Below are 55,566 nucleotides of genomic sequence, written 5' to 3' on the forward strand. Positions count from 1 at the left end.
CGGCAGCCAAGGAGCGATCGCCAGCACGGAGTTGACGGCCTCGTGCCCGCCCGCGTGCAGCGCGGCCCGCCCGCCCATGTCGAGCCCGGCGAGACAGACGGGCACGTCCCCGTACAGCCGTACGGCCTCGTCGGCGGCCCAGGACGCATCGCGCGCGAGGTGCGCCTCGGCGCCGTTCCAGCCCCGGTAGCGGTAGTGGACGACGTGTGTGGCCAGCCCCTCGTCACGGCCGGCGCGGGCCAGGCGGCGGCCCAACGCCCGTACGGATGCGGTCGCCAGCATGGGGGACGGTCTGCGGGCCGACTCCTCGTCACCGCCGGGGAGCAGCAGCACCACTCCGCTCACCGCCGTCGGCTCCGGGCCGAGTGCCCTCCCCAGCCGGGCCCGTCGAACCGGCGTCGCTTGGTGTGCCATGACAGAACAGTGTCAGAAGCGTCGGTGTACGCCACCCCTACTTGCGGTCACCGTTACGTATCGACGGAGTTGTACAACGCGCGATCTACGCGCGTAGGAGTTAGAGTGCGGAAATGACGAGCCAGACTGCCCCGCTGGGGAACACCCCGAGCTCGGATCAGATCCGCCGGGCGCCCAAGGTTCTGCTGCACGACCACCTCGACGGCGGCCTCCGCCCGGGGACGATCGTCGAACTAGCCCGTGACACGGGCTACCCCCGCCTCCCCGAGACCGACCCCGACAAGCTCGGCATCTGGTTCCGGGAGGCCGCCGACTCCGGTTCGCTGGAGCGGTACTTGGAGACCTTCTCCCACACCGTCGGAGTCATGCAGACCCGGGACGCGCTCGTCCGGGTCGCCCGCGAGTGCGCCGAGGACCTCGCCGCGGACGGTGTCGTCTACGCCGAGGTCCGGTACGCCCCCGAGCAGCACCTCGAGAAGGGCCTGACCCTCGAGGAGGTCGTCGAGGCCGTCAACGAGGGCTTCCGGGAAGGGGAGCGGCTCGCCAGGGAGAACGGCCACCGCATCCGCGTGGGCGCCCTGCTCACCGCCATGCGGCACGCGGCCCGCGCCCTGGAGATCGCCGAACTCGCCAACCGGTACCGGGACTTGGGGGTGGTCGGCTTCGACATCGCGGGCGCGGAGGCCGGTTACCCGCCCACCCGGCACCTCGACGCCTTCGAGTATCTGAAGCGCGAGAACAACCACTTCACCATCCACGCCGGCGAGGCCTTCGGGCTGCCCTCCATCTGGCAGGCCCTGCAGTGGTGCGGCGCCGACCGGCTCGGACACGGCGTGCGCATCATCGACGACATCCAGGTGCACGCCGACGGCACGGTGAAGCTCGGGCGGCTCGCCTCGTACGTACGGGACAAGCGCATTCCGCTGGAGCTGTGCCCGAGCTCCAACCTGCAGACCGGCGCGGCGTCCTCGTACGCCGAACACCCGATCGGGCTGCTGCGTCGACTGCACTTCCGTGCGACGGTGAATACGGACAACCGTCTCATGTCCGGCACGAGTATGAGCCGGGAATTCGAGCACCTTGTCGGCGCATTCGGTTACACGCTCGACGACATGCAGTGGTTCTCCGTCAATGCGATGAAATCAGCGTTCATTCCTTTCGATGAACGACTGGCGATGATCAATGACGTGGTCAAGCCCGGATATGCCGAGCTGAAGTCCGAATGGCTGTTCCAGCAGACCGCCTCCACCAGCGGTTCTGTGGCCTCGGAGGACTGATTCGGAGAATTGGGGTGCATGGAATGCGGACGGGTATTCACAACCCGTCCGCATTTCGATGTTTGCCGCGGGTGGGTTCGCATGTTTACGGTCGTGTACCGCTCACATCCCCGTAACCCATTTTCGAGGACGCATTTCATGAAGCAGTCTGCTGCCAAGACCCTCGGTGTCGCCGCGCTCGGTGCCGCCTTCGCCGCCACGGGCGCGGGCGCCGCGAACGCGGCCCCGGCGGTCCCGGACGCAACCGGCACGCTGGACACGGTCACCCGGACGCTCCCGGCGGAGGGCCTCACTCAGGCGATGCCGGCTGCCGGTCAGGCGGTGAACCAGGGCAAGCCCGCGATCGAGCGTGGGCTCGCCTCCGTGCAGCCGTCCGCCCGCAAGGCGCTCGCCGACGGTCCGACCATGCCGGTCTCCGGGCTGCTCGGCGGCCTGCCCATGCAGCCCGGCCTGCCCCAGGTGAACGGTTCGCCGGTCGGCTGACCCGCCCCTGAACGCGCCGATGGGGCGCACCCCTTGGACACGGGGTGCGCCCCTTCGGCGTATCTGTGCAGGCGATCACCAGGCGGTGCGCGCGGCCTTGTCCTCGGAGGGCAGCAGGATCCACAGCGCTATGTAGAGCAGGAACTGCGGGCCCGGCAGCAGGCAGGAGAGCAGGAAGATCACCCGCATCGTGGTCGCGGAGGTGCCGAAGCGCCGCGCCAGCGCTGCGCACACTCCGCCGATCATGCGGCCGTTGGTGGGGCGGGCAAGGGCGGACATGTGCGGCTCCTTCGTGAGCGTCGGGTGAGGCGGCCCGTGTGGCTTCCTCATCTGCCTTCAACGCTACGGAGACGAAGGGGGCAAAGCGTCGCTCTACGGTGCGATCCCGACCCTGGGAAACGTCGGGGTTCGACCCTGAGTCGCTTCCTCCTGGCGGACGGCCGTGCCTTCCCGACGCTCCGACCTGCGGCGCAGCCACGCGCGGGCGGCCGGGACGACGGCGAGATGGGCGAGGGCCACGCCCACGGTGTTCATCAGCAGCGAGTCGATGTCCGGGACCCGGCCCGGCACACCGGTCTGCAGCAGCAGGATGCCGAGGGAGACCAGCGCACCGGCGGCGACCGTACGCACCAGCGAAGCGAGCGGGAAGGCCCACAGCCGGCCGTGGACCGCCGGGAGCAGCACGCCCAGCGGCGCGAGCAGGCCGACGCCCTCGGCGATGCGGCGGGCCGCCTCCGGCCACCCCAGGGCCAGGTCGGCCCGGATGCCGGCGAACGGATGCAGGTTGGGAGGCATCACCCAGGGCACGTCCAGCGGCCGCAGCGTGAGCCAGGCGACGAACGCGAGATGTGCGACAAGGAGGACACCCCCTGTCGCACGGATGCGGATCGCGGCGCTGCCGCCGATGGAGCCTTGACGCTGCACGCCCCCCTAGACGCGGCCTGCGGCAGGATCGGTTCCGGCTCGCCCGTACGTACCTGTATGAGGCTTCCGCCACACCGGTACGTCAGCCGCCCGTAACCTGGCTCGACGGCGGCTGCTCCGTCCCCGGCCGGGAGCGGACCTCGTCCGTGCACTCGTAGCGGCGCAGCGGTTCCTTGCCGGGCCCGCCGAGGATGACCGAGCCGTCGCCATCGGCCGCCGCCGAGTCGGAGAACGTGCAGACGACCTGGGCGAGCGCGTAGGACGTGAGGTCCTCGGGCGGGTTGCTCAGGCGCAGCGTGTCCTCCGGGTCGCCCTCGCGCGGGCCGCTGACGTTCATGCCGCCGCGTACGTCCGTGGTGTACCTGGCCTCCTTCTCGGCGGCCGACGGCGTCGCCGCGAGCTGGTCCAGCAGCCCCTGGGCCACCAGTACCCGCCGCTGGGAGTCCGCGGTGCCGTCCGGGACCCGTACCGTCCGGTCGACGGCGACCAGCGACGAGCCGCACAGCAGGAACACCTGCACCGGCAGCCCGCGCGAGGCCTGGGTGGAGACGTCCGGCTCGGCCGGCGAGCAAAGGATCTTCGAGGGCGCGGCCCCGGCGTCCGTGGGTACCTCCGTGGCCCGGATGCCGCAGCCGGCCAGGAGCACGGCGAGCAGGGGCAGCGCGGCCAGTCGGCGTACGTTCATCAGGCGTCCCCCTTCTTTCCCTCGCCGTCGGCCTCCTCGGTCAGCGAGGAGGCGTCCCGCGGCAGCCGCAGCGTGAACACCGCGCCGCCGTCGGGGGAGTTGGCGGCGGTGATCTCGCCGCCGTGGATGTGGGCGTTCTCCAGGGCGATGGACAGGCCCAGGCCGCTGCCCTCGGAGCGCGGCCGGGAGGCGCTCGCCTTGTAGAAGCGGTCGAAGACGTGCGGCAGGACGTCCTCGGGGATGCCGGGTCCGTGGTCCCGCACCTCGATGACGATCTCCTCGTCCGGCACCCGCAACGAGACCCGCACCGGCGACCCGCCGTGCTTGAGGGCGTTGCCGATGAGGTTGGCGAGGATGACGTCCAGGCGGCGCGGATCGAGACGGGCGTGGATGCCGCGCTCGGCGTCCAGGTCCACCGCGTCCAGCCAGGCCCGGGCGTCGATGCAGGCGGTGATCTGGTCGGCGATGTCGACGTCGTCCAGGACCAGCCGGGCGGTGCCCGCGTCGAAGCGGGTGACCTCCATGAGGTTCTCGACGAGGTCGTTCAGCCGCCGGGTCTCGCTGACGACGAGCCGTACGGCCGGCTCGATCATCGGGTCCATCGACCCGGACTCCGCCTCCAGCTCCTCCTCCAGGATCTCGGTCACCGCGGTGATCGCCGTGAGCGGCGTACGGAGTTCATGGCTCATGTCGGCGACGAAGCGCCGCGACGCCTCGTCCCGCGTGGCCATGTCGTCCACCCGCTTCTCCAGCGCCTCGGCCGCGTCGTTGAACGTCCGCGAAAGATCGGCGAGTTCGTCGGTGCCGGACACCCTGAGCCGGGTGTCGAGCTTGCCCTCGCCGAGCCGGCGGGCGGCCACGCCGAGCCGGTGCACCGGCTTCAGCACGGTCGTCGCGGCGGCCTGCGCGAGCAGCGCCGAGCCGACCAGCGCGAGACCGGTGGCGATCCCCAGCGACCAGGCAAGGGAGTTGAGGTCCTTGGCCTCCGGCTCCAGCGACTTCACCATGTAGCCGGTCGCCCCGCCCTCGATCACCTTCGCACCGGCCACCAGATACGGCGTGCCGTGGTCGACGACGCGCTGCCAGTACAGGTGGTACGGGTACTTGTTGCCGGAGTCGACCGTCTGCTGCTTGTTCACGGCAGCGCGCAGCGACTTGGGCACGTCCTGCAGCGAGAAGCCGTCCAGCCCGCCCGAACTGCCGTACACCGTCTTGCCGTCGGGGTTCCGGGCGACGAGCAGCACGCTGAAGCGCTGGCTGCTGTTCGCCATCTGGCCCGCGGTGTGCTGCAGTTCGTCCTGGGTGGGGTGCGTGGGCAGGGTGCCCGCGCGGGTCTGCATCGCCTGCCGGAAGTCGGCGAGCACCGCGTCCTGGGTACGGGAGAGCACCGCCTCGCGGTTGAGCCAGTACGCGATCCCGGACGCGGACACGGCCGCGGTGAGCGCCACCAGGCCGAACACGACGACCAGGCGGAGCCGGAGACTGGTGAAGCGCAGCCGTGAAAGATGTCCCTTGCGAGTCGCGGCCCAGCCGCGAACCCCCCCTTGCGCTTCGGTCACTGAGGCGTGTCCAGCCGGTAACCCACGCCACGCACGGTACGGATCAGCGTCGGGGACGACGGCACGTCCTCGACCTTGGCGCGCAGCCGCTGGACGCACGCGTCCACCAGCCGGGAGTCGCCGAGGTAGTCGTGCTCCCACACAAGGCGCAGCAGCTGCTGCCGCGACAGGGCCTGCCCGGGCCGCCGGCTCAGCTCCAGCAGCAGCCTGAGCTCGGTGGGCGTGAGCTGCAGGTCCTCGCCGTTCTTCGTCACGGTCATCGCCGCGCGGTCGATGACCAGGCTGCCGAAGCTCGCCGCGTCGGTCGACTCCCGCTCGCCGCGCCGCAGCACGGCCCGGATCCGGGCGTCCAGCACCCGCCCCTGGATCGGCTTGACCACATAGTCGTCCGCGCCGGACTCCAGCCCGACGACGATGTCGATGTCGTCGCTGCGCGCGGTCAGCAGAATGATCGGCAGCTGGTCCGTGCGCCGGATGCGCCGGCACACCTCGAACCCGTCGATGCCGGGCAGCATCACGTCCAGCACGATCAGGTCCGGCCTTTGCTCGCGCAGGAGCTTCAGACCGTCCTCACCGGTGGCAGCGGTGGCAACCCGGTGTCCCTGGCGTGTAAGAGACAGCTCCAGGGCCGTACGGATGGCGTCGTCGTCTTCGATCAGCAACAGGGAAGGCACGGGGCTCATTCTGGCCCATCGGGGGTGGGGTTTCGACACCTGTACGTCTACGTGCACATACGGCTCTTCTCTGTGACCGCACTGTGCTTCGGCCACGACCGACCCCTGTGACAGGTCTGTGACAGTCGGCGGACACGGCCATGAAGGTGCGAGGGCAAGCTTTTCGGCACAGGCAAGGAAGCACAGCCTGAGCAAGCCGAACACCGGAAGTCCACGACGGGGGGCGCGAGATGAACACGCTGCACAGCACCAGCACTAGCGCAGTGATCACGCGGCTCCACGACGTGAACGGGGGCCGGGGTTCCGAGAAGTCCGGTGCCGTGAGCGGGCGGGGGTGCGCTCGCGGCACCGGGCGTCAGCACACCGCGTACATGACGGTGGTTGACGGTTTCACGGGGGAACAGCACGGGGGAAGCGCGTACAGGGAGGACACGGGGGAGCGTCGCTCGCTGTCGGAGGCGGAGTTCACCGCCTACGTCCAGGAGCGCCGCGCCTCCCTGTACGCAACCGCCTACCACCTGACCGGTGACCGCTTCGAGGCCGAGGACCTGCTGCAGAGCGCGCTGTTCTCGACGTACAAGGCCTGGGACCGGATCAGCGACAAGGCCGCGGTCGGGGGCTACCTCCGCCGCACCATGACGAACCTGCACATCAGCGCGTGGCGCCGCCGCAAGCTGAACGAATACCCGACCGAGGAACTGCCGGAGACGCCCGGCGACACGGACGCGATGCGCGGCACCGAACTGCGCGCGGTCCTGTGGCAGGCGCTGGCCCGGCTGCCCGAACTCCAGCGCACCATGCTGGTCCTTCGCTACTACGAGGGCCGCACGGACCCGGAGATCGCGGAGATCCTCGACATCAGTGTCGGCACGGTGAAGTCCAGCATCTGGCGCTCCCTGCGCCGGCTGCGCGAGGACGAGGTCCTCAGCTTCGGCCGTGACGAGGAGGACGCCTTCGGGGAGCTCGTCGCCTGAGGGTTGGGGGGAAGCAAGTAACACGGGGGAAGCAAGTAACGGGGGAAAGCGGGGGTACTGCGGGGGAGCAGTAACCGGGGGGGATCAACGGGGTCACGGGGGACCACGGGGGAAGCACCACCACGGGGGAAGCACAAAAGAAGCGGGACTGGAGGGCCGGGGGGTCCGTCCAGTCCCGCTTTTCGTTGTGCGCTGCTCAGCTCGTAGGCGTGGCCGCCGGACGCCGGCCCACCGCTGCCGCCGCGAGGCGGCTCAGGGCCTCGTCGCGGTCGCAGGCGTGGGCGCCGAGTGCGGTCTGGCGGGCGACGATTCCGCGCTCCAGGCGCATCAGGCGCCAGCCGCGGCGGAGCAGGAAGGGCACCGACTTGCGCCCCTCCTTGAGGTCCCGCACGAAGCGGCGCCGGAACGTCTTGACCGGGCCCCGGCTCAGGCACAGCGCATCCGCCAGCAGCCCCAACTCCCGGCAGCGCTCGACTATCTCGGCCGCGAACACGCCCTCCGCGACGAACAGCGGCGTGCGGCCGATGTCGACGGTCGCCTCGCCGGTGCGGGCGCTGAGCGAGATGTCGTAGACGGGGATCTTCGTACGGCCCGTGCGGCACAGTTCGGCTATCGCGGCGACCGCGACGTCCGTGTCCCAGGAGTCCGGGTGATCCCAGTCGATGTCGGAGCTCCCCGCCACCAGCGGCAGCGTCGGGTCGTCACCCTCCTTGTAGAAGTCGTCGAGGCGCAGCACGGGGAGGCCGGAGCGGGCGGCGACGAGGGATTTGCCCGAGCCCGAGGGGCCACAGAGCAGCACGACGCGGGCGGGGGAGGGGAGATGGATGCTCACGGGACACCAGTTTGACGTATTCCGTACGCCCTGCCGACCCTGCGGGTCGGCTTTGGAGTGCGCATCACACCTCAACTACCCTTCGTGTCGACCTGATTACCCAGCGCAGCAGAAGGTGGCATCAGCCATGGTTCGACACGCGTCCCCCCTCAACCCCACCGCCCAGCGCGCCCTGATCGCCCTCGCGACCGCATCGGCGGCGCTCGGCGCGGGCGCGGCGACGGCTTCCGCAGGCACGGAGCCGTCGGTGGACGTGATGGGCATCAGCCCGACCTCGCTCAGCAAGATCGACCAGAACAGCATTGCGCAGCCGACCCGTTACGTCACCGGATCCCGTCAGGGCCTCAAGAGCACCCGGGCCACCCGCGGCGCCGCCGACCCGAAGAACCCCGGCTTCGACGTCCCGCTCTCCGGGCTGACCGGCCCGGTCACCCAGACGGGTCCGGTCGGCGCCGTTCCGACCCTGGAGCAGTTCGCGAACCTGCTGGGCGGGGGCGGCGGCGAGTCCGCGGTCGGTTCGTTCAGCTGACGGCGCACGAGAGAGAGCCGCGTCTTCCCCGGACGGAGGGAGGACGCGGCTCTCGGTCTGCGGGCCGCTCGTCAGTACGCCGAGCCGGACGCGCCCAGGGAACCCGTGGGGTGCCAGACCGTCTTCGTCTCCAGGAACGCCGTCATGCGGTCGATGCCCGGAGTCGCCGCCCAGTCGACTTCGTCCACAGGCTGTGGACGAAGAACTCGCTTGAGGTTGTCGGCCGCCGCGATCTCCAGTTCCTTCGCCAGTACGTCATCGGCGCCCGCGAGGTCGATCGCGTTGACGTCCTGGTGGGCCGCGAGAGGCGTCGCGATCTCCGAGGTACGGCCGGAGAGGACGTTGACGACACCGCCGGGGAGGTCGGAGGTGGCCAGGACCTCGCCCAGGGACAGGGCCGGCAGCGGGGACTTCTCGGAAGCCACCACTACGGCCGTGTTGCCCGTCGCGATCACCGGGGCGATCACGGAGACCAGGCCCAGGAAGGACGACTCCTGCGGGGCCAGGACCGCGACCACGCCCGTCGGTTCGGGCGAGGAGAGGTTGAAGTACGGGCCCGCGACCGGGTTTCCGCCGCCGACCACCTGGGCGATCTTGTCGGTCCAGCCCGCGTACCAGACCCAGCGGTCGATCGCGGCCTCGACCTGTTCTGCGGCCCTGGACTTCGACAACCCCTCGGCGTCGGCGACCTCGTGGACGAACTGGGCCTTGCGCCCCTCCAGCATCTCGGCGATGCGGTAGAGGATCTGGCCGCGGTTGTACGCCGTCGCGCCCGACCACGGGCCGACAGCCTTGCGCGCGGCGACCACCGCGTCGCGAGCGTCCTTGCGGGATGAAAGGGGCGCGTTCGCCAGCCAGTTGCCCTTCTTGTCGCTCACCTCGTACACCCGGCCGCTCTCGGAACGCGGGAACTTCCCGCCGACGTACAGCTTGTAGGTCTTGAAGACCGACAGCCGTTCGGTCTTTTCGGTCTTCTCAGACATCGAGGTACGCCTCCAGGCCGTGGCGGCCGCCCTCGCGGCCGAAGCCCGACTCCTTGTAGCCGCCGAACGGCGAGGTGGGGTCGAACTTGTTGAACGTGTTGGACCAGATCACGCCTGCGCGCAGCTTGTTCGCGACCGCGAGGATCCGCGAACCCTTCTCCGTCCAGATGCCCGCCGACAGGCCGTACGGCGTGTTGTTGGCCTTGGCGACGGCCTCGTCGGGCGTGCGGAAGGTCAGCACCGACAGCACCGGGCCGAAGATCTCGTCGCGGGCGATCCGGTGCGCCTGGGTGACGTTCGTGAAGAGCGTCGGCGCGAACCAGTAGCCGGAGGTGGGGATTTCACAGGCCGGCGACCAGCGCTCGGCGCCCTCCGCCTCGCCCTGCTCGACGAGGGTGGTGATGCGCGAGAGCTGCTCCTCGGAGTTGATCGCTCCGATGTCCGTGTTCTTGTCGAGCGGATCGCCGAGGCGGAGCGTCGACAGACGGCGCTTGAGCGAGTCCAGCAGCTCGTCCTGGATCGACTCCTGGACGAGGAGACGGGAGCCCGCGCAGCACACCTGGCCCTGGTTGAAGAAGATGCCGTTGACGATCCCCTCCACGGCCTGGTCGATGGGGGCGTCGTCGAAGACGATGTTGGCGCCCTTGCCGCCCAGTTCGAGCGTGAGCTTCTTTCGGGTGCCCGCGACCGTCTTCGCGATCTCCTTGCCGACGGCCGTGGAACCGGTGAAGGCGACCTTGTTGACGTCCGGGTGCGCGACGAGCGCGGCGCCCGTGTCGCCGTAACCGGGAAGGATGTTGACGACACCCTTGGGGAGGCCGGCCTGGCGGCAGATGTCCGCGAAGAACAACGCCGACAGCGGGGTGGTCTCGGCCGGCTTCAGGACGACCGTGTTGCCCGTCGCCAGCGCCGGGGCGATCTTCCACGCCAGCATCAGGAGCGGGAAGTTCCAGGGGATGACCTGGCCCGCGACGCCCAGCGGGCGCGGACGGGCGCCGAAGCCCGCGTGGTCGAGCTTGTCCGCCCAGCCCGCGTAGTAGAAGAAGTGCGCGGCGACCAGCGGGAGGTCGGCGTCGCGCGTCTCCTTGATCGGCTTGCCGTTGTCCAGCGTCTCCAGGACCGCCAGCTCACGGCTGCGCTCCTGGATGATCCGGGCGATGCGGAACAGGTACTTGGCGCGCTCGGCGCCCGGCAGCGCCGACCACTTCTCGAACGCCTTGCGGGCTGCCTTCACCGCACGGTCGACGTCCCCGGAACCGGCCTGGGCGACCTCGGACAGCACTTCTTCCGTGCTGGGGCTGACGGTCTTGAAGACCTTGCCGTCGGCGGCCTCCACGAACTCGCCGTCGATGAACAGGCCGTAGGACGGCGCGATGTCGACGATCGAGCGGGACTCGGGTGCCGGCGCGTATTCGAATGCGGATGCCATGGTGATCAGTCCACCGTCACGTAGTCGGGGCCGGAGTAGCGGCCGGTGGCCAGCTTCTGACGCTGCATCAGCAGGTCGTTCAGGAGCGAGGAGGCGCCGAAGCGGAACCAGTGGTTGTCCAGCCAGTCATCGCCGACGGTCTCGTTGACCAGGACCAGGAATTTGATCGCGTCCTTGGACGTCCTGATGCCGCCGGCCGGCTTCACGCCGACCTGTACCCCGGTCTGGGCGCGGAAGTCGCGGACGGCCTCCAGCATCAACAGGGTGTTGGCGGGCGTGGCGTTGACCGCGACCTTGCCCGTGGACGTCTTGATGAAGTCGGCGCCCGCCAGCATGCCGAGCCAGCTCGCGCGCCGGATGTTGTCGTACGTGGAGAGCTCGCCGGTCTCGAAGATGACCTTGAGGCGGGCCGAGGGCCCGCAGGTCTCCTTCACGGCGACGATCTCGTCGTAGACCTTCAGGTAGTTCCCCGCGAGGAACGCCCCGCGGTCGATGACCATGTCGACCTCGTCGGCGCCCGCGGCGACCGCGTCGCGCACGTCCGCCAGCTTCACCGGCAGCGCGGCGCGGCCGGCCGGGAAGGCGGTGGCGACCGAGGCGACCTTCACGGTCGAACCGGCGACGGCCTCCTTGGCGGCGGGCACCATGTCGGGGTAGACGCAGACGGCCGCGGTCGCGGGGGTCGTGCGGTCGGTCGGGTCGGGGTGGACCGCCTTGGCGCCGAGCGCCCGGACCTTGCCCGGGGTGTCCGCGCCTTCCAGCGTCGTCAGGTCGACCATCGAGATGGCGAGGTCGATGGCGTACGCCTTCGCGGTCGTCTTGATGGAACGGGTGCCGAGGGAGGCGGCGCGCGCCTCCAGGCCGACCGCGTCGACGCCGGGCAGCCCGTGGAGGAAGCGGCGCAGCGTGCTGTCGGACGAGGTGACGTCCGAGAGTGTGTGAGCTGCGTTGGGTGCAATGGTGGGCATGGTCACCAGACGAGCATATCTACGCGCGTAGCGGCTGTACACCCCCGGAGAACCCCTGGATGCTCATCCGTTACTGGGCCACCGCGTACGAGCGCTGCCGGTGGCGTCGGGCAGAATCGGGACCATGACGACGCCCGAGCCCCAGTCACCCTCGCCGCAGTCCCCGGCAGCCGAGTCCAAGGACCGGGTCTACCGGTCGCCCGCGGGCATCGTCGGCGGTGTCCTGCTGCTCGCCATCGCGGGCTGGCTCGGCATCGACGCGATCGTCAAGGGGCACGGCCGTACGCCGTGGCTGGCGCTCGCCGCGCTGATCCTGGTCGTGCCGCTGGTCGCCGCCCTCACCCTGCGCCCGGCCGTCTACGCCAACGAGGAGCGGCTGCGCATCCGCAACCCGTTCCGCGTGATCGTGGTGCCGTGGGGGCAGATCGCCTCGCTGCGGTCCGGTTACTCCAACGAGGTCGTGGCGAAGTCCGGCAGCAAGTACCAGCTGTGGGCCGTCCCGGTCTCGCTGCGGGCCCGCAAGAAGGCGGCCCGGCGGACGTCCCGGGCGGCGGCGGACGCGCGGCGGGGCGACCGCGGCGGACGTGGCGGGCTGGGCGGCGGCTTCGGCTTCGGCGGGCTTGGCGGCGGCTTCTCGCGCGGCGACGCCGATGCGGACGGCCCGATGCGCGCCGAGTCCGACAAGGTCATGGACGACCTGCGCGAGCTGCTGGAGAACCGCGAGCAGGCGGAGACGGCGCAGGGCGAGGTGACGGTGCGCTGGGCGTACGAGATCGCGGGCGCCGCGGCGGCCGGGGCGGTACTGCTGGCGATTCTGCTGGCGACCGGCTGACGCAGGGCGGGCTGTTCGGCGGGCTACCGCTTCACAGTTTCGTTGGGCATGATCGGCGTTCACACCTCGGGCACGACGGCATCCCCATCCCCCACCCGGACGGAACCGAGGGCCGCTGCCACCTCGGTGGTCCTGAGTGTCTGGGAAACGATGAGTACGAGCCCTCGGCCGCTGCCCGCTGCCGCGACACCCGATGGATGCGTTCCCTGGGACGGCGAGCAGACGCGCCGCTGGACGCAGGCGCTGGCGCCGCGCTGGGTGCCGGTGCGGGTGCCCAGGCGGGTGGTTCTGCTGGTGGAGTTCTGCGCTCTGTTGGCCGCCTGCGGGCTGGCCGACTTCGGGGTGCAGCCCTTCGTCGCGGCCTTCCTCGCGCTGCAGGTGGTGTGGCTGCTGGTGCGGCCCGAGGTCGTACGGATCACAGCGGCGATGCAGGTCCTCATGGTCGCGGCACCGTCGGCGGCGCCGTCCGTGTGGGTGCTGCCCGGTGGCGTCCTGCTCGCGGGGGTCTGCGCGCGGGCCACGCACCTGCGCCTGGCTGCCCGGAAGCGGCAGTCGGACGCGGCGCTGGCGGCGTCCGGCGGTGTGACGGCCTCTCTGCCGGAAGGGCCGCTGTGGCGCGGGAGGTTCTTCACCCTGGTCGGGTTCGTACTGCTGGCGGCGGGGACCGCGCTGGCCGTCGTCGCCACCGGCGCCGATGCCGCCGACGACCGGCAGGTGGGGCCGGCTGCGGGGTTCTACCTCGCCGGACTCGGCCTCACCGCGCTGCTCTCCGGGGTGCTGGGCCGCCGCAGGTCTGTGGCGCTTCGCCGGGAGCCGGCGCCCGTCCTGCGCGTGCTGGTGCGCGACAGCGGGATGGTGGACACGGAGGTGTTCGCCGCGGACGACCTCGGGGCGCTGCGGCCGCTGTTCACGGTCTCGTTGACCGAGGTGGACGACGAGGACGACGAGGACCTCGACGACGAGGAGCTCGACGAGCTCGTCGACCAGCTCGACAGCGACGAACCCGGCCCGCTGCGCGAGGCCGTCCTGTACGGGGCGCCGTACGAGGGCGCCGAGGTGCTGCTGGTCTGCGCGGCCGAGAAGCCGGGCGAGGAACCGACGGTGGAGCGGTCGATCGGGCCCGTACGGCCTCTGTCCGACCCCCACGTCCGGCGCGGGCTGCGCGCGGAGAAGAGCAGGGCCGCCCTCGACGCGAAGTACGCGGAGCGCAGCCGCGCCGCCGCCGAGGCCGTCGCCCGGGCGCCCTACGCCGTGGCCGGCAAGGGCGTACGGCGGTGGCGCTCGGGCTGGCCGGACTGGCTGACCGCCGCGATGGCGGTGGTGTGGGCCGTGCACTTCGCCTGGGACGAGGACGACGTGTGGTGGTACGGCGTCGGCGGCATTCTGGGGATCGTCGCCGTGCTGATGCTGCCGAAGTGGCTCGCCTGGCGCATCACCGCCGACCGGGACGGCCTGTGGTTCAACGGGCTGCGCCGCGCCCGGCACATCGCCTGGGACGACATACGGGTCGTCGAGTGCAAGGGCCAGGAGCTGAAGATCGACAGCCGTCGGCCCCACGGCGAGTGGTCGGTGTTCGGCTTCCGCTGGCCCTGGCTGGAGCGGAAGGCGGGCTTCATCCACCCCTACGAGCGGGCGGCCGCCGAGATCACGGCGATGTGGCGGGAGCCCGCCTACCGGCCGTTCGCCGCCGCCGGTGAGCGGGAGCGCAGGCGACTGCTGTGGCCCGTGGCCGTGCTCGTGGCGTTCGTCTGGACCGCGGGCCTGATCCTGTTGTAGGCCCGTCTCACGGCGCGCTCGGCCACAGCAGGATCATGTTCGCGCTGCAGTAGGCCGAGCCGAGCACCGCCGCCGTCAGCACCAGCGCGCGGTGGCGGCGGGATGCGCGGTTCAGGTGCAGGGCCACCGGCAGCAGGAGCGGGAAGCCGGGCAGCAGGAAGCGGGCGCGGGGGAAGTAGACGCCGCCGCTGCACAGGACGATCACCAGCAGGATGCCGGTGAAGACGAGCAGGGGGAGCGGCTGGCGGTCCCACACCGACAGGACGAACAGCACCGCCGACACGATCAGCGTGCACGTCACGATCACCATGAAAAGGTGCGGTCGCGGGTCGACCCCGAGGGTCTCCTTGATCCGGCGCAGGGTCTCCTCGCCGCCGTCCAGCTCGTTGTGCCACAGCCGCTGTACGGCGAAGTAGCCGTCCCAGCGGCCGAGGCGCAGGCCCACCCAGCCGACGTACAGGCACCAGCCGAGCGGGGCCAGGGCGGCGGCCGCGAGGAGGCGGGTGTCGCGCGGGCGGCGGTGGAGCGACAGCAGCGCCCAGACGGTGACCGCCGCGGCCACCGCGATGCCGGTCGGGCGGGTCAGGCCGGCGAGCGAGGCGAGGGACGCGGCGAGGAGCGGTCGGTCGGTCAGTACGGCGTACAGCGCCCAGGCCGCGAACGCCGTGAACAGGGACTCGGTGTAGCCCATCCACTGCACCAGGCTCACCGGCAGCGCGGCCCACAGGACGGTCAGCAGGACGCCGACCCGGCGGCCGTGCAGCCGGTCGCCGACCGCGAAGACGCCCCAGGCCGCGAAGAACGAGGCGAGGACGGCGATGCCGAGGCCGGTGGAGGCGCGGCTGCCCGGGGTGAGTACCGCGACCGCCTTCATCAGGTACGGGTACAGCGGGAAGAAGGCCAGGTTGTTCGAGTCGTAGGCGGTGCCGAGCGTGCGGGTGTAGCCGTGGTCGGCGATGCCGAGGTACCAGTCGGCGTCCCACTGGATCGCCAGGAGCGGCCAGAGGCCGTGGTGCCGGCGGTGGGCCCAGAGAGTGAGGACGAGCAGGCCCGTCAGGCGTACGGCGAGGTAGGCGAGGAGAGCGGGGACCGCGCGGCGCAGGAGGGATGCAGCGGCCCGGGGCTGTAGTGAGCCCGGGGGTGCGGCGGTCGCTCGGGGTTTCGGCCGGAATGCGGTCGAGGACACGGCGGCGGCTCCAGGGCTGACTCGGCGGTGCGGTTGCCGTTCCACCGTTGCCCGGGCGCCCCGGCGGGGCGTGGAACCCAGGTCAACAGCCCTGGGTAAATCACCCGATGGGGTGCCCCGCGTCTGGCGGAACGGGGGCACCCCGCGAGTGCGGCTCGGCTCCTCAGATGCCGGCCGCTGCCGAGAGGTCCCGCTTGATCGCCGCGAGCAGGTCGTTGGCGGTCGCGTGGGCCGCCGGGAGGCCGGCGTGCGTGGCGACGGGGACCACGACCTCCAGGTAGCACTTCAGCTTCGGCTCCGTGCCGCTCGGGCGGACGATGACGCGGGCGCCGTCGAGCGTGTAGCGCAGGCCGTCGGTGGGCGGGAGCTTGTCGGTGCCCTGGGTGAGGTCCTCGGCCTTGGTGATCGCGAGCCCTGCGAGCTGGGTCGGGGGCTGCTCGCGGAGCCGCTCCATGGCGCGGGCGATGACCGAGAGGTCCTGCACGCGGACCGAGAGCTGGTCGGTGGCGTGCAGGCCGTGCTCGACGGCGAGGTCGTCGAGGAGGTCGAGGAGCGTGCGGCGCTGTTCCTTGAGCTCGGATGCCAGCTCGGTGATCAGCAGGGCGGCCGTGATGCCGTCCTTGTCGCGTACGCCGCCGGGGTCGACGCAGTAGCCGAGGGCCTCCTCGTAGCCGTAGCGCAGGCCCTCTACGCGGGCGATCCACTTGAAGCCGGTGAGGGTCTCCTCGTACGGCAGTCCCGCCTTCTCGGCGATACGGCCGAGGAGGGAGGAGGAGACGATCGACTCGGCGAAGGTGCCGCGCGCTCCGCGGCTCACCAGGTGGGCGGCGAGCAGCGCGCCGACCTCGTCGCCGCGCAGCATGCGCCAGTCGGTGCCGTCCTTGACGGCCACGGCGCAGCGGTCGGCGTCGGGGTCGTTGGCGATGATCAGGTCGGGGTCGGTCGCGTTGGCCTGGGCGAAGGCCAGGTCCATGGCGCCGGGCTCTTCCGGGTTGGGGAAGGCGACGGTGGGGAAGTCCGGGTCGGGCTCGGCCTGTTCGGCGACGACGACGGGCTCGGGGAAGCCGGCGCGGGCGAAGGCGGCGAGGAGGGTGTCCTTGCCTACGCCGTGCATCGCCGTGTAGACGGTGCGGGCCGTGCGCGCGGAGCCCCTGGCGAGTACGGCGTCGGTGCGGGCCAGGTAGGCGTCGAGTACGTCGTTGTCGAGGGTCTCCCAGCCGGAGTCCGGGCGCGGGACGTCGTTCAGCGAGACGATCGCGTCGATCTCGGCGGCGATCTCCGCGTCGGCGGGCGGCACGATCTGGGAGCCGTCGCCGAGGTAGACCTTGTAGCCGTTGTCGCGGGGCGGGTTGTGGCTGGCGGTGACCTCCACGCCGGCTACCGCGCCCAGGTGCCTTATGGCGTACGCCAGGACGGGGGTGGGGAGGGGGTGGGGGAGTACGGCGGCGCGGAGGCCGGCGCCGGTCATCACGGCGGCCGTGTCGCGGGCGAAGTCGGCGGACTTGTGGCGGGCGTCGTAGCCGATGACCACGAGGCCGCCGCGCCCGCCCTTGGCGTTCAGGTACGCGGCGAGACCGGCTGCGGCGCGGATGACGACCGAGCGGTTCATGCGCATGGGACCGGCGCCCAGTTCGCCGCGCAGGCCTGCCGTGCCGAACTGGAGCGTGCCGCTGAAGCGGTCGGCCAGCTCGGTGACGTCTCCGGCCTCGATGAGCTTGGAGAGCTCGTCGCGGGTCTCCGGGTCGGGGTCCTCCGCCAGCCAGGTCTTGGCCCGGGCGATGAGATCGTCGTGCACGGTCGGTCCAGCCTCTCGTGTGTCTGAGGGGGATGCCTGCGGCGCATCTGCGGGTCGGTGGGGGTGCGTGCAGCGCCTGCGGTTCGATTGTCGTCGGGGCCGTGCCGGGGGGTGTCCGTCCTCGGTCGGGCGGTTGCTGTGTGGTGGGGCTGTGCTCGGTGGTGGACGCCCGCCGCTGCGGGCGGACACCCCCCGGCACGTCCCCTTCCCGCCGTGGGCGACTGCAGCCACCCGAGGGCTCGGGCAACTGCGTGCCCAGCCACTACGGCGGTCAGAGCCTGCCGAGTACCTGGGCGAGCAGCGAGCCCATCCGGGTTGCCGAGTCGCGGCCTGCCTGGAGGACCTCCTCGTGGTTGAGGGGTTCGCCGGTCATGCCCGCCGCGAGGTTGGTGACCAGGGAGATGCCGAGTACCTCGGCGCCCGCCTCACGCGCGGCGATGGCCTCGAGGACCGTCGACATGCCCACCAGGTCCGCGCCGATGACTCGGGCCATGCGGATCTCGGCCGGCGTCTCGTAGTGCGGGCCGGGGAACTGGGCGTAGACGCCCTCCTCCAGGCTGGGGTCGATCTCCTTGCACAGGGCGCGCAGGCGCGGGGAGTAGAGGTCCGTCAGGTCGACGAAGTTGGCGCCGACGATCGGGGACGTCGCCGTCAGGTTGATGTGGTCGCTGATCAGGACCGGCTGGCCGGGGCGCATGCCCTCCCGGAGGCCGCCGCAGCCGTTGGTGAGGATGATCGTCTTGCAGCCGGCCGCGACCGCGGTGCGGACGCCGTGGGCCACGGCAGCCACGCCACGGCCCTCGTAGTAGTGGGTGCGGCCCAGGAAGACCAGGGCCCGCTTGTTTCCGATCTTGTACGAGCGGATCTTGCCGCCGTGCCCTTCCACCGCCGGCGGCGGGAAACCGGGCAGCTCGGTGACCTGGAGCTCGGCGTCGGGTGCGCCGAGGGCGTCCACGGCCGGGGCCCAGCCGGAGCCCATCACGAGGGCGACGTCGTGGGTCTCGGCGCCGGTCAGTTCGCGCAGGCGCGCGGCGGCGGCGTCAGCGGCGGCATGGGGGTCGCCCTGGATGTCGTCCGGAAGAAGAGATGCGTTCACGCGACTGAGGGTAGCCGGTTTGTGCCTACGCGCGTAGATGACAGAGCTCACGGGATGGCGATCGTTGTCTTGTCGTTTCCAACGAAGGGTGAGACACAACGGGACCTATGTGGTGCCTGTGGCCAACCTGGGTGTCCGCTGTGCTCAGCAGGGGCGCTTTCGCAGCTCCATCACGTAGTCGTGCGGGGCCCCGGCGGACTCGGCGGCGTCCGCGATCTCGCCGAGGTACCGGGCCGACGGGAGGCCGCCCTCGTAACCGTCGAGGACGTACAGCCAGGCCGACTCCTCGCCCTCCAGCGTGTGCACCCGGGCCCGCATCCGGCGGTAGACGCCGAGGCCGACGCCCTCCCAGCGGTCCATCGACTCCTCGTCCAGCGGCGCGATGTCGTACAACGCGACGAAGACCTGCGAGAACGGGTCCTCGACGATCGTCGCCAGCGCGCCCTCCCAGCCCATGTGCTCGCCCCCGAACGTCAGCCGCCACCCGTTCAGCCAGCCCGTGGCGCGCATCGGCGAGTGCGGGGCGCGGCGGGTCATCAGCCGCGCGTCGAGGTTGCCGGCGTACGCGGCGTAGAGCGACATGCGTCGAGGGTACGGCAGTCCGTACACGAGCCCCTGCGGTATCAAGGGCCCCTTGCCAACCCATTGCCCCGCCCCCGGGCAGTGGCACCTTGAACCGTGCGGGACAATGGGGTACGTGACTCGGATCGTGATCATCGGTGGCGGACCCGGCGGATACGAAGCGGCGCTGGTGGCCGCTCAGCTCGGCGCGGAGGTGACCGTCGTCGACTGCGACGGTCTGGGCGGAGCGTCGGTGCTGACCGACTGCGTGCCGTCGAAGACCCTTATCGCTACGGCCGAGGTGATGACCACCTTCGACTCGTCGTACGAGGAGCTGGGGATCATCGTCGCGGACGACACCCCACCGCTGGAGCAGGCGGCGCGGGTGGTCGGCGTGGACCTCGGCAAGGTCAACCGCCGTGTGAAGCGGCTTGCCCTCGCCCAGTCCCACGACATCACCGCCTCCGTCACCCGCGCCGGCGCCCGCGTCATGCGCGGCAGGGCTCGCCTCGAGGGCATGCAGGCCCTCGACGGGTCGCGGAAGGTGATCGTGGCGGCTGCCGACGGTTCCGAGGAGACCCTCACCGCCGATGCCGTGCTGATCGCGACCGGCGGCCACCCGCGCGAGCTGCCCGACGCCCAGCCCGACGGCGAGCGCATCCTCAACTGGACGCAGGTGTACGACCTCACCGAGCTGCCCGAGGAGCTCATCGTGGTCGGGTCGGGTGTGACCGGTGCCGAGTTCGCCGGTGCCTACCAGGCCCTGGGGTCCAAGGTCACGCTCGTGTCGTCCCGGGACCGTGTGCTGCCGGGTGAGGACCCTGACGCCGCCGCCGTCCTCGAGGACGTCTTCCGGCGTCGTGGCATGAACGTCATGGCCCGGTCGCGGGCCTCCGCCGCCAAGCGGGTCGGGGACCGGGTGGAGGTCACCCTGGCCGACGGGCGCGTCATCGCCGGGTCCCACTGCCTCATGGCCGTCGGTGCCATCCCCAACAGCGCGGGCCTCGGCCTGGAGGAGGCCGGCGTCAAGCTCCGCGAGTCCGGGCACATCTGGACCGACAAGGTGTCCAGGACCACGGCCCCCGGTGTGTACGCCGCCGGTGACGTGACGGGCGTCTTCGCCCTCGCGTCGGTGGCCGCCATGCAGGGACGTATCGCCATGTACCACTTCCTGGGTGATGCGGTGGCCCCGCTGAATCTGAAGACCGTGTCGTCCAACGTGTTCACCGATCCCGAGATCGCGACCGTGGGGTACACGCAGGCCGACGTCGACGGGGGCAAGATCGACGCGCGGGTCGTGAAGCTTCCGCTGCTGCGGAACCCGCGCGCCAAGATGCAGGGCATCCGCGACGGCTTCGTGAAGCTGTTCTGCCGACCGGGTACGGGCATTGTCGTGGGCGGTGTGGTCGTCTCCCCGCGCGCATCGGAACTGATCCATCCGATCTCGATCGCCGTCGACAACAATCTGACGGTCGAACAGATCGCGAACGCGTTCACCGTCTACCCGAGTCTTTCGGGGTCGATCGCCGAGGTCGCGCGCCAGCTCCACACGCGCAAGTCCGGCGGCGAGGTCTGACGGCCGAAACCGACTCCCCGCTGGTCACGGGGAGTTGTCGAGCATGCGTACGGCATAGGCGGGGCGGGTAGGCCCTATACCACTTCCCGCCCTCCTGTGCGAACAACTTCTGCTATTCGGCGCAAACAGCTGAAAGCAGACGGTCGTTGGGGTTACTGTCAGTTTCGTGTTCGCTGCAGAACGTCGCCAATTGATCCTCGAAATGGTGCGAGCGAATGGGGCCGTGTCGCTCCGTGAGCTCGCCCGCGTCGTCCAGACCTCCGAAGTGACCGTACGGCGGGACGTGCGCGCACTGGAGGCAGAAGGACTCCTCGACCGCCGGCACGGCGGTGCGGTACTGCCGGGCGGGTTCACGCGGGAGTCCGGCTTTCCGCAGAAGTCACATCTCGCGACCGCCGAGAAGACGGCCATCGCCGACCTCGCCGCCAACTTCGTGGAAGAGGGCGAGGCCATCGTGGTCGGGGCGGGTACCACCACACAGGAGCTGGCACGCCGGCTCGCCCGGGTGCCCGGGCTGACCGTCGTCACCAACTCCCTGTTGGTGGCCCAGGCGTTGGCCCATGCCAACCGCGTGGAGGTCGTGATGACCGGCGGCACCCTGCGTGGCTCCAACTATGCGCTGGTGGGCAGCGGGGCCGAGCAGTCCCTGCAGGGGCTCCGGGTCTCGCGGGCCTTCCTGTCCGGGAGCGGGCTCACCGCCGAGCGGGGGCTGTCCACGTCCAACATGCTGTCGGCGTCCGTCGACCGGGCGTTGGTGCAGGCCGCGGCCGAGGTCGTCGTGCTCGCCGATCACACCAAGCTCGGTACGGACACGATGTTCCAGACCGTGCCGACGGATGTGATCACGCGGCTGGTGACCGATGAGCCGCCGCCGCATGACGATCGGGCGGCGACGGAGTTGCAGGCGCTGGCCGACCAGGGCGTGCAGATCGCTGTCGCCGGGGCGTCGGGGAACTCGGGCGGTGATTCCGTCCCCCCGCGCCAGGCGCGCCGGGACGTCGCCCTTCCGGGGCCTCGCCGCGGCCAGGTTCCGGCGGGGCCGGGGGCCTCCGGCCTGAGGGCGGCGACGGTGCTCGGTGAGGCTTCGGCCGGGGCCGAGCGGGCGCGGGTTGCTGATCTGCGGCGGCGGTAGGGTCGCCTGTTCGCCGTAGGGGCTTGCGTTGTTGGGCGAGTGCGGGTTGGTCGTGGTTGCTCGCGCAGTTCCCCGCGCCCCCGGGGGTAGCTGCCCTTACGCCGGTTTCAAGCCCCGCAAGGTGAGTGTCAGCAGGCGGTCCGGCAACCCCGGGTCGGCCGGCGATTCCTCCGCCGCCAATGCGATCGCGTGGGTCAGCTGCAGGAGGTCGCCTATCGCCACCTCGGCGCGCACCGTTCCCGCCTCCTGGGCACGTGCCAGCAGCGCGGCGCCCGCCTCCCGAATGGGCCCGCTGCAGCGTGCCAGGGCGGAAGTGTCGTCGGACGTGGCGGCCATAAGTGCGTGAGCCAGGCCTCGGTACTCGCCCGCGTGTGTGACGATCTCGCGCAGCCATGTCACCAGTGCCTTGCACGGTTCGGGAGAGCCGAGCAGTTCGCGCGAGCGGGTCAGCAGGTCTCCCACCGCCTCCTCGAAGACCGCGCTCAACAGGGCGTGGCGGTTGGGGAAGTGACGGTACAGGGTGCCGATGCCTACGCCTGCTCGGCGGGCCACGTCCTCCAGGGACGCGTCCGTGCCGTGGGTGGCGAAGGCGGAGCGGGCCTCGGTGAGCAGTCGCTCGTGGTTGCGGCGGGCGTCGGCGCGCATGGCGCGCGGGGTCGCCGTCGTGTCGCCGGTCGCCGCCGGGATCGTGCCCACCATGCCTCCAGCATGCCATCGGAGAAACGAGGCGCCCGGCGGACTGACTGTGCCAGTCCGCCGGGCGCCTCGGGATGCCGTACGAAATGCGGCCCTTGGGTCAGTCCTTGATCTCGCAGATCGCGGCGCCGGACGTGATGGACGCGCCGACCTCGGCGCCCAGGCCCTTGATGGTGCCGGACTTGTGGGCGTTGAGGGGCTGTTCCATCTTCATCGCCTCGAGGACGACGATCAGGTCGCCCTCCTTGACCTCCTGGCCCTCCTCGACGGCGACCTTGACGATGGTGCCCTGCATCGGGGAGGCGAGGGTGTCGCCGGAGGCGGCCGGGCCGGACTTCTTGGCGGCGCGGCGCTTGGGGCGGGCGCCGGCGGCGAGGCCGGTGCGGGCCAGGGACATGCCCAGGCTGGAGGGCAGGGAGACCTCGAGGCGCTTGCCGCCGACCTCGACGACGACCGTCTCGCGGCCCGGCTCCTCGTCCGTCTCCGCGTCGGCGGGGGCGGTGAAGGGCTTGATCTCGTTGACGAACTCGGTCTCGATCCAGCGGGTGTGGACCGTGAACGGCTCGGCGCTGCCGGTGAGTTCGGGCGCGAAGGCCGGGTCGGTGACGACCGCGCGGTGGAACGGGATGGCGGTGGCCATGCCCTCGACCTGGAACTCGGCCAGGGCGCGGGCGGCGCGCTGCAGGGCCTGCTCGCGGGTGGCGCCGGTGACGATCAGCTTGGCCAGCAGGGAGTCCCAGGCCGGGCCGATCACGCTGCCGGACTCGACGCCGGCGTCCAGGCGGACACCGGGGCCGGTGGGCGGGGCGAACTCGGTGACCGTGCCGGGCGCGGGCAGGAAGTTGCGGCCCGGGTCCTCGCCGTTGATGCGGAACTCGAAGGAATGGCCGCGCAGTTCGGGGTCGCCGTAGCCGAGCTCCTCGCCGTCGGCGATGCGGAACATCTCGCGCACCAGGTCGATGCCGGCGACCTCCTCGGTGACCGGGTGCTCGACCTGGAGGCGGGTGTTGACCTCCAGGAAGGAGATCGTGCCGTCCGCGCCGACGAGGAACTCCACGGTGCCTGCACCGACGTAGCCGGCCTCCTTGAGGATCGCCTTCGAGGACGAGTACAGCTCGGCGACCTGCGCCTCGGACAGGAACGGCGCCGGGGCCTCCTCGACCAGCTTCTGGTGGCGGCGCTGCAGCGAGCAGTCACGGGTGGAGACGACGACCACGTTGCCGTGGGTGTCGGCCAGGCACTGGGTCTCCACGTGCCGGGGCTTGTCGAGGTAGCGCTCGACGAAGCACTCGCCGCGGCCGAAGGCGGCCACCGCCTCACGGACGGCCGACTCGTAGAGCTCGGGGACCTCTTCGAGGGTGCGGGCGACCTTCAGGCCGCGCCCGCCGCCGCCGAAGGCGGCCTTGATGGCGATCGGCAGGCCGTGTTCCTCGGCGAAGGCGACGACCTCCTCGGCGCCGCTGACCGGGTCGGGCGTGCCCGCGACGAGCGGGGCGCCGGCGCGCTGCGCGATGTGCCTTGCTGCGACCTTGTCGCCGAGGTCGCGGATGGCCTGCGGCGGCGGGCCGATCCAGATCAGCCCGGCGTCCAGGACCGCCTGCGCGAACTCGGCGTTCTCGGACAGGAAGCCGTAGCCCGGATGGATGGCGTCCGCGCCCGACTCGCGCGCCGCGTTCAGGACCTTCTCGATGTCCAGGTAGCTGCTCGCCGGGGTGTCACCGCCCAGGGCGAACGCCTCGTCCGCGGCGCGGACGTGCAGAGCGTCGCGGTCCGGGTCCGCGTAGACGGCCACGCTCGCGATCCCCGCGTCCCGACAGGCCCGGGCCACGCGGACAGCGATTTCGCCACGGTTGGCGATGAGCACCTTGCGCACGATTGAGGCTCCCTCCTTGAAACAAGCCGAGTTTAGGGACTGCCGACACGGCACTTCGACCCGTCCCCAATGGTGAGCTTGCCCACACGGAGCGTGATACGAGGCTCGCTCGACCCGCGAAATCCCATGTCGCACCTCGGTACGCAGGACTCCTCCCGGCAACCCTAGCCCTCCCATGTGGTCAAGGTCTCTGTGAGAGCGTGCTGCGGGCCACTCGGTTTCTTTGTGGAGTCCCTACGAATGGCCCAACGATTCTTTGCCGCCGGCAGAACTCTTGTCCCGGGGTTTACCCGTTAGTAGCGTTCACGATGTCTCGGACGTACTTGGGGTAACAGAGCATTGCCCGGCGGGCTCGGGCGGCAGTCGAAAGTGGGTGGGACCGGTGATGCGCAGACCGGTGGCGTGGATCGTGGCCGTCGTCCTCTTCGTGGAGGCGTTCGGGGTGGCCGCGCTGAACTGGTTCCTGGGGGTCGTGGTCGACCGTCAGGACATGTCCCTGGCCGGCCTCGACCCCGACACGATGTCGGTGTCCTCGAAGGTCGGCGGCATCGTCTTCGGCCTCTACTACGCCCTCTGCGGCCTGGTCGCGCTCCTCGTGGCCCTGCGCAACCGCCCGCCGGCCGGCTTCGGCCGCATCCTGCTGATCAGCGCGGCCGTGGTGCACGGACTGCTGGGGGCGTTCGTGTGGGGGCTCGTGGGCTGGCCCGCGTTCCTGTTCATGATCGTCGTACTCGCCCTCATCGTGCTGCTCCTGATGACGTACGACAGTCCGGCCGAACCCAGCGACACCCCGCCCACCGAGGTCCCCGGCCCCGAGGGCGGCAAGGGCGACGAGGGCTCGCCGCTCACGCCTCCGCCGGCGCCCACAACTCCGTGATGCCGACGCCCAGTTGGGCGAGCAGCCTGCGGACCAGGGGCAGGCTGATGCCGATCACGTTGCCGTGGTCGCCGTCGATGCCCTCGATGAACGGCGCGCTGCGGCCGTCCAGCGTGAACGCACCGGCGACGTAGAGGGGTTCGCCCGAGGCGACGTACGCGGCGATCTCCTCGTCGGTGGGCTCGCCGAAGCGGACGACGGTGGAGGCGGTGCCGGACGCGTACCGCTTGTTCGCCGTGTCCCAGATGCAGTGGCCCGTCTGGAGGGTGCCGGCGCGTCCGCGCATCGACTTCCAGCGGGCGGTGGCCTCTTCGGCGTCGGCGGGCTTGCCGAGGGCTTCCCCGTCCAGCTCCAGCACCGAGTCGCAGCCGATCACGATGGCGCCGTGGGCCTCCGGCCGGGCTGCCACGACGGATGCCTTGGCCTCGGCGAGGGCGAGGGCGAGCTCGGCCGGTGTGGGGGCGGTCACGGCGTCCTCGTCCACGCCGCTCACGATGACCTCGGGGTCCAGTCCGGCCTGGCGCAGGAGGTTCAGTCGGGCGGGGGACTGGGAGGCGAGGATGAGGCGGCGGCGCGGCTGATCGGTCATGCGGTCAGGGTATCGCCGGTCACTTGAGACCGATCACGATCATCGCCAGGAGCATGGCCAGGGCCATGAGAAGGCCGAGCCGCCGCATCATGACCTGCATGTCCTGCAGGTCCTTGGGCGGCTCGTTCTCAGGGTCGGACCACAGCATGTCTTTTAGCTTGCGGTGGTTAGGTCCTGTGCGCCTGAGTACGCGTACTCAAGTTTTCGGCCCGCAGACGTAGTGACCTGCCTGCGGGCCGGTGGGGGTTGTTCGCGCAGTTCCCCGCGCCCCCTCAAAGCCTCTCGCTCACCCCGGCCAGTAGGTGCGGGTCCAGGACGTGGGGCCCGGCTGGGGCAGGCGGTGGCTTGCGATGCGGGCCGGGTCGGACCAGGAGTCCTTGTCCCGCGCCGCGCCCGGCGGGACGGAGGCCGCCGCCGCGGCGCGGGCCCTGACCACCGCCAGGGCGGCGGCCAGCTCCTCCGGGGTCGGGTTGCCCCGTACGACCTTGATGTTCATGACGGCTCCCAGGGTCCGCGGGCTAGAGGGGGATGTTGCCGTGCTTCTTCGGCGGCAGGGACTCGCGCTTGGTGCGGAGCTGCCGCAGGCCGCGGACGACGTGGCCGCGGGTGTCGGACGGCATGATCACCGAGTCGATGTAGCCGCGCTCGGCCGCGATGTAGGGGTTGAGGAGGGTGTCCTCGTACTCCTGGATCAGGCGGGCCCGGACGGCCTCCAGGTCCTCGCCGTTCGCCTCCGCCTCGGCGATGGTGCGGCGGTGCAGGATGTTGACCGCGCCCTGGGCGCCCATGACGGCGATCTGGGCGGTCGGCCACGCGAGGTTGAGGTCGGCGCCCAGGTGCTTGGAGCCCATGACGTCGTAGGCGCCGCCGAAGGCCTTGCGGGTGATGACCGTGATGAGCGGGACGGTGGCCTCGGCGTAGGCGTAGATGAGCTTGGCGCCGCGGCGGATGATGCCGTCGTGCTCCTGGTCGACGCCGGGCAGGAAGCCGGGGACGTCGACGAAGGTGATGACCGGGACGTTGAAGGCGTCGCAGGTGCGCACGAAGCGGGCGGCCTTCTCGGAGGCCGTGATGTCCAGGCAGCCGGCGTACTGCATCGGCTGGTTGGCGACGATGCCGACCGGGTGGCCCTCGACGCGGCCGAAGCCGGTGAGGATGTTCGGCGCGAACAGCGCCTGCGTCTCGAAGAACTCGGCGTCGTCCAGGATGTGTTCGATCACCGTGTGCATGTCGTAGGGCTGGTTCGCGCTGTCGGGCACGAGGGTGTCCAGCTCGAGGTCCTCGGCGGTGACCGTCAGGTCCGCCTCCTCCGGGAAGACCGGCGCCTCGGAGAGGTTGTTGGACGGCAGGTACGACAGCAGCTGCTTGACGTACTCGATGGCGTCCTTCTCGTCCCCGGCCATGTGATGCGCCACGCCGGAGGTGGAGTTGTGGGTGCGGGCGCCGCCCAGCTCCTCGAAGCCGACGTCCTCGCCGGTGACCGTCTTGATGACGTCCGGGCCGGTGATGAACATGTGCGAGGTCTGGTCGACCATCACCGTGAAGTCGGTGATCGCGGGGGAGTAGACCGCGCCGCCCGCGCAGGGGCCGACGACCAGGGAGATCTGCGGGATCACGCCGGAGGCATGGGTGTTGCGGCGGAAGATCTCGCCGTACGCACCCAGGGAGGCGACGCCCTCCTGGATGCGGGCGCCGCCGGAGTCGTTGATGCCGATGACCGGACAGCCGGTCTTCAGCGCGAAGTCCATCACCTTGACGATCTTCTGGCCGTAGACCTCGCCCAGCGCGCCGCCGAAGACGGTGAAGTCCTGGGAGAAGACGGCCACCGGGCGGCCGTCGACCGTGCCGTAGCCGGTGACCACGCCGTCGCCGTACGGGCGGTTCTTCTCCAGCCCGAAGTTGGTGGAGCGGTGCCGGGCGAACTCGTCGAGCTCGACGAAGGAACCCTCGTCCAGGAGGAGCTCGATGCGCTCACGGGCCGTCAACTTGCCCTTGGCGTGCTGCTTTTCGACGGCGCGTGCGGAGCCGGCGTGCGTCGCCTCGTCAATACGACGCTGGAGATCCGCGAGCTTGCCCGCGGTGGTGTGAATGTCGATCGCTTCCGGCTCGGACATCGGGATCGCGGCTCCCTGCCTGCTCAAAAGGGGGGACGGTTACTCATCCGTAGAGTAGTGGTGGCGCTACGAATCAGCAGTGCGGCGTTTCACACACCTAGGGTGGCTTGCATGACGCCGCGAGATGCATCAGACGACAGCCGCTGGTCCGATCTGGACCGGCCTCCGCTCAACGCCGCCGCGCTGCGCCGCGGGCTCGTGCAGGACGGCGGGCTGTGGCGCGAGGTGGAGGTGGTGCAGAGCACCGGGTCCACCAACTCCGACCTGGTCGCCCTGGCGGCCGCGGGCAAGGCCGTCGAGGGGACCGTGCTGGTCGCCGAGGAGCAGACCTCCGGGCGGGGCCGCCTGGACCGCCAGTGGACGGCACCGGCCCGCTCCGGCCTCTTCTTCTCCGTCCTGCTGAAGCCGGGCGAGGTGCCGGTGGCCCGCTGGGGCTGGCTCCCGCTGCTCACCGGGGTCGCCGTGGCGACGGGGCTGTCCCGCTCGGCGGGCGTGGACACGGCACTCAAGTGGCCCAACGACCTGCTCGTTTCCATCGGCGGCGAGGAACGCAAGGCCGGCGGCATCCTCGCCGAGCGGGCCGGGGACGACGGGGTGGTCATCGGCGTCGGCATCAACGTGACCCTGCGGGCGAACGAACTCCCGGTGCCCACGGCCGGGTCGCTCGCCCTGGCAGGGGCGGTGAGCACGGACCGGGATCCCTTGCTGCGGGCGATGCTGCGCTCCCTGGAGGAGTGGTACGGGCGCTGGCGGGCGGCCCTGGGCGACCCGACGGTGAGCGGTCTCCAGGAGACGTATGCGGCCGGGTGCGCGACGCTGGGGAGGAGCGTCCGGGCCGAGCTGCCGGGAGACCGGTCGATCACCGGGGAGGCGGTCGCGCTCGACGGGGACGGCAGGCTGGTGATCGCGACGGAGGACGGAGTGCAGGAGCCGGTGGGGGCCGGGGACATCGTGCACCTGCGCCCGGCGTGAGCTCGACCGACCCGAGGGACGCGGGGCTGTGTCGATACGCGGCTCCGCCGCGTGGGCGCGACCAAGTCACTGACAGCCCGCACGCGACCAAGGGCATCAGCCACCCCTGTGTCGCGGCTCCACCCGGCGAAGCGAAGGAGTGAGCTACCGCACACCTGCCGTACAGTTGAGGCCGGTCGATACCTGACCGTGGCAGATCGGAAGGGCAGCAGGCGTGACCGTCGACGACACGGGCTCCGGCACGGGCGCGGACGGCCGGGTGGACCCCCACGCCGCCGATCCCGTCGAGGACCCCCTCGCCCTGCGTCTGGAGCATCTGATCCTCGGCGCCGAGCGGCGCTACACCCCTTTCCAGGCGGCCCGGAGCGCAGGCGTCTCCGTGGAGCTCGCCACCCGCTTCTGGCGGGCCATGGGCTTCGCCGACATCGGCCAGGCCAAGGCGCTCACCGAGGCCGACGTACTCGCGCTGCGCCGCCTGTCCGGTCTCGTCGAGGCGGGCCTGCTGAGCGAGGCGATGGCCGTGCAGGTGGCCCGGTCCACCGGGCAGACCACGGCCCGGCTCGCCGAGTGGCAGATCGACTCCTTCCTGGAGGGCCTGACCGAGCCGCCCGAGCCGGGGATGACGCGCACCGAGGTGACGTACCCGATCGTCGAGCTGCTCCTGCCCGAGCTGGAGGAGTTCCTCGTCTACGTCTGGCGGCGCCAGCTCGCCGCCTCGGCCGGCCGGGTCGTGCAGGCCGCCGACGACGAGGAGATGGTCGACCGGCGCCTGGCCGTCGGCTTCGCCGACCTGGTCGGCTTCACCCGCCTCACCCGCCGTATGGAGGAGGAGGAACTCGGCGAGCTCGTCGAGGCCTTCGAGACCACCGCCGCCGACCTGGTCGCCGCGCACGGCGGGCGGCTGGTCAAGACGCTCGGCGACGAGGTGCTCTACGCGGCGGACGACTCCGCGGTCGCCGCCGAGATCGCGCTGCGGCTCATCGAGACCATGGCGAACGACGAGACCATGCCCGAACTGCGCGTCGGCATCGCCTTCGGCACGGTGACCACCCGAATGGGCGATGTCTTCGGTACGACGGTCAACCTCGCCTCCCGGCTGACGTCGATAGCCCCGCGCGACGCCGTCCTCGTCGACAGCGACTTCGCTCAGGAGCTGATCCGCACCGGAGAGGCACCCGCCTCCGAGGCGGAGGCGGCCGAGGCCGCCGCGGCCGCCGAGAAGGAGGGCGAGGAGCCCCCGACGTACCGCTTCGCGCTCCAGCCGATGTGGCAGCGCCCGGTGCGCGGCCTCGGCGTCGTCGAGCCGTGGCTGCTGACCCGGCGGAGCGGACCGGCGTCGTAGCCGTCCTCAGTGGTCCCGCGCGTCCGCGTCCACGCACAGGCCGATGACCGGGACGCACAGGTCGGGCTGACTCGGCTTCGGAGCCGGGGGCTCGGTCGTCCGGCTCGGGTTCGGGGTCGGCTGCGGGGCCGCGGTCGTCGGTGCGGCTGTCGTGGTCGGTGCGGGGGTGTCGGGCGCCTCGGGGATGGTCGTGGGCGTGCCGGGAGTTGCGGAGGCCGGTGGCGTGGTCGTCGTCGGCAGGGGTACGAGGCCTGCAGTCCCCGTCGGTGTCGCGCTCACCCCGCCCATCGCGGAGGTCGCCGACGGGCTCACCTGTGGCACGGCCTCGACGGTGGCCACGGCGTTGTCCGACCGGTCGGCACCGGTGACCGGATCATGCCGGGGCTCGGCCTCGGCGGTCCCGACCGCGCCGACGCCCGTCTCCGGCGCCATCCGTACGAGACTCAGCGCACCGGCGGCCAGCGCCAGCCCCCCGACGGCGTACAGCACCTTGCGGGGCCGTGGCCTGCGATGCCGCCCCCGGGTGCGCACACCCTCTTGTCCGGTCCGAGGCCCCACCGACGTCTGTGCCATCACGGTCCCCTCCCCGTTGCGCCCGCGCCCCCTGCGCGCCGTGGCGGACGCACGTTATGCGCTCCTGTGCGCGGTGCGGCGGGAGTTGGGCGGGATGTCACCCGAACGGGGACAACGGGAGGAAACCCTGCGATGATCGGGTCGACGGTTGTTAACACGCGTTAACCGGAGGGTGTCATGAGCGAGGAGCGGTTCGGGGAGTTCGTGCTGGTGCGGCGGCACGAGAGCGGGCATGTCGCGGAGCTCGTCCTCGACCGGCCCAAGGCCATGAACGCCGTGTCGAGCGAGATGGCGCGGTCGATCTCGGGGGCGTGTGCGGCGCTGGGGGCCGACCGTGACGTACGGGCGGTCGTGCTGACGTCGACGCACGAGCGGGCGTTCTGTGTGGGGGCGGACCTGAAGGAGCGGAACTCCTTCACCGACGCCGATCTGATGCGCCAGCGGCCCGTCACGCGCGGTGCCTACACCGCGGTCCTTGAGCTGCCGGTGCCGGCGATCGCGGCGGTGCACGGGTTTGCGCTGGGCGGCGGCTTCGAGCTGGCGCTGTCGTGCGACGTGATCGTGGCCGACCGTACGGCGGTGGTGGGGCTGCCGGAGGTGTCCGTCGGGGTGATTCCCGGTGGAGGCGGTACGCAGCTGCTGCCGCGGCGGGTGGGGGCCGCTCGGGCGGCCGAGCTGATCTTCACGGGGCGGCGGTTGGAGGCCGGGGAGGCACGGGAGCTGGGGCTGGTGGACCAGTTGGTGGAGGAGGGGCGGGACCGGGAGGAGGCCCTGGCTCTGGCCGCGCGCATTGCTGCGAACTCGCCGGTCGGGCTGCGGGCCGCCAAGCGGGCTTTGCGGCTGGGGCAGGGGCTGGATCTGCGGGCCGGGCTGGAGGTCGAGGACGCGGCCTGGCGGTCCGTGGCGTTCTCGGGGGACCGGGCGGAGGGGGTGGCTGCGTTCAACGAGAAGCGGAAGCCCCAGTGGCCGGGGGAGTAGGACGGCTGCGCCGACCTCGGGGAGCGGTCACCCCAGCGCCGTATCAATAGAACGAATCGTCCGAAACCTCCCTAACCTGGGGTAATGGGTGAGGACAAGCGGCTGGCGGCCGTCGTTGCGCTGGCGCAGGGCATGGCGGCGGCCCACGGCTCGCATGAGGCGTGGCGGGCGGCGGCGGTCGGGGCGTGCCGGGCGCTCGGCGGGAGCTTCGCCGCGCTGTCGGTGTGGGAGCGGGAGCTCGGCCGGCTGCGGGTCCTCGTGAACGTGGGAGAGCGGGTGGAGGGGGAGGAGGAGTATCCGGAGGACGAGTCGTATCCGGTGCACCAGTTCCCCGAGATCACCGAGTTCCTGCACGAGAGGTGGGCCGGCGGTGGGGAGCCCAACGCATGGGTCGAGACGGCCCGGGGCCCGACGGCCGTGGGCAGACCCGGTTACATCCATCAGCGCGTCGCCGCGCTCCGTCGGCGCGGGCGTGGGTGCTGTGTCGTCGCGCCGATCGTGCTGAACGGGCGGGCGTGGGGTGAGCTGTATGTCGCCCGGCCGGCCGGCGACCCCGTCTTCGACCGGGGCGACGCCGACTTCGCCACCGTCCTGGCCGCCGTCGTCGCCGCCGGGATCGCCCAGGCCGAGCGGCTGGAGGAGGCAAGACGGCTCGCCTTCACCGACGCCCTCACCGGCCTCGCCAACCGCCGTGCCGTCGACGTGCGACTGGACGAGGCCATCGAGCGGCACCGCGCCGACGGCACGGTCGTCAGTCTCGTCGTCTGCGATCTGAACGGGCTCAAGCGGGTCAACGACTCCCAGGGGCACGCCGTCGGCGACCGGCTGCTCGAACGCTTCGGATCGGTCCTGTCCCTGTGCGGCGCCATGCTGCCGGGTGCGCTCGCCGCCCGCCTCGGCGGTGACGAGTTCTGTCTGCTCGCCGTCGGGCCCGGCGCCGACGAGGCGGTCAAGGCGGCCGACGAACTCTGCCGCCGCGCGGCCGAGTTGGAGCTCGGGGACGGCGTGGCCTGCGGGGTCGCGTCCACGCAGGATCCCATCGGGCCCGTGCGCTCCGCCCGCCGGCTGTTCCGGCTGGCGGACGCGGCGCAGTACCGGGCCAAGGCCGAACGGGCGGCCAAGCCGGTCGTGGCCGGCCGCGCGGGCCCCGACGACCCCGTCGTACGGCTGGCGGACTCGCCCTCCGGCGAGCGGACCGCCGAGCGCCGCCGGTTCCGGGGCAGGCCCTGAGCGCCGGTCCGGGGTGTGACCAATTCGGTAAGGGGTAAACCGGCCACCCACTCGTGACAACCTCGAATTCACTGCGTACGCTCCTGAATATGGATATGCACACTGTGGTGGTGGGGACGTCCGGGGTGACCGCGTCCGACGTTCTCGCCGTGGCGCGCGCCGGCGCCCGCGTCGAGCTCTCGCAGGAGGCGGTCCGGGCGCTTGCAGCCGCCCGCGAGATCGTGGACGCGCTGGCGGCCAAGCCCGAGCCCGTCTACGGCGTCAGCACCGGCTTCGGTGCGCTGGCGACCCGGCACATCAGCCAGGAGCTGCGCGCTCAGCTGCAGCGCAACATCGTCCGCTCGCACGCCGCCGGCCTCGGGCCGCGGGTCGAGCGGGAGGTCGTACGGGCCCTGATGTTCCTGCGGCTCAAGACCGTCTGCTCCGGACACACGGGCGTGCGCCCCGAGGTCGCGCAGACCATGGCCGATGTGCTCAACGCCGGGATCACCCCGGTCGTCCACGAGTACGGCTCGCTGGGCTGCTCCGGCGATCTCGCCCCGCTGTCCCACTGCGCCCTGACGCTCATGGGGGAGGGGGACGCCGAGGGGCCCGACGGCACCGTGCGTCCGGCCGGCGAGCTGCTCGCCGAGCACGGGATCGCCCCCGTCGAGCTGCGCGAGAAGGAGGGCCTCGCCCTGCTCAACGGCACCGACGGCATGCTCGGCATGCTGGTCATGGCCCTCGCCGACCTGGACTCCCTCTACAAGTCCGCCGACATCACGGCCGCCCTGTCGCTGGAGGGCCTTCTCGGGACGGACAAGGTGCTCGCCCCCGAGCTGCACGCCATCCGCCCGCATCCCGGGCAGGGTGCCAGCGCCGCCAACATGCTTGCCGTGCTGAAGGGTTCGGAGCTCACCGGGCACCACCAGGACGACGCCCCGCGGGTCCAGGACGCCTACTCGGTGCGCTGCGCCCCGCAGGTCGCCGGCGCCGGACGGGACACCATGGCGCACGCCCGGCTCGTCGCCGAGCGCGAGCTGGCGTCCGCCGTCGACAACCCGGTGGTGCTGCCTGGGGGCACCTCCCAGGCTTTTGGCACTGGGGGAGGGCGCGTGGAGTCCAACGGCAACTTCCACGGCGCCCCGGTGGCGTACGTCCTGGACTTCCTCGCGATCGCCGCCGCGGACCTCGCGTCCATCGCCGAGCGGCGCACCGACCGGCTGCTCGACAAGAACCGCAGCCACGGGCTGCCGCCGTTCCTCGCCGACGACGCGGGCGTCGACTCCGGGCTCATGATCGCCCAGTACACGCAGGCCGCGCTGGTCAGCGAGATGAAGCGGCTCGCCGTGCCGGCCTCGGCGGACTCGATCCCCTCCTCCGCCATGCAGGAGGACCATGTCTCCATGGGCTGGTCGGCCGCCCGCAAGCTGCGCACGGCCGTCGACAACCTCACGCGCGTGATCGCCATCGAGCTCTACGCCGCCACGCGGGCGATCGAGCTCCGCGAGGGCCTGGCCCCGGCGCCCGCCTCGCAGGCCGCCATCGAGGCCGTGCGGAAGGCCGGTGTGCAGGGTCCCGGCCCGGACCGGTTCCTGGCGCCCGACCTGGCCGCCGCGGACGCGTTCGTACGCGCCGGGCATCTGGTGACCGCGGTCGAGCGTGTGACGGGTCCGCTCGCCTGACCGCTCTTGTAGGTACGAGGGCCGCCGTCGATCTCCCCCCTTGGGCGGCGGCCCTCTTACGACCTCGTGCTACTTGAGCTTCGCCGCCTGGGCCTTGATGACCTCGGCGGGGATGTCGTACTTGGTCTGCTCGCCGGCCAGGGCGGCCAGGCTGATCGAGTAGTACGCGGCGACCGTGGAGCCGTGGCGCACGACCTCGCCGTGCACCGTCTGGGTGTCGCCCTCGACCTTGCCGGTCACCTCGAACGCCACCGACTCGTCACCGGTGCCGGAGGACTTCTCCTCGGCGACCTTGTTGAACTTCTGGGTGTCCTGGCCCTTGGCCGAGACCGTGAACCCGCCCGCGCAGCCGCTGACCGCGTCCGACACGGACTTCATCGTCTCCTGGGCGCCCTCGCCGTCGTACGAGGACAGGGAGACGATCGTCATCGTCGAGCCCATGATGTCCTTGAGGCTGTCCTCGAGGGCGTCGAGGTCCTCGTCGGAGGTGCCCGTGGACGTCGGCTCGACGCTCTTCTTGGTCGCCATGCGGTTCACGTACGCGCTCTCGTCGTCGCCGGGCGCGAAGCCGGTGAGGACGTAGGCGAGCGGCTCGCACTTGGCGTCGGCCACCGTCACCTGGTCCTTGGACTCGGCGAACTTGCCGCCCGTGTCAGCGGACTTGACGTCGTAGCCGTCGAGGTCCGCGCTGCTGATGATCAGCTTCTCCAGCTCGGCCGCGCTGAGCGCCTTCGCGGCCGCAGTCGACGAAGAACCCTTGTCCGCCGAGTCCTTGGAGTCCTCGGAGCCGGAGTTCCCGCCGCAACCTGTGATGAGGGCGAGCGACAGCACGCTCACAGTCGCCGTGGCGCCCATGCGCGCCCTCGATGATCTCTTCATGAGCGGAGTGTGAAGTCCGCGTCAAGGAATCGTCAAGCCAATTCAAAACCCGAGGCGTTCACGGCGCACCGAATAGACCACGAACCCCGCGCCGACGCCGAGGAAGAGCGTGCCGCCGACGAGGTACGGAGTGGTGTCGGGGCTTCCGGTGTCGGCGAGTTGGGTGTCCGTGCCGGTCGTGCCCGTGGTCTCGGAGGCCGCCCGCGCCTGCGTCGTGACCTGCGCGGAAGGGGTCGTCCCGGGGGTCGTTCTGGCCGGTGCGTCCCCGGTCGCGTTGGCGGACGGGACGAACCACAGGGCGCACAGGAGGGTCCCTGCGGCGGTGGCGGTCAGCAACGGACGGCGAGCGGATGACACGGAATATCGATCCCCTTGTGGCGCTGGCGAATTGGCCGTGTGGAGCGATGTTAGTGAAAGGCGCGGGTCACGGGAAAGTCACGGGAGGACTGGGTCGTACGCTCACGCCATGAGCACTGAAGAGACATCACGTTTTGTCCGGCTTCGCGTGGAACTTGTCGTCGAAATCGACGACGCGGACGCCGTGACCAAGGCCGCGCTGCACCGGATCGCCGGCGAGACCGACATGCCGGCCGACGAGCGGGCGCATGCCGAGGCTGCTGTGACGGAAGACACGGCGGAGGCCCTCGCGTATCTCGTCGACCCGTTCGACCTGGTGGGCGAGGTGCCGGGGGTCGAGCTCGCGCAGGCCTCCTGGTCCAGTGAGCCCATCGACTACGACCCCGATTCGCCGGATTGGGACCTGGACGAGGATGATGAGGGCGAAGATGACGAGGAGGGCGGCGTCGTCTGAGCGGCTTGGGGAAATCGTGACCCCGGGTGGCAATCGCCGTCCGGGGTCTCGTCGTCCCAAGCGGCGCACTGACCGTCATCCGCACCGTCCGCACCATCCGCCCCGGCGAACGTGGCGTGCCCCACACCTTCAAGGAATGTGGAACGGGAGAAACCGGTCGTAGCGTTGAAGCTCGTTGAGGGCTGAAGTTTCGGCTGAGGTCCGTCGACGGGGACTCTCGGGGTTTTTGGGGATACGGCAACGATGGAGAAGCGTGTGATGACGAACAGTAAGCGGCGCAGGGGCCTGACGGTCGCGTCCGCACTGCTCGGCGGGGTCCTGGTGCTCTCGGCCTGTTCCGGCGGTGACGACGACGCCTCCGGCTCCAAGAGCAAGGACACCTCGCAGGCCAAGGCCGACGAGGCGGCGGCCAAGAAGACGTCCGAGGCCGACATCAAGATCACGCCCAAGGACGGCTCCGACAACGCCTCCATCAACAACTCCGCCGCCGTCACCGTCAGCAAGGGCACGCTCACGAACGTGACGATGACGACGGCGAACGGCACCGCGGTCTCCGGCGCCCTCTCGGCCGACAAGACCAGCTGGAAGCCCAGCGCCCAGCTCGAGCGCTCGACCACCTACAAGGTGGCGGCCACCGCGAAGGACTCCAAGGGCCTCGAGGCCCACGAGAACGCCTCGTTCACCACGGTCTCCCCGTCCAACAGCTTCATAGGCAACTTCACGCCGGAGGACGGCTCGACGGTCGGCGTGGGCATGCCCGTGTCGATCAACTTCGACAAGGCGATCACCAACAAGGCCGCGGTCCAGAAGGGCATCACGGTCTCCTCCAGCAGCGGCCAGGAGGTCGTCGGGCACTGGTTCGGCGCCAACCGGATCGACTTCCGCCCCGAGGACTACTGGAAGGAGAACTCCACCGTCACGCTGAAGCTCGCGCTGGACGGTGTCGAGGGTGCCTCCGGTGTCACCGGCGTGCAGCAGAAGACGGTCACCTTCCACATCGGCCGCAACCAGGTCTCCTACGTCGACGCGAAGACCAAGCAGATGAAGGTCACGCAGGACGGCAAGACGATCAAGACCATTCCGATCTCGGCCGGTTCGCCCGAGAACAAGACGTACAACGGCACCATGGTGATGTCCGAGAAGTTCAAGGAGACGCGCATGAACGGCGCGACCGTGGGCTTCACCGACGACGACGGCAAGGGCGAGTACGACATCAAGGACGTGCCGCACGCCATCCGGCTCACCAACTCCGGCACCTTCCTGCACGGCAACTACTGGGGCGCCAAGTCCATCTTCGGCTCGGTGAACACCAGCCACGGCTGTGTGGGCCTGTCGGACACCAAGGGTGCCAACGACACCAGCACGCCGGCCTACTGGATGTACAGCCACTCGATCCTCGGTGACGTCGTGGTCGTCTCCAACACCGGCGACAAGACGGTCCAGCCGGACAATGGCCTCAACGGCTGGAACCTCAGCTGGGCGGACTGGAAGGCCGGTTCGGCCGCCTGACGCAGGCTCAGTCCACAGCTTTCCGATGCCGCCCCCAGGGGCGGCATCGGTGTTTCTGGGGCCTTTCCGGGCTCTTTCCTGGGGCGGGCACAGCCTTCTCATGCATCTCTTATTTCGGCCTTATCCAGTCATCACGAGCCGTCCCTAGCTTTCGGCCATGTTCTTCACCTACCTGAGGCGCGAGCTGCGCCGCCGCAGAAAGGCGGCCCTCGTCGTCGCCTCCGGGCTCGCGCTGGGCATCGCGCTGGTCATCGTGGTCAACTCCGTGTCCAACGGCATGGGGAAGGCCCAGGACAAGGTCCTCCAGTCGCTCTACGGTCTGGGTACGGACATGACGGTCACCAAGGCGGCCACCCCGACTGCGAGCAACTCGCAGCGGCCGCGCTTCCAGTTCGACGCGCAGAACAACGGCGACGACTCGACGCAGAGCAGCGACCGGGTCATCGTGCAGGGCTTCACGACGCTGGCCTCCTCGACCGTCTCCAAGGTCGGCGGCCAGAAGGGCGTCTCGTCCGCGGTGGGCGGGCTGAGTCTCAACGTGGTGAAGGTCAGCGGCCAGTTCACCCGCGGGCAGTTCCAGCAGAACCAGAACTCCGGCGGCAACAACCAGGGCGGTCCCGGCCAGGGCAACGGCGGCAGCACCGGCCAGCCGCAGGGCGAAGTGCGGGGCGGCGGCGCCGACTTCAGCCTCAACCAGTACTCGGTCTACGGCACCGACGTCACCAGGACCGGGCTCGGTCCGCTGACCTCCTCGAAGATCACCAGCGGCCGTACGTTCAAGACGACGGAGACCGACGCCAAGGTCGCGGTCGTGGACTCGGCGTACGCCAAGGAGAAGAAGTACAAGGTCGGTTCGACCGTCACCGTCAAGAGCGTCAAGTACAAGGTGATCGGCATCGCGACCGCGGACAGCGGGGACGCGGCGGCCAACCTGTACATCCCGCTGAAGCAGGCGCAGACGCTGGCCGGGGAGAAGAACAAGGTCACCACGATCTACGTCAAGGCGACCGACTCCCAGCAGATCGACTCCGTCAAGTCGACCATCCAGAAGAACGTTTCGGGTACGACGGTCACGACCTCGACGGACCTGGCGAAGACGGTGTCCGGGTCGCTGTCCACGGCGTCCTCCCTGGCCACCAACGTCGGCAAGTGGCTGTCGATCGCGGTACTGGTGGCCGCGTTCCTGGTGGCGGGCCTGCTGACGTCGTCGGCCGTCTCGCGCCGGGTGCGGGAGTTCGGCACGCTCAAGGCGCTGGGGTGGAAGTCGGGGCGGGTGACCCGCCAGGTCGTGGGCGAGGCCATGGTGAACGGTCTGCTGGGCGGTGTGCTGGGGATCGCGATCGGTCTGGCGGGGGCGTATGCCGTGACCTCCGTGAGCCCCACGCTGCAGGCGCAGTTGGGCGGGGGCGGCGGCAACGCGGGTGGTGCCGGCGGCGGTCCTGGCGGCGGCGGCTTCGGTGGCGGTCCGGGGCGTCAGGCGGCGAAGACGCTCGAGGTCGCGCTGACCGCACCGGTGAGCGTGACGACCATTGCGCTGGCGGTGGCCCTTGCGGTGGCCGGTGGGCTGATCGCGGGTGCCTTCGGTGGCTGGCGGGCGTCAAGGCTCCGTCCGGCGGATGCACTTCGCCGCGTCGAGTAACGGCGACCGGGCCGACTCAAGGGGCGCGGGGAACTGCGCGACCAGCCCCCACCCACCGGCAGCCGACAACGACGCGCACCACCCCCGAACCCTCCCAGGAGCCCCTGTGTACGACCTCAGAAACGTCACCAAGCGCTACACCCGAGGCAAGGACACAGTCCACGCCCTCGACGGAGTCGACCTCGCCATCGCCGACGGCGACCGTCTCGTCATCCAAGGCCCCACCGGCGGAGGCAAGTCCACGCTCCTCCAGATGCTCGGCGGTCTCGACCGGCCCACCGCGGGTGAAGTCGTCCTGGACGGCACCGACTTGGCCAAGCTCTCCGAGGCCAAGCTCACCAAGGTCCGCAGCGAGAACATCGGCTTCGTCTTCCAGTCCTTCAACCTCATCCCGACCCTCACCGCCCAGGAGAACGTGGAAACCGCTCTCGTACCCCTCGGCGTAAAGGTGAAGGACCGCCGTGAACGTGCCGCCGAGGCGCTGAAGTCGGTCGGTCTCGGCGAACGCCTCGGGCATCTGCCGGGCGAGATGTCCGGCGGTCAGCAACAGCGCGTCGCCATCGCCCGCGCGCTCGTCAAGCAGCCGAAGGTGCTGCTCGCAGACGAACCCACCGGAAACCTCGACGAGTCGATGCGCGACGAGATCATGGAGGTGCTGGAGCGGATGTGGAAGGAGTTGGGCCTGACCTTCATCATGGTCACCCACGACTCCGCCATCGCGAAGAAGGCCCCGCGCCTGGCGACGATCCGCAAGGGCAAGCTCACCGTCAAGGAGAACGCGGGCGCGTAACTCGACGGAACGGTAACGGCTTTCCTGCGGGCGCGTAACAGTTGTGAAGGCCGTCTCTCACCTTCCTCTCACCTATTGAGGTGCCTGATCACCCCCCGGCATACTCCGTATCCCGGGGGGTTGCGCGCATGCGTGCGAGACCACCCCCGGCCGGGTGAAAGGGGAATTCGCCCGGTAACTCATCTCCAGGGGGAGACTTGCGCAGACAAGTGAAAAGAGCATGCGCGGCAACCGTAGCCACGGCCGCCGCCGTGGCCCTGGCGGCGGGCATGACCAGCCCGGCCTCCGCCAAGGCGGAGCGGTCCACCACCGCATCGCAGACTCAGCTCACGTCCAAGCACCGCATCACCCTGATCACCGGCGACCGCGTGGTCGTCGACGCCAAGGGCCGTGTCGTCGGCCTGGAGCGGGCAAAGGGTCGTGAGCACATACCCGTTCAGATCCGCAAGGCCGAAGGCCACACGCTCGTCGTGCCGGCCGACGCGGCCCGGCTGGTCGCCACCGGCAAGCTCGACCAGCGGCTGTTCGACGTCACCGAGCTGAACAAGTCCGCGACCCGCAAGTCCCAGGCGAAGGGGCTCAAGGTCATCGTCGGTTACCAGGGGGCCGCCTCGGCCACCAAGGCCGATGTACGGGACGCGGGAACTCTCCGACGGGCCCTCAAGTCCCTCAACGCGGACGCCGTTCAGACTCCGCAGAAGGAGACGGCCGAGCTCTGGGACGCCGTCACCAACGGCGACAGGACGGCCTCCGGCATCGCGCACGTCTGGCTCGACGGCACCCGCAAGGCCAGCCTCGACAAGTCCGTCCCGCAGATCGGCGCCCCGAAGGCGTGGGCCGCCGGCTACGACGGCAAGGGCGTCAAGATCGCCGTGCTGGACACGGGAGTCGACGCCACTCACCCGGATCTCAAGACCCAGGTGATCGAGTCCAAGAACTTCTCCACCGCCGCCGACGCCACCGACCACTTCGGGCACGGCACGCACGTCGCCTCGATCGCGGCCGGCACCGGCGCGAAGTCGGGCGGCAAGTACAAGGGCGTCGCTCCCGGCGCCAAGATCCTCAGCGGCAAGGTGCTCGACGACACCGGCTCCGGTGACGACTCCGGCATCCTCGCGGGCATGGAGTGGGCGGCCGAGCAGGGCGCCGACGTCGTCAACCTGAGCCTCGGCGGTCAGGACGCGCCCGGCATCGACCCGCTCGAGGCCGAGGTCAACAAGCTGTCCGAGGAGAAGGGCATCCTGTTCGCGATCGCCGCGGGCAACTCCGGCCCGGAGTCGGTCGGTTCGCCCGGCAGCGCCGAGGACGCGCTCACCGTCGGCGCGGTCGACGACAAGGACAAGCTGGCCGACTTCTCCTCGACCGGCCCGACCGTCGACGGCGCCATCAAGCCGGATGTCACCGCTCCCGGCGTGGACATCACGGCCGCCGCGGCCAAGGGCAGCGTCATCGACCAGGAGGTCGGCGAGAAGCCGCCCGGCTACCTGACCATTTCGGGTACGTCGATGGCGACCCCGCATGTCGCGGGCGCGGCGGCGATCCTGAAGCAGCAGCACCCGGACTGGAAGTTCTCCGAGCTCAAGGGCGCGCTGACCGGTTCCGCGAAGGGCGGCAAGTACTCGGCGTTCCAGCAGGGTTCGGGCCGTATCGCGGTCGACAAGGCCATCAAGCAGACGGTGGTCGCCGACCCGGTGTCGGTGAGCTTCGGCGTCGCGCAGTGGCCGCACACCGACGACAAGCCGGTCACCAAGAAGGTCACGTACCGCAACCTCGGTACGAAGGACGTCACGCTGAAGCTCACTTCGGCGGCCACCAACCCGAAGGGCCAGGCGGCACCGTCCGGCTTCTTCAAGCTCGGTGCCACCACGGTCACCGTCCCGGCGGGCGGCAAGGCGTCCGTCGACCTGACGGTCAACACCAAGCTGGGCGGCACGCTCGACGGCGCGTACTCGGCGTACGTGACGGCGACGGGTGGCGGCCAGACCGTGCGGACGGCCGCGGGCGTGCAGCGCGAGATCGAGTCGTACAGCGTCACGTTCAAGCACATTGGGCGTGACGGGCAGCCGACCGGCAGCTACAACGACATCCTGCTCGGCTACTCGGGCCTCGCCGAGGGCCGCGGCTACGCGGTGACCGTCTCGGACTCCGGTACGACGACGATGCGTCTGCCCAAGGGCAACTACCTGCTGGACGCCTGGATAGCCAAGGACTTCGTGAAGTTCGAAGGCGGCCTCGACTGGCTGGTCCAGCCGAAGCTGAGCGTCACCAAGAACACCACCGTGACGATCGACGCCCGTAAGACCAAGGCGGCCGACATCACCGTGCCGGACGCGCAGGCCAAGCAGCAGCTCGGGGTGATCGGTTACACCTACGACACCGTGGGCATCGGGGTCGGCGTCGGTCTGCAGTCCTTCGACGACGTGCGCATGGCGCCGCTCGGCGGGGAGGTCTCGGGTCTGCACCAGACCTGGAACGGCCAGTGGACCAAGGGCGACGACATCGAGTACGACGTGGCGACCACCGCCAAGGTCAAGAAGATCCAGGGCGACAAGGTCCGCCACTTCAAGGCGAGCGAACTCGCCACGGTGAAGAACAACCTCGGTTCGGGTGCCGCCGGCAAGACCGGCGCGCTCACCCCGCTGGGCCTGTTCCCCGAGGACGCCGTCTTCGCCGGCGGCATCGAGCAGAAGCTGCCGGGTTCGCGCACGCTGTACCTCTCGACGTCCGACAAGATCCAGTGGACGTGGGACCTCACGCAGTACAAGGGCCACGACGCGGACGGCCTGCCGATCCCGGAGGCGTACTACACACTGGGTGATCCGCAGGTCTTCAAGGCGGGCCAGAAGTACACGAAGACCTTCAACACGGCGGTCTTCGGCCCGCACCTGAACGCGTACTTCGGGCTCTTCCGCGACGGGAACAGCATCTACGGCTATGTGCCGCTGTTCACCGACGGGGCGGGGCACGCGGGTTCCTCGGACTTCACCGCGGTCAACACGACCCTCTACCGCAACGGCACCAAGGTCGGCTCCAACGACGACCCGCTGTTCGGCGAGAAGGCGTTCAAGGTCCCGGCAGGCGAGGCCTCCTACAAGCTGACGACCTCCGTCAAGCGCAGCGTCAAGGTCGCGGCGGCGTCCACCCGCATCGACGCGAGCTGGACGTTCCGCTCCAAGAAGCCGGCCTCCGGCGATCTGGCCACGCTGCCCGCGTCCATGGTCCGCTTCAAGGCGGCCACGGGCCTGGACAACAGGGTGGAGGCCGGCAAGACGGTCTCGATCCCGGTCACCGTCGAGGGCGCCGCCAAGGGCAGCAACCTCAAGTCGCTCTCGGTGTACGTGTCGTACGACTACGGCCAGACCTGGAAGAAGGTCGACGTGGTCGGCGGCAAGATCAAGGTCAAGAACCCCGACCAGGGGAAGGCCATTTCCTTCCACGCGAAGATCACCGACAAGAAGAACAACAAGTCGACGATCTCGATCTACAACGCGTACTACGGCAAGTGAGCCGCTAGTCCGCCGATCCGGTCCCACGGCGATCGGTCCGCCGGAAGTGAAGTACCGCTTCCGGCGGGCCTGTTCGCCCGGACCATCTCCTAGGGGGAGTTTTGCGCAGACAAGTCAGAAGAGCGTGCGCGGGCACGATCGCCGCAGCGGCGGCCGTGGCCCTGGCGGCGGGCATGACCAGCCCGGCGTCCGCCAAGGCCGAGCCGGCGAGCGCCACTTCGAAGGTTGCTTCGAAGTCCTCGCTCGCCGTCAAGCACCGCATCACGCTGATCACGGGTGACCGCGTCGCCGTCGACGCCAAGGGCCGCGTCATAGGCCTGGAGCCGGCCAAGGGCCGCGAGCACATACCCGTGCAGATCCGCAAGGCCGACGGCCACACCCTGGTCGTACCGGCCGACGTCGCCCGCCTGATCGCGACCGGCAAGGTCGACCAGCGGCTGTTCGACGTCACCGAGCTCAACAAGTCGGCGACCCGCAAGTCCCAGGCCAAGGGCCTGAAGGTCATCGTCGGCTACAAGGGCGCGGCCACGGCCACCAAGGCCGACGTGCGCGACGCGGGCAAGCTCCGCGAGAGCCTGAAGCTGCTCAACGCGGACGCGGTGCAGACGCCGAAGCAGGACGCGCCCGAGCTGTGGAACGCGGTCACCAACGGCGACAGGACGGCCTCCGGCATTGCGCACGTCTGGCTCGACGGGGTGCGCAAGGCGAGCCTCGACAAGTCCGTGCCGCAGATCGGCGCGCCGAAGGCGTGGGCGGCCGGCTACACCGGCAAGGGCGTCAAGATCGCCGTACTGGACACCGGCATCTACGGCGATCACCCGGACCTCAAGGGCAAGGTGATCGCCGAGAAGAACTTCTCGACCGCCGCCGACGCCACCGACCACTTCGGTCACGGCACGCACGTCGCGTCCATCGCGGCGGGCACGGGCGCGAAGTCGGGCGGCAAGTACAAGGGTGTCGCCCCGGACGCCGAGCTGCTCAACGGCAAGGTCCTCGACGACAACGGCTCCGGTGACGACTCCGGCATCCTCGCCGGCATGGAGTGGGCGGCCGCGCAGGGCGCCGATGTCGTCAACCTGAGCCTGGGCGGCGGCGACACCCCGGAGATCGACCCGCTCGAGGCCGAGGTCAACAAGCTGTCGGAGGAGAAGGGCATCCTCTTCGCCATCGCCGCCGGCAACGAGGGCGACTTCGGCGACCAGACCATCGGCTCCCCGGGCAGCGCGGCCGACGCGCTCACGGTCGGCGCGGTCGACGACAACGACAAGCTGGCGTCCTTCTCCAGCCGCGGCCCCGGCCTCGACGGCCAGATCAAGCCCGACGTGACGGCGCCCGGCGTCGACATCACCGCGGCCGCCGCTCCGGGCAGCGTGATCGACAAGGAGGTCGGCGAGAAGCCGGCCGGCTACCTGACGATCTCCGGTACGTCGATGGCGACCCCGCATGTCGCGGGCGCCGCCGCACTGCTCAAGCAGCAGCACCCGGACTGGAAGTTCAGCGAGCTCAAGGGCGCGCTGACGGGCTCGGCGAAGGGCGGTAAGTACACGCCGTTCCAGCAGGGTTCGGGCCGTATCGCGGTCGACAAGGCCATCAAGCAGTCCGTGATCGCCGACCCGGCGTCGGTGAGCTTCGGCGTCGCGCAGTGGCCGCACACCGACGACAAGCCGGTCACCAAGCAGCTCACCTACCGCAACCTCGGCACCAAGGACGTCACGCTGAAGCTGACGTCGACTGCCACCAACCCCAAGGGCCAGGCGGCACCGGCGGGCTTCTTCAAGCTCTCCGCCACCACGGTCACCGTCCCGGCGGGCGGCAAGGCCTCCGTCGACTTCACGGTCAACACCAAGCTGGGCGGCACGCTCGACGGCGCGTACTCCGCGTATGTGACGGCGACCGGCGACGGCCAGACGGTCCGTACGGCCGCGGCCGTGCAGCGCGAGGTCGAGTCCTACGACGTCACGCTGAAGGCCATCGGGCGTGACGGACAGGCGACGAAGAACTACGGCGCCACGCTGATCGGGGTCTCCGGCCTCGGCAAGGACAAGTTCTACGCGCCGTACGACGAGTCCGGCACCGTCACCGTGCGTGTGCCCAAGGGCCGTTACGTCCTCGACGGCAGCGTCTTCGTGGACCCGCAGGACGCCACCAAGGGCCTCGACTGGCTGGCCCAGCCGAAGCTGGACGTCACCAAGAACACGACGGTCACGCTGGACGCGCGCACCACGAAGCCGGTCGACATCACCATCCCGGACGCGGCCGCCAAGTCGGCGTTCGCCTTCCCCGGGTACGACGTCGAGGTCGGCAACTCCGGCTACGGCTTCGGCTGGTTCCTGGACTCGTACGACAACTTCCGCTCCAAGGGCCTCGGTCCGCAGCTCACCGACGGTTCGCTGACCCAGACGTGGGACGGCCACTGGACCAAGGGCACCGACGAGCAGTACGACGCCACCACCGGCGCCGTCGTCAAGCAGCTCGCCACCGGCTACACCAAGCACTGGAAGGCGAGCGACCTGGCCACGGTGAACGTCGGCATGGGCGCGGCGGCGAGCGGCAAGAAGGGCTCGGTCAACGCGGTGGGCTGGCTGCCCATCAGCAGCGGTGCCTCCTCGATCGGCGTCCAGCAGACCCTGCCGGGCACCCGCAAGCTGCACCTGTCCACGACCAACGGTGTGAAGTGGCAGCTGGACTTCGAGCAGGACGGCGGCGTCGACTCGGACGGCTTCCCGATCGCCGAGGCCCAGTACACGATCGGCGCGCCGCAGACCTTCAAGGGCGGCGCGACCTACTCGAAGACCTTCAACACGGCGGTCTTCGGCCCGCATCTGAACGCGTACTTCGGGCTCTTCCGCGACGGCAACAACATCTACGGCAGCATCCCGCTGTTCGCCGACGGCAAGACCCACGCGGGCTCCTCGCTCTTCACCTCGGTCAACACGACCCTGTACCGCAACGGCACCAAGGTCGGCTCCAACGACGACCCGCTGTTCGGTGACAAGCAGTTCAAGGTCCCGGCCGGTGACGCCGCGTACAAGCTGACGACCTCGGTCAAGCGCAGCGTCAAGGTCGCGGCGGCCTCCACCCGCATCGACGCGAGCTGGACGTTCCGCTCCAAGAAGGCCGACCTCACCAAGCTCCCCGCCTCCACGGTCCGCTTCAACGCGACCACGGACCTGGGCAGCAAGGTCGAGGCCGACAAGACGGTCAGCATCCCGGTGGTCGTCGAGGGTTCGGCCAAGGGCAGCAACCTCAAGTCGCTGGGCATCTGGGTCTCGTACGACTACGGCCAGACCTGGAAGAAGGTCGACGTCGTGAACGGCAAGATCAAGGTCAAGAACCCGGCGAAGGGGAAGGCCATCTCCTTCCACGCCAAGATCACCGACAAGAAGAACAACAAGTCGACGATCTCGATCTACAACGCGTACTACGGCAAGTGAGCCGGTAGTCCGCCGAAGTAGGCCATGAGCGAACGGCCCGCCGGAAGTACAGCTTCCGGCGGGCCTTCGTGTTTCCGTGGACGCATGACCACAACGACCGTCGAGTACATCCGCTACCGCATCCCGGAAGACCGCTCGGCGGAGTTCCTGGCCGCCTACACCCGCGCCGCGGCCCAGCTGGCGGCGGCGCCGCAGTGCGTGGACTACGAGCTGGCGCGCTGCGAGGAGGACTTCGAGCACTTCGTCCTGCGCATCACATGGACGTCCACCGAGGACCACGTCGAGGGTTTCCGCAAGTCGGAGCTGTTCCCCGGCTTCCTCGCGGAGATCCGCCCGTACATCGAGAACATCGAGGAGATGCGGCACTACAAGCCGACGACGGTGCGCGGCACGGGCTCGTCGGTGCCGACGCTGTACGAGTGGGCGGGCGGCGCGGAGGCCTTCTCCCGCCTCACCTCGGTCTTCTACGACAAGGTCCTGAAGGACGACCTCCTCGCACCGCTCTTCGCGGACCTGGCCCCCGAGCACGCCGAGCACGTGGCCCTGTGGCTCGGCGAGGTCTTCGGCGGGCCGTCCGCCTACTCCCTCACCCAGGGAGGCCACGGCCACATGGTCTCCAAGCACTTCGGCAAGCACATCACCGAGCCCCAGCGCCGCCGCTGGGTGAACCTGATCCAGGATGCGGCGGACGAGGCCGGGCTGCCCAAGGACGCCGAGTTCCGCTCGGCGTTCCTCGCGTACGTCGAGTGGGGCACCAGGCTCGCCGTGTACTTCTCCAGCCCGAACGCGAAGCCGCCGGCGGAGCAGCCGGTGCCGAAGTGGAACTGGGGGGCCATGCCGCCGTATCAGGGGTGACCATTAGGGTCACCGCATGACCGCCGCCGTGACCGCCATGATCACCGCCGTCGTCGGTGTCCTGGGCACCCTCTTCGCCCCCGTCCTCAGCCAGCGGCTCACCGCCCGGCAGAGGGCGGACGAGGCCGAACTCGCCGAGCGCAGGCGGCAGTTCGAGGAGCGGCGGACCGCGTACACCCACATGAACCGGGCCTCGCGGCAGTTCCACACACTCCTCAAGGACGCCCTGCACCGCCTGCGCGACGGCGTCTACACCGAGCAGGAGCGCGATCAGCTCGAGGAGGCCCGCCGCGACTACCGGGACAGGTACGCGGAGGCGCAGATGGTGGTGCCCGAGCGGATCCTGGAGGCCTCGCGGATGCTGAACACCGTCCTCGCCGGTATCGACGCCGAGCTCAAGCGCCTCGACCGGGGGCTCGCCCCGGACGGCGAGAGCGCGGACCAGGCCCTGCTCGACCTGAAGGAGGCCGAACCCCGGCTGTCCGCGATGCGGCGGCTGATGCGGGAGGACCTGGGCGTCGCGGACTGATCACATCCGGGGACGGTCATCCCTTGGGTGCCGCCGCCCCCGCCTGTGTCGCGTCCGCGCCCCAGCTCGCCAGCAGCCGCAGGGCCTCCGCCGACGGGGAGCCCGGCTCCGCGTGGTACGTGGTCAGGGCCTGGCCGTCGTCGTCGGCGAGACGGAACGCCTCGAAGTTGAGGGTCAGGTCGCCGACCAGCGGATGGCGCAGATGCTTGACGCCGTAGCTCTTCTCCTTGACGTCGTGCGTGGCCCACAGCCGCCTGAACTCCTCGCTCTTCACGGAGAGTTCACCGACCAGCGCGGACAGCCGCGGGTCGTCCGGATAGCAGCCGGCGTCCATGCGAAGGAACGCGACGATGTCGGAGGCCTTCTCGTCCCACTCCACGAACAGGTCGCGGTACTCCGGCTTCAGGAACACCAGCCGCGCCCAGTTCCGCTCCTGCGCCGGCAGCTCACCCCAGTCGCCGAAGACGGCCGCGGCCATCGGGTTCCAGGCGAGGATGTCCGAGCGCCGCCCCGAGATGTATGCGGGCACCCCGTCCATCGTGTCCAGCAGCTGCCGCAGCGCACCCCGCACCTGCTGCGCCCGCCCGGCCGGCTTCTTCTTGTGCTGCTTCGGCTTCGCCAGGTGCGTGAGGTGCGCGTGCTCGGCGTCCGTCAGCCGCAGCGCCCGGGCGATCGAGTCGAGGACCTCCGCCGACACGTTCCGCCCGTTGCCCTGTTCCAGCCGGGTGTAGTACGCCACCGAGACGCCCGCCAGCTGCGCCAGCTCCTCGCGGCGCAGCCCCGGCACCCGCCGGTGCCGGCCGAAGTCGGGCAGCCCGACGTCCTCCGGCTTCAGCCGGGCCCGCCGGGTGCGCAGGAACTCGCTGAGCTCGGCACGCCGGTCCAGAGCGCCGCCGGCCCTCTGTACGGCATCGGGCTGTTCGTCCATACGTCCAGTATTCACGGTCGTACGCACACCATCCTGACCCCGCCAGTGGTAGGCACGGCGGACGTACGCAGAGGTGGGGACTGGGTGACCCGTGAGCTGTCCGGCATGCTGAACACCAGCCCGGTCGGAACGAAGATCAGAAGGCAGCCGGGCGCGTCATTACTGCTAGGAGACCCCTCGGCATGACCACTGTTGCTGCGTACGCCGCCCCCGCCGCCAAGGCGCCGCTGGAGCGCACCACCATCGAGCGCCGCCCGGTGGGTGAGTTCGACGTCCTGATCGACATCAAGTTCGCCGGCATCTGCCACTCCGACATCCACCAGGCCAGCGAGGGCTGGGGCGAGGCCATCTTCCCGATGGTCCCGGGCCACGAGATCGCGGGCATCGTCTCCGAGGTCGGCACGGGCGTGACCAAGTACCAGGTCGGCGACCGCGTGGGCGTCGGCTGCCTGGTCGACTCCTGCCGCGAGTGCGACAACTGCAAGGCCGGTCTGGAGCAGTACTGCACCGGCGGCAGCGTCGGCACGTACAACGCCCTCGACAAGAGCGGTGAGCCCACCTACGGCGGCTACTCGGAGAAGATCGTCGTCGACGAGAACTTCGTCGTCCGTATCCCGGACGGTCTGTCTCTCGATGAGGCCGCACCGCTCCTCTGCGCCGGCATCACCACGTACTCCCCGCTGCGCCACTGGAACGCCGGCCCCGGCAAGAAGGTCGCGATCCTCGGCATGGGCGGCCTCGGCCACATGGGCGTCAAGATCGCGCACGCGCTCGGCGCCGAGGTCACGGTGCTCTCGCAGTCCCTGCGCAAGAAGGACGACGGCCTGAAGCTGGGCGCCGACCACTACTACGCGACCAGCGACGAGCAGACCTTCCAGGACCTGAAGGGCACCTTCGACCTGATCCTGTCCACGGTCTCGGCCCCGCTGAACCTGGACGCCTTCCTGTCCCTGCTCAAGACGGACGGCGCCTTCGTGAACGTCGGCGCCCCCGAGGAGCCCGTCAAGCTCAACCTGTTCTCGGTGATCGGCGGCCGCAAGACCCTCGCCGGCTCCGGCATCGGCGGCATCCAGGAGACCCAGGAGATGCTGGACTTCTGCGCCGAGCACGGCTTCGGCGCGGAGATCGAGCTGATCCGCGCGGACGAGATCAACGAGGCGTACGAGCGGGTGCTCTCGAGCGACGTCCGCTACCGCTTCGTGATCGACACGGCGACCATCTGACCTGACCCGACCCGTGCCCGAGGGGCCCCGACGATGTCGCGTCGGGGCCCCTCGGCGTACGGCTGTGCGCCGTCCCAGCAGCCACAGCAGATACGGCCCCCCGACCAGCGAGATGAGCGCGCCGACCGGGATCTCCAGCGGGGGCAGGAGCGTACGGGCGGCGAGATCGGCGGCGACGAGAATGGCCGCCCCGGTCAACGCGGAGTTGAGCAGCGGAAGTTGGGGTGTACGGGTGAGCCGCCGGTCCACCCGCACGCCGAGGGCGGCCGCGGTGTCGGGGTCGAGCGCGAGCGGCCGCAACCTGGTTGCGCGAGCCGTCCGCCGTTCCGGATCCCGAGTCACCGCCGTCCGCCGAGGAGCACCCGGCCAGCATCCCTCCGACAACACCCGCGGCCACAACGGCCTTCATTGCCACCACTGCGCGCACGACTGCTCCGACCATTTGCTAAGGCAAGGCTTACCTTAGGTTGAGTCGGAGTATGGTGAAGAAGGAGGAGGTTCCACACGATGACCGTGCAGCTGAACCACACCATCGTCGCCGCGCACGACAGGAAGGCGTCGGCCCGGTTCCTGGCCGACATCCTGGGCCTCGAAGTGAGTCCGGAGTTCGGCCCGTTCATCCCGGTCGAGATCCCGAACGGCGTGACCCTCGACTACATCGAGACATCCGGCGAGATCAAGCCGCAGCACTATGCGTTCCTGGTGTCCGAGGACGACTTCGACGTCATCTTCGCGCGCATCCAGGACGCCGGCCTGACCTACTGGGCGGACCCGTACCACCACCGCACCGGCGAGATAAACCACAACGACGGCGGCCGGGGCACGTACTTCGACGACCCCAACGGCCACAACCTGGAGATCCTTACCAGGCCGTACGGCAGCGGGAGTTGATCAGTCGGTGGGGATGAACTCACCGGCTCCGTAGGACCGTAGGAGAACGCCCCCGTCGGCCGACGGCCGTACGGAATGCGCGCGCCCGAGCCCCGAGACCCGGGCGCGTCCGTCCGGAGCGACCTCGACCACGGTGTTCTCGTCGACGGCGACGCCGTGCGCCAGCCCCTTCCTGGTGACCGCGGCGATCAGCCGCGGCAGCGTCCCCCACTGCGCGGCATGCACGTCCACGGCGAAAGGCACGAGCCCGAACCCGTCCCTCACGGCGATCTCCTCCAGGTCTTCGGCGGTGTCCTCGTGGCACACGGGAACGCCGTCGTCGAGCCATCCGCCGACGACGGCGTGTCGCGCGGCGACCGCGGCACCCGCGGAGAAACCGGCGTACGGAATGCCGAACTCGGCCAGCGCGGACGGCAGTTGGTCCAGACATCCGGCGAACGCCTCCTCGTACGCGGGCGTCAGCCCACCGCAGACCAGGAGGCCGTCCAGCCCCTGCAGGGCACCGAGCTCGAACCGCCCGCCGAGCGGCACGAGCAGGGGTACGGGGGCGCAGTCGGCGACCTTTCGCAGCACCCCCTCGTACCGGGCGAACTGCTCGGCCCCGTCGCCCTCGTCGACCACCACGCACCCGATGCGGGGCGCGGCGGCGGTCTCAGTGGTACCGGCGGATTCTCCGGCGGCGCGCAGGAACGGCTCGTAGACGGTGCGCGCGGCCTCCGCGTCCCATCCGCCGCCGACGAGGAAGGTGCGCGTACCGGATCTGTGTGTGCTCACGCCCGCAACCCCATGCCCGTGATCCCGTCGTAGGCGGACATCACGATCTCCAACCCCCTTGTGTCCTCGGCGGGTTCGCGCATCTGGTTCGTCACGTACGCCACCACCAGCCGGGCGGCGGGTTCGATCATGACGAGCGAGCCGCCCCAGCCGCCCCACCCGTACGTGCTGCCGAAGAGCCCGTAGCCGAGCCCCCAGCGCACGGGCATGCCCAGGACACGGTCCTCACCACTGAACTGCTCCACCCACGCACGGTCGACACCTGCCTGCGACAGAAGCGACACCCCGTTCGTGGTGCCTCCGCAGGCCATCACCGACTGCACGAGGGCGACCGAGCGGGCGTTGCCGAAGCCGCTCGCCGCGGGTATCTGGGCGCGGCGCCAGGCCACGCTGTTGCCGTCGCGGACGCTGAGCGCCGTCCCGGCGGTGGGTGCAGTGCCGCGGCCGGGCGCGCTCGCGGTGTAGTCCTCGTCCCGCCCCGGCGGCGGGACGGTGAGCGCCACCCGGTGATCGTGCTCGGGGCCCAGCCCGATGTGGAAGTCGGCGCCCAACGGCCCGGCGATCTCGTCGGCGAAGAACTCCCCCACGCTGCGGCCACTGACCCGCCAGACGACCTCGCCCACGAGGAACCCCTGAGTGAGCGAGTGATATCCGGCCGCGCTGCCCGGCTCCCACTGCGGAGCCTGCGCGACGAGCCGCGCCGTGGCGGACGCCCAGTCGTAGATCTCTTCGACGGGCCCGTCCCAGTCGGGAAGGCCGGCGGTGTGCGAGAGCAGATGCCGTACCAGCACCGCCTCCTTCCCCGCCGCGGCGAACTCGGGCCAGTAACGGGCGACCGGCGCGTCCAGGTCGAGCTCACCGCGGTCGGCGAGGACCAGCGCGCACAGCGCCGTCATCGTCTTGGTGACGGAATAGACGTTGACGACCGTGTCCCGCTGCCAGGGGACGGTTCGCCCGGCGTCAACGAACCCGCCCCACACGTCCACGACCGGCTCACCGTCCACGAAGACCGCGACCGAGCCGCCGGCATCTCCGGCGTCCAGCAACGCGGCCAGCGCGCCCGGCACCGCGGTGAACAGGTCGTCGTACGAGCCCTGAATGTCAGCCATGGGTGGCATTAGCGCGCATCGGCGGACGGCAGGCAACCGAATTCCTGACCGCGCGGGTGGCGGAGCAGTTCGTGCCCGGCGTAGGCGAGGAGGTCTGCGAAGCGTAGCCACGGGAGCAGGTACATGTTCAGAGGCGAGTAGCCCGGCCGGGTATGGCTGCGGATGCCATGGACGGTGTTGACCAGTTGCTCTGCTGCCGGTGCGTCGAGATGGCCGAGGGCCTTGAGGTACGAAGCGGCGCAGGCGTCGAGCTGTGCGTGCAGGTCGGCGAGTTGTCGCACTTGGACGTCGGACGAGAGCGTCTCGTCGGGGTACGGGAGGCGCTGGAACGCCGAGTGTCGGTTGGCCACGGCGGCGATCAACCCCAGTCGGGAGGGGGCCGTTGCACTCGGCCAGTGGGGTCCGCGTAGAGCGGCCGTGTCCGAGGTCCGCGGAGTGCGCCGGCCGTCTGCCTTCTCCATCCGGCGGCGGGCAGCGAAGTCATCCACCGCCTTCAGGTGAACTGCTCGGCTCTCCTCCAATGTTTCCAGCGCGCGCAGCAGGGCCGCAGGGTCCCTGCGCAGATCGGGAGTGGGGCACGCTGTCGCGGCGAGATACGCCCAGGTCGCGTTGAAGCCGAGCGGACAGTAGTGCCCGACGGCACACCTCAGTGCCGCGTGTCGTTGCGCGAGCGGCAACCGCTCGTCACGGACTCTGCGCGCGTACGTTCCGAAGCCCACCCGGTGACCTCAGCCTTCGGCCTTCGCCACACCGATCGGACAGGACACGCCAGTGCCTGCGAGCCTGCGCTGCCATGTGACCCATGGGCCGGAGCCGGCTGCCGGGTGGAGCTGCCCGTCATCCGTGTAGGTGGGCAAGAAGCTCGTCTCCAGTGGGGTAGGGGTGTTCCTGGGGCAGCAGTTGGGCGGCGGAGTCCAGGTCCCCACCGCTGACGAGGGAGTGGATCTCGTGCGCGAGTGGGGTCACGTCGCGGATGGCGACTGTCCACTCGTCGGCGTAGCGTCGTGTGGCCTCAGCGGAGAGGCCGAGTTGCAGGGACCGGTACGGCATGGGTTGCAGGTGCAGGTCCCGCTCCGGGTCCCACTGCACGCGGGCGGGCGCGCGTTTCAGCTGCCGCTGCCAGGTGGCGCGGTCGGGGTGGACCCCGCGGGTGTAGCTCGACAGGCAGGCGTGGCGCAGCGCCCACTCGAAGCCCTCCCGGGTGATCTCGACGGCGAGAACGGTCTCCTGCCCTTCCTTGGCGCCCCAGCCGCAGCGGTACATCATCCACAGGAACGACGGTTTGATCCACGTCATCCTGTCCCGCTTCCACGCGGCGGGGAAACGGCCGTCGCGAACAGCGGGCAGGCCGATTTCGGGGGCGTACGCCTGGTAGACGGTGATCGTGGATTCCGAGTGGGCCGCACGGATCCTGCGTTGCGGTTCTTCCATGGCGTACAGCGTGGAGTCGGCCGGTTCAGGGGGCCACTGATTTTCGACTGTCGCTCGCCGCGCCGGCGGGGCACCGCGCGCATTGCCGGTGCCGCGGTTCCGCAGAAGAGAGGGTCCTGGGGTTCGCCCAGGTCAACGTGTGGAGGCCGGCCAGGATTTAGCCGGCCCCCGTACGGTCAGTGCGGCAGTGTCGCCGGGCTGCCGCCGTTCGCCTCGTAGCCCGCCACCGCCAGGGCGCGGTAGACCGCGAACTCCGCCGCCGGGTCCGGTGAGAGGGTCCAGGGGAGGGCGCCGATGTGGCCGTCGATGTGTATGAGCTGGTTCATGGCCTCGGACCAGCGCTCGGCGCGGACCAGGAAGAACACCAGCAGGTGCCGTACGTGCGCCAGCATCGGGTCGTCGGGGCGCGCCGAGTGCACGGCGTGCAGCGCGCCGTGGATCGCCTTCGTCACGACCTCGCTCTGGTAGAAGCTGCTGACCAGGTTCACCTCGGGGAGGTGCTCGAAGACCGCGAACAGGGGCATGGCTGCCAGGAGCGAGCCCTGGGGGGCTCTCGCGGCCGCCGCCTCCGCGAAGGAGTACGCCAGCTCCCGCGAGCCGTGCCACTTCTCGCACCAGTAGTGCAGCGCCGCCAGGTGGGCGCCCATGTGCTTCGGGTCGCGGTC

General features: G+C 70.3%; 53 protein-coding genes and 1 pseudogene (2 of these 54 only partly in view). 24 read left to right on the top strand and 30 right to left on the bottom strand.

Annotated elements, in window-relative coordinates; genetic code table 11:
• Positions 1 to 414, bottom strand: partial view of an alpha/beta hydrolase gene (locus tag ACFY1L_RS09135; protein WP_388820401.1) — the 5' portion only. The gene continues 348 nt to the left of window position 1, outside the view; the window shows 414 of its 762 coding nt (coding positions 1-414); it begins with the start codon at positions 412 to 414; the stop codon falls past the left edge of the window.
• 113 nt (positions 415 to 527) lie between these two features.
• On the opposite strand from ACFY1L_RS09135, the gene ACFY1L_RS09140 reads away from it, so the two are divergent.
• Both ACFY1L_RS09140 and ACFY1L_RS09145 read left to right on the top strand, forming a co-directional pair.
• Positions 528 to 1,691 carry an adenosine deaminase gene (locus ACFY1L_RS09140; RefSeq protein ID WP_388820404.1) on the top strand — a complete coding sequence of 388 codons (1,164 nt, stop codon included), beginning with the start codon at positions 528 to 530 and terminating at the stop codon, positions 1,689 to 1,691.
• Positions 1,692 to 1,829: 138 nt separating this feature from the next.
• Positions 1,830 to 2,174: an ATP-binding protein gene (locus ACFY1L_RS09145; protein ID WP_388820407.1), complete on the top strand. Its 345-nt coding sequence runs from the start codon at positions 1,830 to 1,832 to the stop codon at positions 2,172 to 2,174.
• 75 nt (positions 2,175 to 2,249) lie between these two features.
• On the opposite strand, the gene ACFY1L_RS09150 is transcribed toward ACFY1L_RS09145, so the two are convergent.
• The 5 genes from ACFY1L_RS09150 to afsQ1 form a co-directional block, all read right to left on the bottom strand.
• On the bottom strand, positions 2,250 to 2,453 hold the full coding sequence (locus ACFY1L_RS09150) for a PspC domain-containing protein (RefSeq protein WP_266520687.1): 204 nt from the start codon (positions 2,451 to 2,453) through the stop codon (positions 2,250 to 2,252).
• Positions 2,454 to 2,546: 93 nt separating this feature from the next.
• Positions 2,547 to 3,098 carry a VanZ family protein gene (locus ACFY1L_RS09155; RefSeq protein WP_388820410.1) on the bottom strand — a complete coding sequence of 184 codons (552 nt, stop codon included), beginning with the start codon at positions 3,096 to 3,098 and terminating at the stop codon, positions 2,547 to 2,549.
• Positions 3,099 to 3,180: 82 nt separating this feature from the next.
• The gene (locus tag ACFY1L_RS09160) at positions 3,181 to 3,783 is read right to left on the bottom strand and encodes a hypothetical protein (protein WP_388820412.1); all 603 of its coding nucleotides are present in this window, start codon (positions 3,781 to 3,783) and stop codon (positions 3,181 to 3,183) included.
• Positions 3,783 to 5,342 carry an ATP-binding protein gene (locus ACFY1L_RS09165; RefSeq protein ID WP_388820415.1) on the bottom strand — a complete coding sequence of 520 codons (1,560 nt, stop codon included), beginning with the start codon at positions 5,340 to 5,342 and terminating at the stop codon, positions 3,783 to 3,785. The genes ACFY1L_RS09160 and ACFY1L_RS09165 overlap by 1 nt, the downstream gene beginning before the upstream one ends.
• A complete protein-coding gene (afsQ1, locus tag ACFY1L_RS09170) occupies positions 5,339 to 6,016 on the bottom strand; it encodes a two-component system response regulator AfsQ1 (RefSeq protein WP_046261189.1) in 678 nt (225 codons plus the stop codon). The genes ACFY1L_RS09165 and afsQ1 overlap by 4 nt, the downstream gene beginning before the upstream one ends.
• 230 nt (positions 6,017 to 6,246) lie before the next feature.
• On the opposite strand from afsQ1, the gene ACFY1L_RS09175 reads away from it, so the two are divergent.
• A complete protein-coding gene (locus ACFY1L_RS09175) occupies positions 6,247 to 6,990 on the top strand; it encodes a SigE family RNA polymerase sigma factor (protein ID WP_388820418.1) in 744 nt (247 codons plus the stop codon).
• 196 nt (positions 6,991 to 7,186) lie between these two features.
• Here ACFY1L_RS09175 and ACFY1L_RS09180 read toward each other — a convergent pair whose 3' ends face one another.
• Positions 7,187 to 7,822: a uridine kinase gene (locus ACFY1L_RS09180; protein ID WP_388820421.1), complete on the bottom strand. Its 636-nt coding sequence runs from the start codon at positions 7,820 to 7,822 to the stop codon at positions 7,187 to 7,189.
• A 127-nt stretch (positions 7,823 to 7,949) separates the two neighbouring features.
• On the opposite strand from ACFY1L_RS09180, the gene ACFY1L_RS09185 reads away from it, so the two are divergent.
• Positions 7,950 to 8,351, top strand: coding sequence for a hypothetical protein (locus ACFY1L_RS09185; RefSeq protein WP_388820423.1), 402 nt, complete (start codon positions 7,950 to 7,952; stop codon positions 8,349 to 8,351).
• 71 nt (positions 8,352 to 8,422) lie between these two features.
• Here ACFY1L_RS09185 and ACFY1L_RS09190 read toward each other — a convergent pair whose 3' ends face one another.
• Genes ACFY1L_RS09190 through deoC form a run of 3 tightly spaced genes read right to left on the bottom strand, consistent with a single transcriptional unit; the run spans position 8,423 to position 11,731 of the window.
• A complete protein-coding gene (locus ACFY1L_RS09190; protein WP_388820426.1) occupies positions 8,423 to 9,334 on the bottom strand; it encodes an aldehyde dehydrogenase family protein in 912 nt (303 codons plus the stop codon).
• Positions 9,327 to 10,763, bottom strand: a complete 1,437-nt coding sequence (locus ACFY1L_RS09195; protein ID WP_388820428.1) for an aldehyde dehydrogenase family protein — start codon at positions 10,761 to 10,763, stop codon at positions 9,327 to 9,329. The genes ACFY1L_RS09190 and ACFY1L_RS09195 overlap by 8 nt, the downstream gene beginning before the upstream one ends.
• Before the next feature lie 5 nt (positions 10,764 to 10,768).
• Positions 10,769 to 11,731 carry a deoxyribose-phosphate aldolase gene (deoC, locus tag ACFY1L_RS09200; RefSeq protein ID WP_388821162.1) on the bottom strand — a complete coding sequence of 321 codons (963 nt, stop codon included), beginning with the start codon at positions 11,729 to 11,731 and terminating at the stop codon, positions 10,769 to 10,771.
• 124 nt (positions 11,732 to 11,855) lie between these two features.
• Here deoC and ACFY1L_RS09205 point away from each other — a divergent pair, with 124 nt between their 5' ends.
• Both ACFY1L_RS09205 and ACFY1L_RS09210 read left to right on the top strand, forming a co-directional pair.
• Positions 11,856 to 12,563, top strand: coding sequence for a PH domain-containing protein (locus tag ACFY1L_RS09205; protein WP_388820431.1), 708 nt, complete (start codon positions 11,856 to 11,858; stop codon positions 12,561 to 12,563).
• Positions 12,564 to 12,713: 150 nt separating this feature from the next.
• Positions 12,714 to 14,339 (top strand): hypothetical protein, encoded by a 1,626-nt coding sequence (locus ACFY1L_RS09210; RefSeq protein ID WP_388820434.1) that lies wholly within the window; start codon positions 12,714 to 12,716, stop codon positions 14,337 to 14,339.
• Positions 14,340 to 14,346: 7 nt separating this feature from the next.
• On the opposite strand, the gene ACFY1L_RS09215 is transcribed toward ACFY1L_RS09210, so the two are convergent.
• The 4 genes from ACFY1L_RS09215 to ACFY1L_RS09230 form a co-directional block, all read right to left on the bottom strand.
• The gene (locus ACFY1L_RS09215; RefSeq protein WP_388820437.1) at positions 14,347 to 15,525 is read right to left on the bottom strand and encodes a hypothetical protein; all 1,179 of its coding nucleotides are present in this window, start codon (positions 15,523 to 15,525) and stop codon (positions 14,347 to 14,349) included.
• A 163-nt stretch (positions 15,526 to 15,688) separates the two neighbouring features.
• Positions 15,689 to 17,320, bottom strand: a complete 1,632-nt coding sequence (locus tag ACFY1L_RS09220) for a phospho-sugar mutase (RefSeq protein WP_388820440.1) — start codon at positions 17,318 to 17,320, stop codon at positions 15,689 to 15,691.
• A gap of 271 nt (positions 17,321 to 17,591) precedes the next feature.
• Positions 17,592 to 18,416: a purine-nucleoside phosphorylase gene (locus ACFY1L_RS09225; RefSeq protein WP_388820443.1), complete on the bottom strand. Its 825-nt coding sequence runs from the start codon at positions 18,414 to 18,416 to the stop codon at positions 17,592 to 17,594.
• Between the two features lie 144 nt (positions 18,417 to 18,560).
• Complete coding sequence (locus ACFY1L_RS09230; protein ID WP_361267092.1) at positions 18,561 to 18,998, bottom strand: gamma-glutamylcyclotransferase; 438 nt, start codon at positions 18,996 to 18,998, stop codon at positions 18,561 to 18,563.
• Positions 18,999 to 19,104: 106 nt separating this feature from the next.
• On the opposite strand from ACFY1L_RS09230, the gene ACFY1L_RS09235 reads away from it, so the two are divergent.
• Both ACFY1L_RS09235 and ACFY1L_RS09240 read left to right on the top strand, forming a co-directional pair.
• On the top strand, positions 19,105 to 20,553 hold the full coding sequence (locus ACFY1L_RS09235; RefSeq protein WP_388820446.1) for an NAD(P)H-quinone dehydrogenase: 1,449 nt from the start codon (positions 19,105 to 19,107) through the stop codon (positions 20,551 to 20,553).
• 166 nt (positions 20,554 to 20,719) lie between these two features.
• Complete coding sequence (locus ACFY1L_RS09240) at positions 20,720 to 21,685, top strand: DeoR/GlpR family DNA-binding transcription regulator (protein ID WP_388820449.1); 966 nt, start codon at positions 20,720 to 20,722, stop codon at positions 21,683 to 21,685.
• A gap of 96 nt (positions 21,686 to 21,781) precedes the next feature.
• On the opposite strand, the gene ACFY1L_RS09245 is transcribed toward ACFY1L_RS09240, so the two are convergent.
• Both ACFY1L_RS09245 and ACFY1L_RS09250 read right to left on the bottom strand, forming a co-directional pair.
• Positions 21,782 to 22,384, bottom strand: coding sequence for a TetR/AcrR family transcriptional regulator (locus tag ACFY1L_RS09245; RefSeq protein WP_388820453.1), 603 nt, complete (start codon positions 22,382 to 22,384; stop codon positions 21,782 to 21,784).
• 97 nt (positions 22,385 to 22,481) lie between these two features.
• Complete coding sequence (locus ACFY1L_RS09250) at positions 22,482 to 24,254, bottom strand: acetyl/propionyl/methylcrotonyl-CoA carboxylase subunit alpha (RefSeq protein ID WP_388820456.1); 1,773 nt, start codon at positions 24,252 to 24,254, stop codon at positions 22,482 to 22,484.
• A gap of 385 nt (positions 24,255 to 24,639) precedes the next feature.
• On the opposite strand from ACFY1L_RS09250, the gene ACFY1L_RS09255 reads away from it, so the two are divergent.
• Positions 24,640 to 25,131 (top strand): hypothetical protein, encoded by a 492-nt coding sequence (locus ACFY1L_RS09255; protein ID WP_388820459.1) that lies wholly within the window; start codon positions 24,640 to 24,642, stop codon positions 25,129 to 25,131.
• Here ACFY1L_RS09255 and ACFY1L_RS09260 read toward each other — a convergent pair.
• From ACFY1L_RS09260 to ACFY1L_RS09275, 4 genes are all read right to left on the bottom strand, one after another.
• Positions 25,100 to 25,720 (bottom strand): Maf family protein, encoded by a 621-nt coding sequence (locus tag ACFY1L_RS09260; RefSeq protein WP_388820462.1) that lies wholly within the window; start codon positions 25,718 to 25,720, stop codon positions 25,100 to 25,102. The two genes, ACFY1L_RS09255 and ACFY1L_RS09260, sit on opposite strands and share 32 nt — an antisense overlap.
• A 19-nt stretch (positions 25,721 to 25,739) precedes the next feature.
• Positions 25,740 to 25,868: a morphogenic membrane protein MmpB gene (mmpB, locus tag ACFY1L_RS09265; protein ID WP_388820465.1), complete on the bottom strand. Its 129-nt coding sequence runs from the start codon at positions 25,866 to 25,868 to the stop codon at positions 25,740 to 25,742.
• Between the two features lie 138 nt (positions 25,869 to 26,006).
• Positions 26,007 to 26,216, bottom strand: a complete 210-nt coding sequence (locus ACFY1L_RS09270; protein ID WP_388820468.1) for an acyl-CoA carboxylase epsilon subunit — start codon at positions 26,214 to 26,216, stop codon at positions 26,007 to 26,009.
• Positions 26,217 to 26,238: 22 nt separating this feature from the next.
• Positions 26,239 to 27,834 (bottom strand): acyl-CoA carboxylase subunit beta, encoded by a 1,596-nt coding sequence (locus ACFY1L_RS09275; RefSeq protein ID WP_388820471.1) that lies wholly within the window; start codon positions 27,832 to 27,834, stop codon positions 26,239 to 26,241.
• 111 nt (positions 27,835 to 27,945) lie between these two features.
• Between ACFY1L_RS09275 and ACFY1L_RS09280 the strand changes: the two genes are divergently transcribed.
• Together ACFY1L_RS09280 and ACFY1L_RS09285 are read left to right on the top strand one after the other, a co-directional pair.
• Positions 27,946 to 28,806 (top strand): biotin--[acetyl-CoA-carboxylase] ligase, encoded by an 861-nt coding sequence (locus ACFY1L_RS09280; protein ID WP_388820474.1) that lies wholly within the window; start codon positions 27,946 to 27,948, stop codon positions 28,804 to 28,806.
• A gap of 214 nt (positions 28,807 to 29,020) precedes the next feature.
• Positions 29,021 to 30,148: an adenylate/guanylate cyclase domain-containing protein gene (locus ACFY1L_RS09285; protein ID WP_361266211.1), complete on the top strand. Its 1,128-nt coding sequence runs from the start codon at positions 29,021 to 29,023 to the stop codon at positions 30,146 to 30,148.
• Between the two features lie 6 nt (positions 30,149 to 30,154).
• On the opposite strand, the gene ACFY1L_RS09290 is transcribed toward ACFY1L_RS09285, so the two are convergent.
• On the bottom strand, positions 30,155 to 30,721 hold the full coding sequence (locus ACFY1L_RS09290) for a hypothetical protein (RefSeq protein WP_388820477.1): 567 nt from the start codon (positions 30,719 to 30,721) through the stop codon (positions 30,155 to 30,157).
• 177 nt (positions 30,722 to 30,898) lie between these two features.
• On the opposite strand from ACFY1L_RS09290, the gene ACFY1L_RS09295 reads away from it, so the two are divergent.
• The 3 genes from ACFY1L_RS09295 (at position 30,899) to hutH (ending at position 34,593) form a co-directional block, all read left to right on the top strand.
• Positions 30,899 to 31,699 (top strand): enoyl-CoA hydratase/isomerase family protein, encoded by an 801-nt coding sequence (locus ACFY1L_RS09295; RefSeq protein ID WP_388820480.1) that lies wholly within the window; start codon positions 30,899 to 30,901, stop codon positions 31,697 to 31,699.
• A gap of 84 nt (positions 31,700 to 31,783) precedes the next feature.
• Positions 31,784 to 32,929: a diguanylate cyclase domain-containing protein gene (locus tag ACFY1L_RS09300; protein WP_388820483.1), complete on the top strand. Its 1,146-nt coding sequence runs from the start codon at positions 31,784 to 31,786 to the stop codon at positions 32,927 to 32,929.
• A 95-nt stretch (positions 32,930 to 33,024) separates the two neighbouring features.
• The gene (gene hutH, locus ACFY1L_RS09305) at positions 33,025 to 34,593 is read left to right on the top strand and encodes a histidine ammonia-lyase (protein ID WP_388821165.1); all 1,569 of its coding nucleotides are present in this window, start codon (positions 33,025 to 33,027) and stop codon (positions 34,591 to 34,593) included.
• A 69-nt stretch (positions 34,594 to 34,662) separates the two neighbouring features.
• Here the strand turns inward: hutH and ACFY1L_RS09310 are convergent, their stop codons facing one another.
• On the bottom strand, positions 34,663 to 35,472 hold the full coding sequence (locus tag ACFY1L_RS09310) for a hypothetical protein (RefSeq protein WP_388820486.1): 810 nt from the start codon (positions 35,470 to 35,472) through the stop codon (positions 34,663 to 34,665).
• 42 nt (positions 35,473 to 35,514) lie between these two features.
• On the bottom strand, positions 35,515 to 35,829 hold the full coding sequence (locus tag ACFY1L_RS09315) for an LAETG motif-containing sortase-dependent surface protein (RefSeq protein ID WP_388820489.1): 315 nt from the start codon (positions 35,827 to 35,829) through the stop codon (positions 35,515 to 35,517).
• A 109-nt stretch (positions 35,830 to 35,938) separates the two neighbouring features.
• Here ACFY1L_RS09315 and ACFY1L_RS09320 point away from each other — a divergent pair, with 109 nt between their 5' ends.
• The 8 genes from ACFY1L_RS09320 to ACFY1L_RS09355 all read left to right on the top strand — a co-directional run bounded on the left by ACFY1L_RS09320 (position 35,939) and on the right by ACFY1L_RS09355 (position 48,545).
• Positions 35,939 to 36,283, top strand: a complete 345-nt coding sequence (locus ACFY1L_RS09320) for a hypothetical protein (RefSeq protein WP_388820492.1) — start codon at positions 35,939 to 35,941, stop codon at positions 36,281 to 36,283.
• Positions 36,284 to 36,526: 243 nt separating this feature from the next.
• Positions 36,527 to 37,792 carry an Ig-like domain-containing protein gene (locus tag ACFY1L_RS09325; protein ID WP_388820494.1) on the top strand — a complete coding sequence of 422 codons (1,266 nt, stop codon included), beginning with the start codon at positions 36,527 to 36,529 and terminating at the stop codon, positions 37,790 to 37,792.
• Positions 37,793 to 37,949: 157 nt separating this feature from the next.
• Positions 37,950 to 39,431: an ABC transporter permease gene (locus ACFY1L_RS09330; RefSeq protein WP_388820497.1), complete on the top strand. Its 1,482-nt coding sequence runs from the start codon at positions 37,950 to 37,952 to the stop codon at positions 39,429 to 39,431.
• A 106-nt stretch (positions 39,432 to 39,537) separates the two neighbouring features.
• Positions 39,538 to 40,221, top strand: coding sequence for an ABC transporter ATP-binding protein (locus ACFY1L_RS09335; RefSeq protein WP_388820500.1), 684 nt, complete (start codon positions 39,538 to 39,540; stop codon positions 40,219 to 40,221).
• 269 nt (positions 40,222 to 40,490) lie between these two features.
• On the top strand, positions 40,491 to 43,727 hold the full coding sequence (locus tag ACFY1L_RS09340) for a S8 family peptidase (RefSeq protein WP_388820503.1): 3,237 nt from the start codon (positions 40,491 to 40,493) through the stop codon (positions 43,725 to 43,727).
• 101 nt (positions 43,728 to 43,828) lie between these two features.
• On the top strand, positions 43,829 to 47,161 hold the full coding sequence (locus ACFY1L_RS09345) for a S8 family serine peptidase (protein WP_388820506.1): 3,333 nt from the start codon (positions 43,829 to 43,831) through the stop codon (positions 47,159 to 47,161).
• Between the two features lie 84 nt (positions 47,162 to 47,245).
• Entirely contained in the window at positions 47,246 to 48,016 is a 771-nt protein-coding gene (locus ACFY1L_RS09350) for a group II truncated hemoglobin (RefSeq protein WP_388820508.1), read from the top strand.
• 16 nt (positions 48,017 to 48,032) lie between these two features.
• Complete coding sequence (locus ACFY1L_RS09355) at positions 48,033 to 48,545, top strand: hypothetical protein (protein ID WP_388820510.1); 513 nt, start codon at positions 48,033 to 48,035, stop codon at positions 48,543 to 48,545.
• Between the two features lie 16 nt (positions 48,546 to 48,561).
• Here the strand turns inward: ACFY1L_RS09355 and ACFY1L_RS09360 are convergent, their stop codons facing one another.
• Positions 48,562 to 49,473 carry a helix-turn-helix domain-containing protein gene (locus tag ACFY1L_RS09360; protein WP_388820513.1) on the bottom strand — a complete coding sequence of 304 codons (912 nt, stop codon included), beginning with the start codon at positions 49,471 to 49,473 and terminating at the stop codon, positions 48,562 to 48,564.
• Between the two features lie 182 nt (positions 49,474 to 49,655).
• Between ACFY1L_RS09360 and ACFY1L_RS09365 the strand changes: the two genes are divergently transcribed.
• On the top strand, positions 49,656 to 50,696 hold the full coding sequence (locus tag ACFY1L_RS09365; RefSeq protein ID WP_388820516.1) for an NAD(P)-dependent alcohol dehydrogenase: 1,041 nt from the start codon (positions 49,656 to 49,658) through the stop codon (positions 50,694 to 50,696).
• Between the two features lie 84 nt (positions 50,697 to 50,780).
• Here ACFY1L_RS09365 and ACFY1L_RS09370 read toward each other — a convergent pair.
• Positions 50,781 to 51,083: pseudogene (locus ACFY1L_RS09370) on the bottom strand (iron chelate uptake ABC transporter family permease subunit); the annotation flags it as partial.
• A gap of 120 nt (positions 51,084 to 51,203) precedes the next feature.
• Here ACFY1L_RS09370 and ACFY1L_RS09375 point away from each other — a divergent pair.
• Complete coding sequence (locus ACFY1L_RS09375; protein ID WP_388820519.1) at positions 51,204 to 51,587, top strand: VOC family protein; 384 nt, start codon at positions 51,204 to 51,206, stop codon at positions 51,585 to 51,587.
• On the opposite strand, the gene ACFY1L_RS09380 is transcribed toward ACFY1L_RS09375, so the two are convergent.
• The 5 genes from ACFY1L_RS09380 to ACFY1L_RS09400 form a co-directional block, all read right to left on the bottom strand.
• Complete coding sequence (locus ACFY1L_RS09380; RefSeq protein ID WP_388820522.1) at positions 51,588 to 52,361, bottom strand: hypothetical protein; 774 nt, start codon at positions 52,359 to 52,361, stop codon at positions 51,588 to 51,590.
• Positions 52,358 to 53,470, bottom strand: a complete 1,113-nt coding sequence (locus tag ACFY1L_RS09385; RefSeq protein WP_388820524.1) for a serine hydrolase domain-containing protein — start codon at positions 53,468 to 53,470, stop codon at positions 52,358 to 52,360. The genes ACFY1L_RS09380 and ACFY1L_RS09385 overlap by 4 nt, the downstream gene beginning before the upstream one ends.
• 8 nt (positions 53,471 to 53,478) lie before the next feature.
• Positions 53,479 to 53,820, bottom strand: coding sequence for a hypothetical protein (locus ACFY1L_RS09390; RefSeq protein ID WP_388820527.1), 342 nt, complete (start codon positions 53,818 to 53,820; stop codon positions 53,479 to 53,481).
• A 487-nt stretch (positions 53,821 to 54,307) separates the two neighbouring features.
• Complete coding sequence (locus ACFY1L_RS09395; protein WP_388820529.1) at positions 54,308 to 54,901, bottom strand: DUF4291 domain-containing protein; 594 nt, start codon at positions 54,899 to 54,901, stop codon at positions 54,308 to 54,310.
• A gap of 176 nt (positions 54,902 to 55,077) precedes the next feature.
• Positions 55,078 to 55,566, bottom strand: the 3' portion of a protein-coding gene (locus tag ACFY1L_RS09400; protein WP_388820531.1) for a hypothetical protein. It continues 630 nt past the right edge of the window; only the last 489 of its 1,119 coding nucleotides appear in the window; the start codon falls outside the window, past its right edge — the gene reads right to left on this strand; the stop codon is at positions 55,078 to 55,080.

This window comes from Streptomyces sp. NPDC001663 (assembly GCF_042893105.1).
Lineage (GTDB): Bacteria > Actinomycetota > Actinomycetes > Streptomycetales > Streptomycetaceae > Streptomyces.

Bases quoted from the DNA above. Each gene is read 5' to 3' on its own strand.
- ACFY1L_RS09140 (WP_388820404.1), top strand. From the start codon at position 528: ATGACGAGCCAGACTGCCCCGCTGGGGAACACCCCGAGCTCGGATCAG.
- ACFY1L_RS09145 (WP_388820407.1), top strand. From the start codon at position 1,830: ATGAAGCAGTCTGCTGCCAAGACCCTCGGTGTCGCCGCGCTCGGTGCC.
- ACFY1L_RS09150 (WP_266520687.1), bottom strand. From the start codon at position 2,453: ATGTCCGCCCTTGCCCGCCCCACCAACGGCCGCATGATCGGCGGAGTG.
- ACFY1L_RS09160 (WP_388820412.1), bottom strand. From the start codon at position 3,783: ATGAACGTACGCCGACTGGCCGCGCTGCCCCTGCTCGCCGTGCTCCTG.
- ACFY1L_RS09175 (WP_388820418.1), top strand. From the start codon at position 6,247: ATGAACACGCTGCACAGCACCAGCACTAGCGCAGTGATCACGCGGCTC.
- ACFY1L_RS09185 (WP_388820423.1), top strand. From the start codon at position 7,950: ATGGTTCGACACGCGTCCCCCCTCAACCCCACCGCCCAGCGCGCCCTG.
- ACFY1L_RS09190 (WP_388820426.1), bottom strand. From the start codon at position 9,334: ATGTCTGAGAAGACCGAAAAGACCGAACGGCTGTCGGTCTTCAAGACC.
- ACFY1L_RS09195 (WP_388820428.1), bottom strand. From the start codon at position 10,763: ATGGCATCCGCATTCGAATACGCGCCGGCACCCGAGTCCCGCTCGATC.
- deoC (WP_388821162.1), bottom strand. From the start codon at position 11,731: ATGCCCACCATTGCACCCAACGCAGCTCACACACTCTCGGACGTCACC.
- ACFY1L_RS09205 (WP_388820431.1), top strand. From the start codon at position 11,856: ATGACGACGCCCGAGCCCCAGTCACCCTCGCCGCAGTCCCCGGCAGCC.
- ACFY1L_RS09210 (WP_388820434.1), top strand. From the start codon at position 12,714: ATGAGTACGAGCCCTCGGCCGCTGCCCGCTGCCGCGACACCCGATGGA.
- ACFY1L_RS09230 (WP_361267092.1), bottom strand. From the start codon at position 18,998: ATGTCGCTCTACGCCGCGTACGCCGGCAACCTCGACGCGCGGCTGATG.
- ACFY1L_RS09235 (WP_388820446.1), top strand. From the start codon at position 19,105: ATGGGGTACGTGACTCGGATCGTGATCATCGGTGGCGGACCCGGCGGA.
- ACFY1L_RS09245 (WP_388820453.1), bottom strand. From the start codon at position 22,384: ATGGTGGGCACGATCCCGGCGGCGACCGGCGACACGACGGCGACCCCG.
- ACFY1L_RS09255 (WP_388820459.1), top strand. From the start codon at position 24,640: ATGCGCAGACCGGTGGCGTGGATCGTGGCCGTCGTCCTCTTCGTGGAG.
- ACFY1L_RS09260 (WP_388820462.1), bottom strand. From the start codon at position 25,720: ATGACCGATCAGCCGCGCCGCCGCCTCATCCTCGCCTCCCAGTCCCCC.
- mmpB (WP_388820465.1), bottom strand. From the start codon at position 25,868: ATGCTGTGGTCCGACCCTGAGAACGAGCCGCCCAAGGACCTGCAGGAC.
- ACFY1L_RS09270 (WP_388820468.1), bottom strand. From the start codon at position 26,216: ATGAACATCAAGGTCGTACGGGGCAACCCGACCCCGGAGGAGCTGGCC.
- ACFY1L_RS09275 (WP_388820471.1), bottom strand. From the start codon at position 27,834: ATGTCCGAGCCGGAAGCGATCGACATTCACACCACCGCGGGCAAGCTC.
- ACFY1L_RS09280 (WP_388820474.1), top strand. From the start codon at position 27,946: ATGACGCCGCGAGATGCATCAGACGACAGCCGCTGGTCCGATCTGGAC.
- ACFY1L_RS09290 (WP_388820477.1), bottom strand. From the start codon at position 30,721: ATGGCACAGACGTCGGTGGGGCCTCGGACCGGACAAGAGGGTGTGCGC.
- ACFY1L_RS09295 (WP_388820480.1), top strand. From the start codon at position 30,899: ATGAGCGAGGAGCGGTTCGGGGAGTTCGTGCTGGTGCGGCGGCACGAG.
- ACFY1L_RS09300 (WP_388820483.1), top strand. From the start codon at position 31,784: ATGGGTGAGGACAAGCGGCTGGCGGCCGTCGTTGCGCTGGCGCAGGGC.
- hutH (WP_388821165.1), top strand. From the start codon at position 33,025: ATGCACACTGTGGTGGTGGGGACGTCCGGGGTGACCGCGTCCGACGTT.
- ACFY1L_RS09310 (WP_388820486.1), bottom strand. From the start codon at position 35,472: ATGAAGAGATCATCGAGGGCGCGCATGGGCGCCACGGCGACTGTGAGC.
- ACFY1L_RS09320 (WP_388820492.1), top strand. From the start codon at position 35,939: ATGAGCACTGAAGAGACATCACGTTTTGTCCGGCTTCGCGTGGAACTT.
- ACFY1L_RS09325 (WP_388820494.1), top strand. From the start codon at position 36,527: ATGGAGAAGCGTGTGATGACGAACAGTAAGCGGCGCAGGGGCCTGACG.
- ACFY1L_RS09330 (WP_388820497.1), top strand. From the start codon at position 37,950: ATGTTCTTCACCTACCTGAGGCGCGAGCTGCGCCGCCGCAGAAAGGCG.
- ACFY1L_RS09340 (WP_388820503.1), top strand. From the start codon at position 40,491: ATGACCAGCCCGGCCTCCGCCAAGGCGGAGCGGTCCACCACCGCATCG.
- ACFY1L_RS09350 (WP_388820508.1), top strand. From the start codon at position 47,246: ATGACCACAACGACCGTCGAGTACATCCGCTACCGCATCCCGGAAGAC.
- ACFY1L_RS09355 (WP_388820510.1), top strand. From the start codon at position 48,033: ATGACCGCCGCCGTGACCGCCATGATCACCGCCGTCGTCGGTGTCCTG.
- ACFY1L_RS09360 (WP_388820513.1), bottom strand. From the start codon at position 49,473: ATGGACGAACAGCCCGATGCCGTACAGAGGGCCGGCGGCGCTCTGGAC.
- ACFY1L_RS09365 (WP_388820516.1), top strand. From the start codon at position 49,656: ATGACCACTGTTGCTGCGTACGCCGCCCCCGCCGCCAAGGCGCCGCTG.
- ACFY1L_RS09375 (WP_388820519.1), top strand. From the start codon at position 51,204: ATGACCGTGCAGCTGAACCACACCATCGTCGCCGCGCACGACAGGAAG.
- ACFY1L_RS09385 (WP_388820524.1), bottom strand. From the start codon at position 53,470: ATGGCTGACATTCAGGGCTCGTACGACGACCTGTTCACCGCGGTGCCG.
- ACFY1L_RS09395 (WP_388820529.1), bottom strand. From the start codon at position 54,901: ATGGAAGAACCGCAACGCAGGATCCGTGCGGCCCACTCGGAATCCACG.